We start from the raw sequence: 47,087 nt of genomic DNA on the forward strand, positions 1-47,087 counted from the left end.
CTGTTCACCGGCAAGCAATTTAATCCACGCATATTGAATTTTATTGGTATCTTGAAATTCATCCACCAGAATATGCTGAAAACGCTGGCGATAACGCTGCAAAATAACCGGCTTTTTCAGCCACAATTCGTAAGCGCGCAGCAACAGCTCGGAAAAATCCACTAAACCGGCGCGATCACAGGCGTCTTGATAAATGTGATAAATGCGGATCCATTCCCGTTCCTGCGGATCATTGCCGTCATCAATTTGAGCCGGGCGCAATCCTTCTTCTTTTTTATTATTGATATACCAGCACGCCTGTTTGTAAGGGTACATTTTTTCGTCGTAATGATGCAGCTTCATCAAACGCTTCACCAGCCGCAGCTGATCCTCGCTGTCCAGAATCTGAAAATCCTGCGGCAGACCGGCATCGGCATGATGTGCGCGTAATAGACGATGAGCAATACTGTGAAAGGTGCCGACCCACATACCGAATAAACGCTGCGATGAATATTGAACCAACGTGGACTCAATCCGCTGGCGCATTTCCGCCGCCGCTTTATTAGTGAAAGTCACCGCCATAATGCTACCTTCGGCGATATGCTCCACCGCGATAAGCCAAGCAATGCGGTATGTCAGCACACGGGTTTTACCACTGCCCGCCCCCGCCAGCACCAGATAATTGCCTAAGGGCGCAGCAACCGCTTCGCGTTGTTTATCGTTTAATCCGTCAAGTAATTCAGAAATATCCATTACATCACCACTGTTTTTTTATACAGGCTAAATTATATTGAGTTTTTCCGCAAAGAACAATAAAAAGTGCGGTCGGAATTTGAAAGGTTTTAGCGCAGACAATCGCTTCGGTGCGGTGTACCACACCGATGTAGCTTTAGCGAATGAGCTTAATATGCACGGTAATTTCTTCCCGGTCATGATAAAGATGTTTAGCCTGCACGGAAAAACGTAAGTCCCGTTGCTGCAATGCCTGTCGAATGTCATGCAAACAGCGACATACTTCGGCATAACGTTTTTTCATCGGCAGTTTCAGATTGAAAATGGTTTCGTTGCACCAGCCGTTAGTCAGCCATTTGCCGATCAAGGCGGTAATACGACTTGGTTGCTCCACCATATCGCACACCAGCCAATCAATACGGTGATGCTTCGGCGGCTGAAATTTAAAGCCGTCTTCCGCACAATGTTCAATGCGTCCCGTATCATGCAGACTTGCCGCCATTTTGCCATGATCGACGGCATACACAAATAAGCCACGTTTTACCAGCTGATAAGTCCAACCGCCCGGGCAAGCCCCGAGATCCACCGCGTACATATTTTCATTGAAATGGCGACGCTCTTGCTGACGCGGAATAAAGGTCAGAATCGCTTCTTCCAGTTTCAATGTTGAGCGGCTCGGCGCCTGTGGCGGGAATTTCAGCCGCATAATTCCCATAAAATGCGGCGAATGATTATCGTTATAAGAATAGCCGATATAACAACGGTCAGATTGAATGAAAAAAATGTGCAATGTCAGACCGCACTTTTCATTCGCTTTAGCGCACAGCCAACCTTGCTGTTTCAAAGCGTTGCGCATCGGTACGGTAAATTTTCGGCAAAATCCGGAAAGTGCTTTGGCATCGTTGGTATCGGCGGTTTCCACTCGAATCTCATTGCTTTGGTGTAAAGGGACTAACCGTTCAATCCACTGGTACTGCGCGATAATCGGACTAATGCGATCCTGCGGTGGTAAATCCTGCAACAAATCCGACACGACAATCATCTGGCGAGCAAAAATCAACTGATTAAACGGAATTTCACGCGCCAGCCGATCCGCCTCATGCGGCTGGTAACATTCAAAAATCACATAACCACTGTTTTCTATAACGCGGGCAAAACCAAAAATATTCAGCTGCGTCGCTTTATCGCTGATTTCTGCGGCGGTTTCTTTTTCAAATCCGGCACGGCAATATAATGCTAACTTATTCATCGTCGCCACTCTGTTTCATTGCTTTGATGATCCAATCACGAAACGCCGAAATTTGCGTATCATTGGCTTTATCGAGACGATTGACCACATAAAAGGATTTCGGATCTTTCAAATTGGTGGGTAATACGATTTGCAAATTACCGTTGCTGATCTCCTGCTGCGCCAACACGCGGTTTGCCAGCACGATACCTTGCCCGTGCACCGCCGCCTGCAACGCCATAAAAGTGTGGCTAAACAGCGGTCCGTGCTGAATATCCAGGCCGTCCAATTGCAAATAATTCGCCATATTTTGCCAGTTATCGCGGGTATAAATGTGAATTAAGGTATGCTTTTTAAGATCTTCTTGTGAATGGACCGATTGCTGAGCCAGTAATTTCGGCGATGCCAGCAACAATAAATGTTCTTCCGCCAGTTTTTCCACCTGCAAATTATCCCAGTTTCCCCGACCGTAATAAATCGCCACATCCACATCTTTATTTAATAACCCTTCATCCTGATCCACGCCTTTCAGACGCACTTCAATATCCGGATGCAACTGATGAAACTCGCTCAAGCGCGGTACTAGCCATTGAATCCCGAATGTCTGTGGCACGCTGATGGCCAGATGTTTGTCATTTTTCTGCGCCAACAAATTATCTGTCGCTTCCGCCAAACGGTGCAGGACCTTGGTGACGTCGGTAAAATAGGCTTTACCTAATTCGGTTAATTCCAGCGAACGATTTTTGCGTTTAAATAACTCAATGCCTAAAAAATCTTCTAATAGTTTTATCTGATGGCTCACCGCCGCTTGGGTAACAAAGAGTTCATCCGCCGCTTTAGTGAAGCTTAAATGGCGGGCAGAACATTCGAACGCTTTCAGTGAATTCAGGGGAGGCAAACGTTTATACATAAATCTTCCCAATAATAAAAATTTAATTTATAATAAGTTACTGATTTTCGGATTAGTTTTTCTAATATCTCAAATAAAAAAATATCTATTGTCCAACCTGGACGACCTCTCTACAATACGCGCCATACTTAATGATTGGTAATTCCTTACTGGTTAAAGAGTTTCGGACTTAAGTATGATGTTGTGTTTGCATATTGTCCGGGAAGCCGGACAGAGTAACTGATAAAGTTACTCATTTCACTTCCTGTATATTTTTTAAACCCTATTTAGGTTATACACCGCTCTTATGAGCGGTGTTTTTTTATCTGCGCATACTACCACAATCTCACCGACATTTCCCCCGTCAAATTAAATAAATTGATAAAATTCTCCGATTTTAATCCGAAACGGTTTTCAACCCATAAAGAATGGTGTAGATTAAATTTATCGTATTAATGTTTAAAGGAAGCAAAATGAGTAAAAATATCGATTGGCAACATCTAGGTTTCAGTTATATCAAAACTGATTACCGCTATATTGCCTACTGGCAAGACGGAAAATGGTCTAAAGGTGAATTAACACAAGATAATCAACTACATATCAGCGAAGGTTCAACCGCACTACATTATGGTCAGCAATGTTTTGAAGGACTGAAAGCATACCGCTGCAAAGACGGTTCAATCAATCTGTTCAGACCGGATCAAAATGCACTACGTATGCAGGCCAGCGCACGACGCTTACTGATGCCAGAAGTCCCAGTTGATATGTTTATTGACGCTTGCAAACAGGTGGTGAAAGCCAACGAAGAATGGCTTGCGCCTTACGGCAGTGGCGCAACCTTATATTTACGCCCATTCCTGATTGGGGTCGGAGACAATATCGGCGTCAATGCCGCACCGGAATATATTTTCTCAATTTTCTGCTGCCCGGTCGGTGCTTATTTCAAAGGCGGCATGAAACCGACTAATTTTATCGTTTCCGAATACGATCGCGCAGCGCCGCACGGTACCGGTGCCTCCAAAGTCGGCGGCAACTATGCGGCCAGTTTGTATCCGGGTAAAAAAGCCAAAGAACGCCATTTCAGTGATTGTATTTACCTTGATCCGGCCACCCACACCAAAATTGAAGAAGTCGGTTCGGCAAACTTTTTCGGGATTACGAAAGACAATAAATTCGTTACACCGCTATCGCCATCCATTCTACCGAGTATTACCAAATATTCGCTGCTTTATTTGGCCAAAGAACGCTTGGGTATGGAAACCGTTGAAGGCGATGTGTACATCAATCAACTAGATCAATTTAAAGAAGCCGGCGCCTGCGGTACTGCGGCGGTGATCTCGCCGATCGGCGGCATTCAATATGGTGACAATTTCCACGTATTCTATTCTGAAACTGACGTCGGCGATGTTACTAAAAAACTTTATGACGAACTGGTCGGCATTCAGTTCGGAGATATCGACGCACCGGCAGATTGGATTGTTAAAGTAGAATAATTGTCCTGTCATTATTGAAAAAAGATTGGAGCATAATCCAATCTTTTTTCCTCAAAATACCCCTGTCCAAGCCGCATAATATGTTTTAAAATACAGTCGAATTATCGACTACTGACCGAATTTCTATGAAATTGAATTTTCCTACCATTCTGACATTATTCCGGGTCGTACTGATCCCATTTTTTATTATTGCCTTTTACCTCCCTTTCACTTGGGCGCCTCTAGTAACCACCGTTATCTTCTTTGTGGCGTCCATAACCGACTGGTTCGACGGTTATCTGGCGCGTAAATGGAATCAAAGCACGCCGTTCGGCGCATTTTTGGATCCTGTTGCCGACAAAGTCATGGTTGTCGCCGCACTGGCTCTAGTCATGGAATATCAACATTCTTTCTGGGTCACACTTCCTGCCATCATCATGATTTCGCGAGAAATCATTATCTCTGCCTTACGGGAATGGATGGCGGAAATTGGCAGTCGCAGCAAAGTTGCGGTGTCATGGCTGGGGAAAGTCAAAACCGCCTCGCAAATGCTTGCACTGGGCGGCTTGCTATGGCGCTATAACGTACTGATGGAAATCGCTGGCATTATTTTTCTATACATCGCTGCGATCTTGACTGTCTGGTCAATGCTGCAATATTTAAAAGCCGCAAAAGGTAATCTGTTAAACGAACAATAATCCGCATTATCGCAAAAAGTGCGGTCAAAATTAACATAGTTTATGCCATAAACAGAGTATACATCAGGCATGATTTCTTTTTAGACAATCAGATTTAAATGTGCATTTTCTATTTGACTAATGACAAGAAATCCGTAGAATTCACCACGTTATTCGGCAGCAAGATGCAGCCATCAAAATGCGGGAATAGCTCAGTTGGTAGAGCACGACCTTGCCAAGGTCGGGGTCGCGAGTTCGAGCCTCGTTTCCCGCTCCACTCGCCCGAGTGGTGAAATCGGTAGACACAAGGGATTTAAAATCCCTCGCCTTTCGAGGCGTGCCAGTTCAAGTCTGGCTTCGGGCACCATCTAATTCCAAACCAATAATCAGTACCTAGTCCAATACTTAACTTTAATTTTTAATTATCGTTAGGTGAGGAATTATGGACTTCTCTTCTGTTTCTAAAAAACCTTATATTATTACTGTCGCTTGTACTAAAGGCGGTTCTGCAAAAAGTACAAATGCTGCCAATATTGGGGCGTTCTGCGCTGACCACGGTTTAAGAACTCTTCTTATTGATACTGATACTCAACCAACCTTAAGCTCTTATTATGCTTTAACTGAAGAAGCTCCCGGTGGTATTTATGAGTTTTTAACCCGTCGTGATATTGAACCTTCCCATATCATTTCAAAAACATCCATTCCTAATTTGGATTTAATTCAATCAAATGATCCATCAAACAATGTAAGTCAAACTCTACGTAATGCCCCTGATGGTGCAATTCGATTTAGTCACTTAATTAAAAACATTGATAATTATGATGTTATTGTGGTTGATACTCGAGGTACTAGAGACATTACTGTCGATATGTCTGTCTTAGCAGCTGACATCCTATTCTGCCCTATTCTTCCACACATTCTTTCTGCGAAAGAATTTATCCGTGGAACTATCGGAATGTATCAAGATTTAGAAACCTTTGAATCATTTGGCTTCAAATTACCACCTCTCAAAGCTATCGCAAATTGCGTTGATAATACTAATGACGTGAAATTTGTACTCAATCAATTACACGTACTCTTTGAAACCAATTTTGATGAAAGCAAAACCTTCCTTGATTTTTCAATCCCTGCGCATGTGGCATATAGAGAAGCTGCAACTTATTCATTGCCAGTTTATCGCCATAGCCAAGCTGAATATCCTGTTATCAAAGAACTGTGTTGCTTGTTACTCCCTCAATTTAAAACACTTTTTGATAAACCAATGAAAAAGGAAGGCTAATATGACTGATAAACTTATTGCTTCTATTGAAGCGGAAAGTGCGGTCATTGGTGCTCTCATTATTGATAATGACAAATTTGATGAGATCGCAACTTTACTGCGCTCTGATGATTTTTATGTCTCAGCTCATAAAGCATTGTTTGAAGGTGTTAGCCATCTATTAACACAAGGAAAACCCGCTGATATTTTAACTTTGGAGCAGTATTTCAAAGATAAAAAACTGATTGATCAGATAGGGGGATTAGCATACTTAGCTGACATTATTCACAATACCCCTTCTGCATCTAATATCACTGCGTATGCTGAGATTATTTCTCGTTATAGCAAACAACGTCGTTTTTTGACTCTGGGCCAGTTTATTGTAACTGAAATGCAATCTTCAAAAGATGAGATTGAATTAACTTCTTTTGAGGAAAGTGTTGATAAGCAATATACCAATATTGTCATCGAACAAGAGACGGATGGTGTTGCTGATCTTAATGCAAGTTTCGAGCGAATCCTTTCTCGCATGGAAACGTCCTCTATTAATGCCGATCCAGTTAGTGGAACACCAACAGGCATTATTGAATTAGATAGAGCAACAACAGGCGGTCAACCAGGAGAACTTATCATTATTGCAGCTCGTCCAGCAATGGGTAAAACAACCTTTGCACAAACGATTGCCGCAAGTACGTTAGATAAATTTCCTGACAGCCCTATCCAATTTTACAGTCAAGAAATGCCCGCTGATCAACTATTAGAGCGTTTTATGGCAATGCGCTCTCGCGTCAGCTTGCAATCTATCCGTCAAGCGACTGAGCTTGAAGAGGAAGAATGGACTCGTCTTGCTAATGCAATGGGGACAATTAAAAAAGACTGGAAAGGTCGTTTGCTAATTGATGATGAAGCTTCTTTAACACCTCATCGTTTACGCGCCAAAGTACGTAAAAACACTCGTCTATACGGCAAACCTAAAGCGATTTTCATTGATTATATCCAACTAATGAGAACCGGAAATAAAACTGAAAATCGCAATTTAGAACTTGCCGAAATATCCAATGATTTAAAGAAATTAGCCAAAGAAACTGGATGCCCAATTTATGCATTATCTCAACTAAACCGAGGTTTAGAAAATCGAGCTAATAAGCGTCCAATCAATGCCGACTTACGTGACTCCGGCTCTCTTGAACAAGATGCTGATGTCATCATTCATCTTTATAGAGATGAAATCTATAACCCTGACACAGAAGATAAAGGCATTGCGGAAATCATCATTGGTAAACAGCGTAATGGCCCGTTAGCCACAGTAAAAACACTGTTTCAAGGTCAATACAGCATTTTTGAGAATTTAACGACACAGGATAGATATTATGAATAATCCATTTATTGCTAAAAATAAAAAACAACAAAGTCAATTAGACGCGATTGCGAAAGGATTAAATGTTCAACCTATTAATAATCAGTCTGCTGCTTATCAAACAACAACAGCAACACATTATCCTGCGCAATCTAAATACATTACCGTTACGTTAGATAAATTACGCCCTTATGAACACAACCCTCGTAAGACACGTAATCCTAACTTTGAAATGATTAAAGAGTCAATTCGTCGTCGTGGTCTTGATCATAAACCAAATATCACTCAACGACCTGGCGAACCTTTTTATATCATCGCTGACGGTGGGAATACTCGTATTCAAGCGTTAAAAGAACTGTTTACAGAGACTCAAGATCAACGTTTTTGGTCTATTGAATGCTTATACAAACCTTGGAAAGGTGAAAGTGCTGATAGTGTAGAAGCAGAATTAGATTTGCTTATTGGTCATTTAATTGAAAATGATACACGTGCAGATTTAACCTTTATTGAGAAAGCGTTAGGAATTCAGCAAGCGAAAGAATACTACGAGAAAAAGTTAGGGAAATCCCTTTCTGCTCGTGAGCTTTCAAGTGAGTTAGAAAATGATGGATACATAATTTCAAAAACATTGGTTCATAAAATGGAACAATGTATAACATTCTTATATCCATACATTCCTGATGTGTTATTTAATGGTCTAGGTCATGCGCCAATTGATAAATTGCTTGCGATTCGTAATAACGCCTTAGCCATTTGGCAAAATTATCAATTTGAATTAGATGTGACCTTTGATGAAATTTGGGGACACAGCCTAGCTCGTTGTAATGATGACCAACCGTTTCATATCAAAGTCTTCCAAGACAATCTCATTGATGAAATGTCATCCATGTTAGGTGATCGTGTAAGTTATGAAGTCCTTTACCTTGAAATTGATCTCGATGAGCAAAAATTCAAGAAAATGGCGCAAAAACAACACGAAATACAGCAAAGCGTACAAGAAAGCATCCAAGATGTTCAAGCGTTTAATACACCACAGCCACAAGAAACCGTATTAGATACATTATCTCAACCTAGTGTAGTCACTACTCCAAAAATGACTACTACTGAAAAAAAATCAATACCTGCGCCAGTATTAAAGCAAGCAAGTGTTGAAATTTCTCCTTCATTTGAGGATGAAGCAGATAATAAAACAGAGGATGAAGAGTTTGATGAAGCTAATGCTAATTCAGAAGGGCTTTCTTTTGATTTTGCTAAAAATTTAACTCAACAATTTGGTATTACTCCAGGCATGAGCATTCAGGAGCAACGCCAACAACGTGCAGAAGAAAATGGATTAGGCTTTGCTTGCGTAGGCCGTCAACCAGTTGATGATATTTGGAAAATTTATCCTGGTCGTCAGCATAAAGTAGAAGCTTATTCACTAGCACTCGACATTGCGGAAAGTGTTGGATTAACTGACTACATTGAACATGTAGTAAAAGAGCCTGTTGATTACACTTACCGCGTAAAACCATTAGATAAAGATGTGAGCGGTGTAGCACAGATGTGTTATGACTTCTTAAATTTATTACAAACAGATGTGCACCCACAGACATCTTTCACCTTATTACCGGAATATTTACTCAATACTCAAGAAATTGATGATACCACGCTAGTTAAATTATTCCGTTTAATTCGCCTCGTTCGCTATATTCGTTCAGAAGGAGATGCATAATGAGCATGTTCAGCAATTTAAACCAAGTGGTATTGAATGAGATTTTGGTTAATTTACAAGAAGGCAATATCAATGTTTGCCGGAACTATGGTTTCTCAAAACAAGAATTGCAAGAAATTGAAAAACTCAGCACAGAGGAAGTTTATGAACTGGCTAACACCAAAGCTCCCTTTGCCAAAGTTGAAATTAATCACGATGCATTTTGGCGATTAGTGGCTCGAGTACGCATGTCGTCACAAGAACGTCGCCTTATTGATCGCGCATTAATGTTAGGTGCATCCATCCAAATGCTCAATTCCTACTTCGGCTTAACCACTTCAAAAGTATCTGCTCGTCGTAGCCTACTTGGAAAACAAGAACCAATGGGACGTAAGCCAGCTGCAACCGAAGAGGAAGAAAAATTAATTTGGGACTTATGGCAAGAGCATAAAGGTGATGTTCAAACAATTGAATCAACAGAAGGACTAGAGCTGTTAATTTTAATTGCGGAAGAAACCGGTATTAATTTAACTGAAATTTGGAAACTTGTTAGCCGCTGGAATGCAGCTTAAAAAACATAACGCCCAACCTAGTGCGTTACGTTAAGTTGGGCGTTATTCATATCGTTAGTAAGGAACTTGGGAAAGTTCATTGGCTATTGTAAAGATGTTTAAGCACATTGCAACAATAAAAATGAAATATTCTCAGAGAGAATTAAATTATGGAAACAAAATTACAAGAGCATGGGTTGCTCTTTTTTGGCAACCAGCATGAAACAGTTCCAACCCGTTTGCTATTTGATCCTTATTTAACATCAAGAGCAAAATTGGCATGGCAACTTATAAAATACAAAGCAAGAGAATTTCAATCAGGCATGTTCCCATCATACGAAGTGCTTGCAAAATTACTTTCAGATAAACCTTATGATGAAGCAGAACTCTCGCGTAAGCTAGTTAGCCAAACGTTGTTATTACTTAGATTAACTCGTTGGCTAACACTTTGTGAAACTGTACGTAATGAGCAAGGTCAAGTATTGGGTAATTTTTACATCCTTCATGATGAACCTATGCCAATCATTGATACGATTCAATTAAACCATGATTACATCGCACTCCTTGAAAAATCCATTCAGCATCGAGATAACTTTGTGCGAGGTGTAGCAAACCATATTGTAGAAAACCTGCTCTCAGATAATACTCAGTGGCATTATATTTCTCACATTGACTGGATGCGAGCTCGCCTTCAAGACTATCAAAAACGTCCAAAAATGGATATTTCAGAGCAAGAAGAATCAACATTTATTCAAGAAAACTTACTAAGTTCCAATAAGGAACTCAGTGAAAAAACAGGGGAACTCAGTAAAAATCATCTTAGTTCCAAAATGGAACTCAGTAAAATCAAGCAGAGTTCCAAAAGGGAACTCAGTACCCAAAATGATGATAAGTCATTGATTTCAGGCTTAGTTCCAAAAGGGAACTCAGGTTTTTCACAGTACAGTACAGGTACTAGTATTTATATAAATACGTACTGTACTGGTAATGCGGATGAAATTGACTGGCCGACTAATATTCAGTTTTCATCATTGGAAAAAACAGCAATTATGCAAGCAATGCGTGGACTTGATTTAGGAATCTGTAAAGCGATTTTATTTGAGCTAGAACAGCGTGTGGCAAAAGGTGAAGTGAAAAAACCACAAGGCTATGTAGTGACATTAATCCAACGTGCACACCGTGGTGAATTTAAACCATATTTGTATGAACAATTTTTGGCTACACAAGCGCAATCATTATCATCAAAAAATCGGTTATCACAACATGATGAAACTAGCTTAGTTAATAATGTGAAAGCCGATAGCACAATAAAACCAATGCGAGTGCAATCTGAAGAAGAGCGAAAAGCGAGAGCTGATCGCATTCGACAATTTAAGGCTTCAATTTGCAATTGAATAAGCTGTATAAAAAGTGAATAGTGTAGAAGGGTTCTACAAAGTACAAAATTTAACCACTGTAAAGGGACTTTACAAAGTACAAATTTTAACCAGTGTGCAGGGACTGCACAGTGAACAAAAATTAACCACTGTCCAGGGGCTGGACAAAGTACAAATTCTAACCAAATGATAAAAGGTGACATAACATGACAACAACATACAACCAACAGCTTGGGCCGTTACGCAGTGAGATTACATTTACGCTTCATACCCAGTATGCAACTCGTCTTTGGAATGGTCGTGACTTAGTTAAAAATGAAGCAGGTGAAGTCGTTACATCATCAATTCTCAGTATTCCTAATGCTCTATCTCTATTGAGCCAAATTCAGCAAGCTGCTGAACAAGATGATCCTTATGCTGATGATTATCTACTTCGTTTTGAACAAAAAGTCTTAGGATTTCGTAAAGAAATGCAAGATATGACCTGGAGAATGGTTAATCTCTACAGTGAGAAAATCCCTGAAAACTTTCAAATTGAGCGTTGCGCCAATATTGCTCCGATTCAATACCCTATTTTTGTGAATACTCAGCTGGGTTATCAATTATTGTATCTTTTGGCTGATTTTGATTCGTTAGCTCGTACAGTGATGACCGCTTCACATATTGCATTACTTACAAAAGATGATGCATACGATTGGTTAGAGTCCGGAGCTAAATTAATTCGTCGTGCATTTGGTGTGCTTGAGAATTACCGAAATTCCGGTATTACACGCCAAGATGCGCTTGAAAATAACGCTCGCTATCAAGCTGCTGTAAAACGTATGAAATATACCTTAACGCCTGACGTGCTTTCCGGTACAACACGTGCAACATTTGCTCCAACAATTAAAAAATCATCACTTGCTGAATCAGATGATAATGGCTCTGTTGAAGTCCAAATTACAGCAAATAAAACTGAATAATGGAGATTGGGATTATGGATAACGTGCTCATTCCTTCTGATATGTATAAACAATTAGGACGCACAACCCCACTTAATGACTCGCTGAAACAGTTATTCAGTGAGTTAGACTCAGTGCAACAGTATGAATTACTAGCTGAATCCCTTGCTACAGTCCGTGAAGCTTTAATGTTGCAGCAGAATGAAATGTTGCAGAATGTCCGTAAAAGTGAACTTAGTGTATTACCTATTCACATGATCCGAGATAAAGCATCATCATCCGGTGGGACGTTTTTACGCTGGCGCAGTTTTCAAGCTTCTAAGACTGGTGATGCTGTGTTAAATCCGGTATTTAATAATCCTCAGTTATCTTCAGACTTACGACAAAAACTTGTCTCAGCTGAGAAAGAACGCATTTTGATTAATCTGCAGGTCTCCGTACTAAATTTTATGATGAGACAGGTATCAAGTGCGGTAGATAAAATTAAAGAGATAGAAGATCATTTATAACATTCACATTTGTGAACGTTGGATCTTCTAGTTTGTAATCGGCTAATTTATATGGTTTGTGATCGGCTCACTAAAAGGCCTTTTAAAGGTAAGAGGACAAGCCCCTTACCTTAACGAAAAAAAGCCTTTGCCTTTCGTGGTTGTGTTAAAAAATCTCTGTGTTTTTTACTGAATTTATCCTTAAGGATTAGATGTAAAAAATGCACAATCTTGACAGTTAATTTTGTGATTTAGGAGAAATCAATATGGCTGGAATTAATAAAGTAATTATCGTGGGACATTTAGGTAATGATCCTGAAATGCGAAGCATGCCGAATGGTGAAGCAGTTGCAAATATCAGTGTAGCAACTAGCGAAGCTTGGACGGATAAAAACACCGGTGAACGTCGTGAAGTGACTGAATGGCATCGAATCGTTTTTTATCGCAAATTAGCTGAAATTTGCGGCCAATATCTCAAGAAAGGAGCGCAAGTTTATATTGAAGGACGCTTGCGTACTCGTAAATGGCAAGATCAAAACGGGCAAGATCGTTATACCACGGAAATCCAAGGTGATGTAATGCAAATGTTAGGTACTCGCCCTCAAAGTGCAGATGGTGCAAATAATTCTCAGCCAATGCCACAACAAGATGCATCGGCAAATGCTTTTGATGATTCAATACCATTCTGAACTCAATATAATTAAGGTTAATCGTGATGAAAAAAATAATTTTTGTTTTATCTGCCGTCGCTGCTTTAAGTGGTTGTGCTGAATTAAACTCATTGAATGATGCGGTTGGTAATGTTGCAGGTCAGCTCAGCAGTGTTCTTGGCGGGGGGAATAGTTCCTCTAGTTCTTCCGGTGTGGCTTACACTCAAAGTTCTCGTTCTCATCGCTATAACGTAGAGGATTCAATTACATCATCTAAAAATATTGACTCTCTTTACGTAAAAATTAAACGTAATTTAAAATTCAAAACACGGGAGGAAGCATTAAGTGGATTATCCGGGTATGAGCGTCAACGTTACGAATCGCTTTTAGATGAAGAAGGACATGCTCATGAAGCGACTCCTGGGGTCTATTATCACATGGCAAATAGCTATGTTGGCGGTCGAAAAATTGACATAACGCTTGCAAAAGAGGACGGCAAGGTTAGAATTTCCTGGATTGCATCCTCAAATGAATCTGATTTTGCTCAATTTGTTAAATCAGAAGTGATAAAAGCAATTAAATAATACGACAACATAAACATAGTGTAGGTAATCAATACCTCATTCTCCTTTGCCCCAACCTTAGTGGGGCTTTTTTTATTTCAGTTATTTTTAAATTTCGATACCGATAATAATGATTATTTTGTATGATAGATAACGAAACAAATTTGTTTTTTGAGATCCATCCAAACTTTTCCTTTTCCTCATATTGTTTAATATCTCAAACGTTTACCCCTTGGCTACAAGGGGTATTTTTCTCCTGTAATTGCAAAAAATAAATTAAGTGGCTCAAAATGAAGTGAAGATAATGGGCTTGCATACTTTGACAGAATTTTAGCTTTCTCTTTATGGTTTCTAACCAAAATAGGAAACTCCTTTACACCATTTGCAAGCAACCAAAGCGTTCTTGTCATACCATCATTAAGACTACAGCTTATTTCTCCATCTTTAATATGAACATTTACATCTGCAAGTGGAACTGGAGAATCCATACTTTTAGCAAATCCGTTTTCAGCATGATGAAACTTATAATCTTTTCTCCATGTTGACTCATCGCCCGCACATGTATTTTTATCTACCTCATACGGTGATCGCTACCATAAAGAAAGAAACTTTTGAGCATCTACGATGACAATCATGTTCTCTTGATTAGCCATATTTTCAATATGCTGTGGATAACGCATATACACGACTTTCTGCTCTCTCGTTTTCATTCTAAAAATAATATATCTATCTCGACCTGAATATCTAAGCGTATCAACCATCACTCCAATTGATGAAGGGGTCAGTTTTATCATGATTTACTCCTCAATTTAAAAAGAATTCCTAATTGTGGTTTATCTTATTACATCGAAAATATCTCTCAAATATCAATGAGAGAAAACATCATGAAATTATTTTTATGCGAAAAACCATCACAAGGCAATGATATTGCAAAAGTATTAGGTGCGACAAGGCGTGGTGAGGGTTGTTTATCAACACCTGACGGTCAGCTTACCGTTACCTGGGGAATTGGTCATCTAGTAGAGCAATTTAATCCTGAAGAATATGATCCTGCCTTTAAAAAGTGGGCATTTGAGACCTTGCCAATTATCCCGGGTAAATGGGGGCTTTCACCTAAAAAAGAAACAAAAAAACAGTTCAATGTCGTCATGAAACTTATCAAACAAGCTAAACTTGTTGTCATTGCAACCGATATTGATAGAGAGGGCGAAACTATAGCAAGAGAATTGCTGGATTTGGCAGGATTTCGAGGGCAAATAAAACGCCTTTGGTTGTCTGCACTAGATGATACCAGTATTCGCAAAGCCTTGGGCGCACTTAAAAATAATGAGGAGACACTACCTCTTTACTATGCGGGACTTGCACGTAGTCGAGCTGATTGGCTTATTGGTATGAATTTCTCTCGTCTCTATACCTTATTAGCGCAACAACAAGGGTATCAAGGGAAACCTTTAAGTGTTGGTCGGGTACAAACTCCAACATTAAGCCTGGTTGTTAATCGTGACCGTGAGATAAAAAACTTCATTCCTAAGCAACATTTTGCTTTGCAAGTAATGCTTTCTGATGGAAATCAGCATTTTGCTACGCAATACGTTATTCCGGAGCAATATTGCGATCCTGATGGACTTTGTTTGTCTGCCCAAGTTATACAAGCAGCAAATCAGCAAATTCGTCAATTGGGCCAAGCGAAAGTGGAATCGGTTGAAACTAAACGTGAAAGACAAAATGCCCCACTTTGCTTTGCATTAAGTGACTTACAATCAGAAGCTAACCGCCTTTATGGACTGGGTGCGCAAAGAGTATTGGATATAGCTCAATCACTTTATGAGACTCACAAAGCGACAACCTATCCTAGAACAGATTGTGGTTATTTACCGGAGTCTCAGTTTGCAGAAGCGCCTCAAATTATCCAATGTTTGTTGCAATCCGATAATCGATTACAACCCCTTGCTGGTATGTTAAACCTTAATCAAAAATCACGAGTTTGGAATGATAAAAAGATTACTGCTCACCATGGCATTATTCCGACTATGATTAAAGCTGATATTAGCAAAATGTCTGATGAAGAATTAAAGCTCTATGATCTCATACGTCGTCGTTATTTAGCTCAATTCTTACCTGTTTCTGAAACAGATAAGACACAAATTATTTTGAAGTGCGGTCAACATATATTAAGTGCACGTGGGAATGTGCTTATTGCTCCAGGTTGGAAAATTCTATTTGGCAAATCACTTGATGAAGATGATGATGCACCTCAGGCCTTACCAACTTTAAAGCAAGGACAAGTCTGTCAGATTTCTGATTCAGAAATAAAAACCTTACAAACATCACCACCTAATCACTTCACGGAAGGCACATTGCTCACCGCAATGAAAAATGCAGCTCGCTTTGTAACTGATGAGCGTTTAAAACAACGCTTACGAGAAACTGAAGGACTTGGTACAGAAGCCACTCGGGCGGGAACGATTCAAGGTTTGATTGATAAAGGTTTCTTGAAAAAGAAAGGTAAATCACTATTAGCGACAGATGAAGCAATGACGCTAATTGATAATTTACCTCAGATGTTAAAAGATCCGGGTTTAACCGCACTTTGGGAGCAAGCGCTCAATCAAATTGCTGAAAGAACGCTTTCGCTAGACGTGTTTATGCAAAAACAAGAAGTCTTTGTGCGGCATTTGATGGCTGATTGCCTTAAAAAGGGAATGAGTTTGGGGAATATTGAAATTCGTAAATGCCCTAAGTGCGGTGCACCAATGATTAAAAGAAATGGTAAAAATGGGGCTTTTTTTGGGTGTTCTGCTTATCCAAATTGCCAACATATTGAAAATATTGATAGCAAGAAGAATACTAAAAGTACAAAAAATTTAAAGAAAAAGTCGAGTAAAAGTGTGAGTGAGCAAATTTCATCTTTACGAAGCTTATTGAACTAGGATTTAAGCGCCTGTGAATGGCGAGCCCTCAAAAATAGTGCTATACTAAAGCCTTCGTAAGACCGTTCGTGAATTGTCGGTTATCAATTCACACTAGCCAAAAATGATTCCAGCACGCTGAAAGGAATTTCTCACATTGATTAACGCTCCTTGTGAGGTGTGCCACCTAGTTAATCAGAGTAATGATGGAGTAACGCCCCAATTTACTCTCGACTTTTCAAATCGCTGGCCATTGCGGATTTTTAAAGTGTATTGCAAAGTGCATTTTGAAAATTCGCAATGGCTTGCTACTTTCTCCTTACCGGAGCCCACCGGTGAAACAATGGGTGCCCTTTGTGTCAATTTGATGCCACAGATATAACCGATTGATGGCCACAAAGTAATCGGATAAGGCGAGCCGTAAAAATCCGTATATGGTAACGAACGTATCAGTATTTTTATGAATCAAATTAGTTTGGCCTACTTAATTTTTATTTAATCAATCTATAGTCAAAACTATAAGGTCATTCAGGAAACTGGGTGACCTTTTCTTTTGACTAAAATATCTCCAAATAGAATTTTTAATTTTTTATACATTTAAGGTTTGCTTTAGATTTTAATAACAACAGTTTTTAAGGTGCTGTGAAAACAGCCTTTAAGAAGTTGCACGATTCTTGAGAAGCAACGCCTTGCCTTAGTGCAAGTAGAATCATAGCCAAAATTTTTTCCAGCACACTGAAAGGAGAATCTACGAATAATTCGTAGGTGTGCCACCTTAAACTACCCTTAACCTAAAATAAGATTACTTATTCTAGTTTAATCACAATTTAACCCTTGGCGGGAAACATTTTTCCCGTGTTGGGTAAGGATGTTTCTCCGCTTTTTTACTACTTAGGAGAAACATTATGTCTACTCAAAACGCACAACCAAAATATTTCAATCTTCATACTTCTGGCATTGGTTATTTAAGCGATATTCGCGAAATCAAGCCGAAAAAAGGAGATGCATTTTGGGCTTGTCGAATTGCTGCTCTTACAGGCTCTTCCGATTCTCCGGAATATCGTTTTTTTGATATGAACGTATCCGGTGAAGAAACCACTAACTTGATTAAACGCTGTCAAGACGCGGTTGAGGCGAAGAAAAAAGTCTTGGTTTCCTTTGTAATGAGTGATTTGTGGTATGACACATTCACTTATTCAAAAGATAGCGAATATCACAAAAAAGGTGATACTGGCGTGTCGATTAAAGGACGACTCTATCGTATTAACTTTATTAAAGTTGATGGTGAGTTGAAATATCAAGCAAAACGCCAAGATGAGCAAGGGAATGACTAACCTATAAACTGATGAAAGCCAACAACAATATTTGTTGGCTTTTTCTTTACCCTGAAGGGGAAACTCCCCTTATGGGTGGTTTCTCCTTTTTTATTTCTATTTGAGGAGAAACCTATGAATACTTACGCTAAATTTTGCCCTAATGTTTTTGTTGCTAAATGTCCGGATGCTCACCAAAAAGGTGACGTTATCATCTTAACCAGTAAATACGGTAAAGAGACTGAAGTGGAGATTCATAATCTCGTAAAAACCTCTGAGGATGCGTATTTTTATTCCTTCACCCGGTGTGATGGAGTGAATAGTCAAGTTCGTGCAGAACAAAAAGCTGAGCGTTATCAAAACGCAGCTAATAATGCATTAAAACGCAGTGAACAATATTGTGAAGCTGCTAATGAAGGTCGTGAATTTCTTCGTTTGGGGGAACCGATTAAAATCGGTCATCATAGCGAAAAACGTCATAGAGCCTTGATTGAACGTAATGCAAGACGCATGGATAAGTCTATTGAAGAAATGCGTAAAGCAGAAAGTTATGACGGTAAAATCGCTTATTGGGAACAGATGGCAGGGAAAATTGATTTATCTATGCCGGAAAGTCTTGAGTTCTTTAAGTTTGAATTGGAAAAAGCCAAAGAAAAACACCAAGAGCTTAAAGATAAACCTGAATTGCGAACACATGCTTTTTCTCTCACTTATGCTAAAAAAGCAGTCAATGAGCTTGAGAAAAAAGTAAAACTAGCCGAATTACTTTGGGCGTAAATTTAACTTTTGAAAACATAAATTGGAGAAATATATGTTTTACTATGTAAATAGTGGATTAGAGCTAATTACTTTAACAACGCAAGAGTTTATAAGTGAGTTTCTAGGAAAGGCAACTACCCCTAAAGGGATTGAGCCAAATCATTTCTATGATCCTCAAACCAAGCTAGTTTATGCGTGGCACTCTGGCAAATGTGTAGCAACTTCTGAGTACCAATATACACCTCAAGAAGCAGAAGCTTTACTTGTTGAATTGGCATTGGAAAATGCTAGTAATAATGGGGATGGATCAATTATGTTCCAACCTTCGCCAACAAAAGAAGCACTAATTGCTGATATGAGTGATTATTTGGAAAATTGTATAGATGATGAATCTGAACACGATTTAGAACTTGCAGCAAAAATTAAACATATTATCGACAGTTTAAAAACTTCTGATTAATAACATTAACTTTAATGTGCGATAAGCATTCTTTTCGCACCTTACCCATAGGGGATATATCCCTTATGGGCGATATTCCCTATTTTAGAAGGAATATCGAATGTTTAAATTAAACGAGCAACAACAAGCTATTTTAGAACAGGCACAGGTTATTTTAACTAAAGTGATGGAAGAAAAGCCCTTTTACCAAGGTGCACAGGAATTTACTGAGCCATCAATAGCTAAACTCTATTTTCAAACCATTATAGGGAATGAAGAAAGAGAAAATTTCGTGGTACTTTTCTTGGATAGAATGCACAGATTGATTAAATCTGAGGTGATGTTTCAAGGATCTGTTTCAGAAACTTCTGTGTCGATTCGGGAGATTATTCGACAGGCATTAAAGCTAAATGCATCAGCAATTATCATTGGGCACAATCATCCAACTGGAAATGTTGAGCCTAGTGATGCTGATAAATATGTAACCAAGAGATTAAAGGAAGCTTGTGAATTAATGGATATTAAATTACTTGATCACTTTATCGTTTCTGGTTCTGCGTCTTTTTGCTTTACTGATAATCATCTTATGTAGCTAACAACCTTTCACCCATTGGGGGATAACACCCTCAATGGCAGTGTTATCCCCTTTACTTTTTACATTTTAAAAATTTAGGAGAAACACTTATGTGTAAGGAAAATCGTATTTTAGAACTTGGAAAAATCTTCGTCTCTCGTCGTATCTTAGCGGAATTAACTACCGAAAAGATCAATGAGGTCATCTCGTGGCATCAAAATGGCTGCATTATCATGCTGGGGAATAAAGATTGGATTGAAAAACCGCCACATCCGCTTGCAGAAATTGTCATGAATTTCTATCAAGCAGATAATGGTAAAGACACCATTCAACTCTCTACTTCAGTAGATGATGACGGGAATCGAACAACTAAGATTTCTTTTTCTGATGAAAATGAAGATGAGCAAAGAGGACACTTTGATTGGGATATATATCAATCAAAAAGAACACCACTTAAGTTAGGGGATGTTTCGTGTACTATCTGCGCTAAACAGTTATTGGGAATGCCAACCATTCATCGCTTAATTGAAAAACAATTAAGTTATGATTGGGGTGCTACCAGCGTTGAAGATTGGATTGAAAACGATCATGCCGTAGAGAAGGATAAACGCATTGTAAGCCAGCATTTTGTTGATGGAGAAAGTGTTTTTATCATCACTGAAGCAGATCGTAGTTCTACAACGATTATGCTCGGATATGAATATTAATCTATTTACCTTGAAAGCCTATCTACTTTATGTAGATAGGCTTTTCCTTTTTAGGATATGATAAATAAAACTCTTTTTAATAGTATAACGATGCCTTATTTAACCTCTTCTCAAACTGAATGTCTAAAATGGTTAGCTCTTATCACGATGATTATCGATCATATTGGTGTGGCTTTTTCAAATGCTTACCCTGCTCTATCCTGGTGCCGGGTGATTGGTCGATTTTCCTACGTGGCGTTTGGATTTATCATCGCGCTTAATTTATCTCGAGATAACGTGAACTTTAAAAGTTATTTCACTTGGATGATAGCAACCGCATTTTTATCTGAAATCAGTTTTACGCTTTTCGAGCCTAATTATGACCGTTTAAATGTCCTATTTCAGTTTTTGTCTGTAATCGGGGTAATATGGGTATATAAAAACCGTCAAGACTTAAATAGCTGGGTCATGTTTTTTGGATTAGGCTTTTTTATTATTCTTTCCGCACTCTCTGATTATGGTTTACCTGGGCTTTCATATTGCATTGGTTGTTACCTATTTTTGCAAACAAAAGATACTCAATTTCGTCTTATTACGATGCTAACCTGTGTATTGCTCGCACTTTTCGTCAATCACAGTTTTATTGATAATTTCGGGGAAACTATTGTTGAAACAATCAGTGTTGTAACTGTTGTGGTCGGTACAATGATATTTATTCTTCACCCTAAAGGCCTTCGCCAATGTAATATCTCAATCTCTCGAATGCCTAAGCTTTTCTTTTATCTTTTTTACCCGGTGCACTTAACAATTATTGTTGGCGTTAAATATATTTTTCTCAGCTAATTTTTCTATCTTTACTTCAAGAAGAATAAATTATTCAAATTCAGGTGAGAGTTATCCATATTAAGGCATTATTTAAATACCTTAATTGGAGCCTCATCATGAAAAAAATTCTATTAACCACTTTTGCATTGGTTGTGCTTTCAGGTTGTGCACATAAACAACAAACAGCCGATGAGCAACAAGCACTAGAAAATCCAAATATTCAACAAGGTCAGCATCAAGTTTTACAACCGGAAGATCGAATTGTTCGTCCGGATATTTACACAGACTATCAGCCTGAGCGTACAGAAGTGTTACGTGAAGGTCGATACACTTTAATTAATTTCTCTCCGGAAGAAGGTCAAAAATACCTTCTTGACCAAAGTGTCACTGTCAACATGTTAGGTAAAAAGAAACGAGCCTTAACGGCAACCGTTGAGCAGGGATTACGCACGACGTTAAAAGATACAGGCCTTTCACTTTGTCATGGCTTTGGTCAGAATGAACCAACACTTTCTACGCTTTATTCCCGTCCATTACCAAAAGTACATTATCAATTTGGCCCGATGGCTTTACGTGATGCCCTTCAAATGTTAGCAGGGCCGGCTTATGAAATTACTATCAATGACGTTTCTCGTACCGTTTGTTTTAAATTACGCCCAGCTGTACCGGAACGTGCTACAGGGGAAAAGCCGAAAGTAGAAACCACAACAACGACAACAACCACAACAGAAATCATCGAGGAATAAGCAATGAATCATGTCAAAAAAATATCCTATGTGGCGATAATATTAGGGATGTTTTCTACTGCTGTATTTGCTGAAGTCACTGCGGCTAATACACTTGCTACTCAATCCCTCAATCAACAAAACTTGGTGACAAATAAATTAAATCAACAAGAGTTATTAGCTAAGTCTCAAGAGTGGGGTTTAACTGAGCAAGAATGGCAACGCTACCAAGAGCTTAATCAAGGTGCTCGTGGTATATGGTCGCCAGGTCTTGACCCTTTAACCTCGCTTGGTGTGGAGTCTCGAAATGAGCAGGAAAGAGAGCGTTATGCTCGACTACTGGCAAAAAAAATGCACGACCGCATGGAGCGAGAGCTGCAGTTCCAACGCACTTATGATCGCGTATTTGCTGAAATGTATCCAAATGAGCAACCATTTAAGGTTGAACCTCATATTTCAGAGCGGTTTGGACGGGTGATTTATTTTACTCGCCTAGAAAATTGTGACAAATGTGAAGCGAATGCTGATCGTGTACTGCAATATGTGAATGATAAAACGCCTATAGATATTTATTTTGTTGGCGTGAAGAATAATGAGCAAATCTATAATTGGGCAAAAAAACATAACATCGACCCAAATAAAGTGAATAGAAAATTAATTACCCTTAATCATGATAATGGAGCCTGGTTACAGTATGCAGATGGCAAAATGCCTGCTGCATTCCAAATTCAACAGGATGGGCAATGGCAACAAATCGTCTATTAAAAATCGTATTTAGCTTAATCGGTCTTGGAGTTGCGACTCACTCCGTTGCATTTAATGGATTTGGAACTGATATTGATGGCTATATTAAAGATGCATCTAATCGCTACCAGGTCGATGAAGCGATGCTACGTGGGTTAGTAAAAATTGAAGATGGGTGGTATGGAAATGTTTCCCCAACCGGGGCAACCGGTGTGGGGCAATTTACCCGGGGCACCTGGAATTGGCTTGCAACAACTGATGAGGGGCGAGCCTTAGGTATGACTCAAATCACTCGTTACAATCGTGATACACCTTTCGACCCTAGAAAAAACAATCAACTTAACACTCTAGCAACCGCACTTTTAGCTAGATGGCATATTAATCAGTTTTTTGAGCGAGGCATAAAACCATCCCATGAAAATTTATATCTTGCTCATAATATCGGTATAGATGGGTTACATCGAGCGCTACAAGGTAGAGCAACACGTGAAGATATTCTAAATATGAAACGTAACGGGATGAAAAAAGGAATGTCGGTACAAGGCTTTCTTGTTTATCAAAGTGAGCGTTTTAATGTCAGTAAACAAATAGCTAACTTCCAGCGCCCTTCAGTATCACCACGTTATCAAATTGAGAATAAACCATTACCAGCCAATTTACATTGGGTTTCTCCAACAGAAACCGCTATGCGTTGGGTTGAGCCAGCGTCAAATCAAACAAATCAACAAGCTATTCGTTGGCAAAATCCAACCAATTAATACGAGAACAGAATTATGCAGTATAAATCCTTTTTCCTCTCTTTGGTCTGCTTAGGAGCAGTAGTTCAGGCGCAAGCTGAATTAAAAGTTATTGGTGATTTTGGCGGAGAAAGTGCAGTCCGTTTTTATGAAGCATTACAACCAGATGAATCAATGGTTCAAGCCTACCCTAATAGCGTTCCTTCAACATTGACCGAAGCGGATATTTTACCTGTTATCTCACATAGAATGACACCGGGGCAAATACAACCAGTCAGAATGAATCTTCCTGGAATGTTGCCTATTTTTCTTATTGGAACAGATAACTTATCTAAAAATTGGCTACACGCTAATTATAATTACCTTAAAAAAATTGGTGCAATGGGACTTGTAGTAAGCGTTAAAACAACAAACGAATTAAGCGAGTTACGCCAATTAGCACCGGATTTAACCTTAATGCCAACGCCAGGGGATGACTTAGCTTCAAGATTGAATCTTGCTCACTACCCTGCTTTATTGACTTCAGAAGGATTGTCGCAATGAGTCAAAAACATGTATTAGAAGGTTTACTTAGACCGCCTGTTGAATTTTTTCCAGCTGCCGTCCATGGTACTTGTGCTTTGGTTTGTTGCGGTGCGCCTTGGTCGCTCGCATTAAATCCTCTTATTGGATATGGATTAGGGGCTGCTTTCGCAGGTATGGGGGTTATGCGTTTTCGTCAAGGCATGGAAATTGTACGCTATCACCGAAATTTACGCAGACTCCCTCACTATGCTTTGACCAGTCGTCAAATTCCAGTAAGTAAAAAAGCCTTGTTCTTAGGACGAGGCTTTGAATGGGAGCCAAAGCATACGCAACGTCTTTATGACTGTTTCTCTGCAAATGGGCAAATTTATTGGAAAAATGGGAAGTGGTTTAAAGCCGCTCGTGATTATGAAAAAGTGCATGATAATTGGTTATCTAGACTCACTTCAATGGACTCTCCATTAAATCCAGTCAGACCGCTACCGCCAGTTGGCGGCATTCCGGTGATGCATGGTGTGGAGCCGAATGAACGCGATATTATGCTTCCGTTAGGCGACCGTGGCGGTCATACCTTAGTATTTGGTACAACTGGCGTAGGGAAAACGCGTTTTGCTGAAGTGCTTGTTACACAAGATATACATCGAGGTAAAACACCTGAAGAGCGTGAAGTGGTTGTCTTTTTTGATCCGAAAGGCGACCCGGATATGTTAAAACGAATGTATGCAGAAGCAAAACGTGCGGGGCGTGAAAATGAATTTTATGTATTCCATTTAGGGCATCCGGAAATTTCTGCTCGATATAACCCAGTTGGTCGCTTCGGTCGAATTTCTGAAGTGGCAGGACGTATTTCTGGGCAATTAAGTGGAGCTGGAAATAGTGCAGCATTTAAAGAGTTTGCGTGGCGTTTTGTGAATATTGTCTCCCGTGCATTGGTTGAAATGGGAAAACGCCCGGACTATGTGCAAATCTCGCGTTTTGTGCAAAATATTGATGCACTTTTCTTAGATTACGCCAAACTTCATTTTGATGCCGTAGATAAGAAAATATGGCCAACGTTGGCTTCGGTTGCGGCTAACTTAGATGTAAAAAATTTACCGTTCTCGATGAAAGATAGACCGCTGATTGCTGTTATTAACCAATATATTTTAGAGAATAAGATTTTTGACCCGGTACTTGAAGGGTTATCAAGTGCGGTACGTTACGATAAAACCTATTTTGATAAAATTGTGGCATCGCTTTTACCGTTACTTGAAAAACTCACTACAGGTAAAACTGCAGAGCTTCTCTCGCCTGATTACACTGATATTCATGATGAGCGCCCTATCTTTGATTGGGAATCTATTATTCGTAAAAGAGGGATTGTTTACGTTGGTTTAGACGCGCTATCTGATGCGACTGTAGCTGCAGCTGTGGGTAATAGTATGTTTGCTGATTTGGTATCAATGGCTGGTCATATTTATAAATTTGGCGTAGATGAGGGGTTGCCGGATGCATTTAAAACTAAAAGCAAACCGCCTAAAATCAACCTTCATTGCGATGAGTTCAATGAATTGATGGGTGATGAATTTATCCCGTTAATCAATAAAGGTCGTGGTGCAGGAATGCAGGTAACAGCCTATACTCAAACACTTTCAGATATTGAAGCTCGTATTGGAAGTAAAGCGAAAACGGGACAAACAACAGGTAACTTCAATACACTTTTAATGTTCCGGGTAAAAGAGCCGGCCACTGCAGAGTTTTTAACGCGTCAGCTCAACGATGTCACAATTTATCAAAGCATGGTGACATCAAGTACGACAGATAACAGCAATCCGGATGATGGCAAGGCGTTTACTTCTAATACTGGTGAACGTATTTCTGAAAAAATGGTGCCAATGTTATCGCCAGCACATATTACAAATCTACCAAAAGGTCAGGCATTTGCCCTTCTTGAGGGAAGTACGCTTTATAAATTAAGAATGCCTTTACCTGCGGTTGATAAAGATGATGTGATGCCGGAGTCGCTTCAAGAATTGACGGCTTATATGCGCAAAAACTACCATATTTCTCCAAATTGGTGGCAATCTGCATTTTCTGATTATGCGCCAAGTCAAGATATAGCAACCGCTTTTCAGTCAATGTCATTAAATCGAGCACCTTCACACGCAGGAGAAGAAATGCTTTTCGGGGATGTTGAAGCTCCAGTTGCTGAAGATATGGAAGATGAAGATATTGATCAGAATGATGATACAGATGAGGATGATTTTGATGACACAGATAATTAATCAGCCGGATATGAACTTGCTTGATATTCCGGATATGAGCGTAGATTTCAATTCAGTCACTAGCTGTTCTTGTGGGCTGGAAAACGCTGATGAATTACTTAATTACTTTTTACCTTATTTGGAAGATTGGAATAATCAGCGTTATACCACACATGAATTTGCGAAAAAGTATGCAAATAAAGGCATCTCACTTTGGACGGCTAATGATGTAAAAAAATCTGAAAATGGCATCCAGGCAATTCAAATTTTTTTAGACGGTGAAGTAAAAGGTTATCTTTTCTTTCACTGTAAATTATCTCCAGCGGGAACATTACAGTAATGGCAGAACAACAAGTCAAAAAAAAGAAAAAGGGTCTTTTTTACTACATTAATGCGGTATTAGCCGCCTTATTGGGTTCCCTGATTTTGAGCATTATTCTTGAATGGTTAGGTATTGCATTTTTATGGCCTGAAGAAGGTCATTTACACAGTCAAAAAATGATGCTAACTGAGCTTGGATGGCTTTCTGATAGTCTAACGAGAGGTCTTTTCTATCATTCTCCAAAAGAGCTGGCTGAAGGTCTTATTTTGTCATTACATGAATGGCTTTTTGTGAAAACAGGTGTAAAAGATTGGTTAGCCAACCCTCGTGAGCATAGTGGCGTAGGTTTGTGGGTGTATCATTATGGGCGAGCTTATATTGAGTCAGTGATTTATGTTTTTATCACCTTTGTTATTCGACTTGTAGTGATTGTTTTTACTTCCCCACTCTTTTTGTTAGCCGCATTTGCGGGCTTTACTGAAGGGTTAATGATGCGTGACCGTCGTAAATTTGGTGCGGGCAGAGAGTCTAGTTTTCTTTATCATCATGCACGTCGATTAATTGGCCCGATTATGTTGTCGGCATGGGTATTGTATCTTTCTATCCCAATTTCTATTTACCCGAATATAATTTTGGTGCCAGCTGCATTTCTATTTGGACTATCCATCTGTGTAACGGCAGCGAGCTTTAAAAAATACCTTTAATATTCCTCTATGTTGTCATTATGGGTGCTTATTTTTCCAAGAATAAGCGCCCTTTTTTATCACTAAAAACTGTTTTGAATTTAAAAAGAGTTTCTCATTAAATTTCCCTCTCTTCTTTGGCACTCTTTGCTTGGAATCTGTTTCAAGTAAGGAGTTCTCCGTGACTAAAAATATTTTCAGTTTATCTCTAGCAATAGGGTTATTGTTTGGCGCTATAAGTGCTCAAGCAACAGAGCAAGAGCATTTAGCTCAAGCAATTAAACAGTTGGATGCAGCAAAACTCTCATTACAGCGAGCAGCTGCAAGTGCAAAGGTTTCTGCGAAAAGCCGTGAATATTTTGATTACGCTTCAGCACATCAGGATATTGCTACGGTACAGGCAGGGATTAAGCAATATATTAACCCTTCCCGGGCAATCCCTAGAAATCCTAAAGCTATTCGTAACTTAAAAGAAGATTATCTCAATCTTCGGAGTCAATAGCAGATGAGTAACGCTAATTTCCCTTCTGTTTCACCATTAGACAGTTTTTATACTGTAAGTGGTTTAGACCCGCTAAAACTGAAAATCATGCTGGCCATTATTTTGGTTGTCGTATTATTGCTTGCGTATATGTGGGCAACTAATCATGGCTACAAAGGCATGGTGAACGACGGTGACATTTGGTCATTCTTTAAACTGATTCTATGGGGCGCAGCATTAATTATATGTGTTGTCAGCTTTTTTATTTAACAAACCATAAGGACATCTCATGAAGTTGATTAAATCCTTCTTTCAGAATGTTTCAAGTCGTTTTCTTGCGGTAGTAACTTTACTTTGGTTATCCGTTGAAAATGCGTTTGCTACAGGCGGTGGTAATGGTATCAATGCCTCTAAAATCCCTGATTTTAAAATCCCAGGCGTAGATAGCAATACCAAAGACCCGATGGAAATCATCTATCTTGTTGCTAAATCATTGGCAACCTTGTGTGCAATTTTATTTGCAGCATGGTCAATCATGACAGTGGTTAAGGCATTAATTAAAACCTATAACGCAGCGACTGACGAAAATGACAAAAAAGGATGGGGCCCATTTATTATCGCTCTTATTCTTGGTTTCATTTTAATTTTCTTCAGCCTCTGGTTGGTGAAATTGGCTATCGGTCTGTTTTAATTATCTCTGTGAGGTCAAGATGTCAAGTGATAAAGAGCAAACGATCCCCTTTCTTCCTACTCGATTAAATCGTGAATCGAGTGTGTATGGCGGGTTATCTGTAAGTGAATTTATGTTGGCTGCAGCAATGGGATTTATCTTAGGTGCAGTGCTTGGCCTCCTTTGTTGTTTTGCCTTAGGCTTTGATTTTTGGTTGTTAATTCCGTCTCTCGCCATGTTGTTTTGCATTCTTTCTGTGGTGATTGGCAAAGTGATTATTGCGCGCCTTAAACGAGGTAAGCCGGAAGCCTACTTGAATCGAATGATTGAGGTTAAATTAGATGGAATATTAGGGGGGAATCGCTTTATCTCCCGTCAAGGCACTTGGTCTATTCGCCGAGTTAAAAGATAAGAGAGTTTATTATGAGTAACTTAAAAGGGATTGTTCATCAAAAAAATCGCGAAATCATGACCGGGCGAATTGCTATCGGTGCATTGCTTGTGATTTGTTTGGTGCTATGTGCCATTATTTTTACCGCACCAAGTCGATTAATGATTTATAACCCACCGGATTTACGTGCGGGAAGTCAACGCCCTTGGTGGGAAGTGCCAAAATCAACCGTTTATGCCTTTGCTTATCAAACCTTCCAGCAGTTAAACCGCTGGATGGAGAATGGCGAGGAAGAATACAAATTAAATATTGAAAGAAATAAAGCCTTTATTACGCCAAGTTGCCAAGAATTTTTGAAGAAAGACTACTATGACCGTTTATCTAACGGTGAATTACGTGAACGTGCACGTGGTGTTTATGAAATTGTGGGACGTGGATTTAAAGATAATAGTGTGATTGTTCATAGCCCCGATAGCTGGACGGTTAATCTTGATTTAAGTGTAGATGAGTATTTCAAAGATGAACCAGTAAAACGTGTTTTAACCCGCTTCCCGGTCAATATCGTGCGCATGGAAACAGATTTACAGAACAATCCTTGGGGATTGGGATTTAACTGCTACAGCTCAATTCCATTACGTTTAGAAGCAAAAGAATTTAGAGAAGGGGATAACCAATAATGAAAAAACTCACTTTGTTACTGAGCGCGGCTTTTATCTTTTCACCAATGACGGCATCTGCCGATGTGTTAATGAAATGGGCGCGCAAACCGTTACCTATTGACTTACAAATCGAAAAAGAACGTATTCTATTCGTAGATAAAAATGTAAAAGTAGGTTATCCACCTGAATTAGATAGCAAGCTTCGCATTCAATCAACTGGCGGTGCGGTTTATTTAAAAGCAACTGCAGATTTCCCAAAAACACGCTTACAGCTTATGGATGTTGCAACCGGAGAAATAATCTTACTTGATGTGCAAGCGAAGCATTCTGTTGCCAATGCAAGTGAGCCAATTCGTTTTGTTTATGAAAATAAAGTTGAAAAACAAGCAACTGCTTATGGCCAAGATGCAAATGCATATAACGAACCAATGCCAAATGCGCGTCCGGCACTCCCCGCTCCAGCTGCATTAACACGTTATGCCGCACAAATGTTTTATGCGCCTTTACGTTCAGTTGAGCCTTTGGAAGGTGTGCGCCAAGTTTCACATCGCCTTCCTACACCGCTTAAAACGCTCTTACCTGCATTGCCTGTGCGAGCTACTCCATTACTCAGCTGGCAACTTGATGGGTATGTTGTCACTGCGGTTCGCTTGCAAAACCAGGGGCAATCTCGCATTGATTTAGATCCTCGAGAGCTTCAAGGTCGATTCTATGCAGCAACATTTCAGCATAATTGGCTTGGGGGGCATGGTACACCTGAAGATACCACAACGTTATATCTTGTGACAGAAGGTTCACCTAATCATTCTGTTATCCCTCAGTCAAATTCATATAAACCGAAAAAATTGAAAAAAGTCACCACAACAGTGACAACTCAAACGAAATAAGGAGAGAACAATGCAAATGAAAGCAAATAAAGCGTTCTATGTTATTGGTGGGATTACCGCGCTTGTCGTGACGCTGATGGCTGGATTTCTTTTCTCCGGTAGTAGCTCAACAACTACAGCAGAAACCAAAAAAGAAGATGCTTTAGATCTCTCTCTCAAAGATTTATCACCGGAAGAGCTACGCTCAATGGGGCTTGAGGGTGATACATCTAAAGATACGGTGAGAACACTTATTGGTAAAGTGAAGGAAAATAACAAACGCTTTGATGAAGTAATTTTACAAAATGACCGCTTGGTAAAAGAGAATGAGCAGTTAAAAAATCAAGCAAATAATACGGATTATCAAATTCAACAGGCGGTACAAGCAGAAACAGGGGCGTTAATTAATGAGATTAATGCGTTAAAAGATCAGGTTGTACAAGCTGGTAATCAAGTTGTAGGGAATGGAAATGCCCAGGCAAATCCCAATGCTCCTCTACCAATAAACGGAGCAACAACTGGCCCTCAGGTTGAAACTCGAGGGGGAATTAATTGGGTGAACCCTAGTGATATGCCAACTACAGACAGCCAAGGGAATGCTCTACAAGGTATTGGTGTAAATGGTGCAGGAATCGGTTTTCCCAAAACCTTCGATAACAATGTGAATGACATCCGAAAATCGAATGATGGATTGCAATCTAGTACAGGTAATAATGCAATATTTAATACCGCTACACCATTTTTCACAATTGCAGCTAACTCTACTTTAACTAATTCTGTTGCTATGACTGCGCTTGTTGGGCGTGTGCCGATTGATAATAATGTGACCGAGCCTTATCCGTTTAAATTGCTTATTGGTCGAGATAACTTAATTGCAAATGGTATTGAACTGCCGGATATTGAAGGCGCAATTGTCTCTGGAACAGCAAGCGGTGACTGGACGCTATCTTGTGTTCGTGGTGATGTGAAAAGCTTAACTTTTGTGTTTAGCGATGGGCGCATTGTTTCAACGGATGATTCTAACAATAAAATTGGCTGGTTATCTGATCCACATGGTGTGCCTTGCATTCCTGGAGAACGCAGAACGAATGCTCCGGAATATCTAACGACCAACTTCTTCTTAACGGGGGCTTCAGCAGCTGCACAAGGCTTATCATCTTCTCAATCAACAACAGTGGTTGATGGCGGTGCAGTAATTGGTGCGGTAACGGGTAATAACGGTAAGTATATTCTTGGTCAAGCGTTAGGTGGCGGTTTGAGAGAAACCGCAGACTGGTTCCGTCAGCGTTATGGCCAAATGTTTGATGCGGTATATGTTCCACCGGGTAAAGAAGTGGCTGTACACATCGAAAAACAAATTGATATTGATTATGACCGCATGTCTCGAAAAGTGAAATACGGACAAGCCTCAAGACAACCTAACTTGGATTAAGGAGCAATAATGAAAGTTTTAATGATGATGGGCGTGATTTTAGCCGCAAGCAGTGCTTTGACTGGCTGCTCAACTTCTCAAGGTGATTTATTGCCAACTGGTGATGCAACAATGAAAGATATTTGGAATAAAGGTGGTAATGATAGCAATATTACATCTTATCGGACACCGAATGGCCGTCTTATTGATGCACCAAATTACGTTTCATCTCGTGAACAACAAACTTATACCCGTACAGCAGAAAACGAGGTGAAAAACCTTTTCCCTCGTTTACCAAACCCTGATTTAGTGATGTATGTTTATCCGCACTTAACTGATTCCTCAGAGCAAATGCCTGTACCAGGTTATTCTTCAGTAATTCCATTTTATGGACGTGTGCAATATGCCCAACCGGGTGAGCGTACAAGAATGTACTAGATGAGGTAAGAAACGATGGCATTATTCCAAGACGTGTTAGAGGCTTTCTTCCCTGCTAAAAAGGGTGATAAGCCTCAACCTAAAAAGGAACCTATCCTAACATCCATTGCACCGGAAGAAGCACAGCAGGATGATACCAATAACGTAGAAGAGACGATTGAAATCACTCCTGTTATGCGTAATAGAAAAATGACCAGAGAGCAACATGTTAAAATGCTTTATGGGCGAGATCCCTCTTTTATCTCCAATCTTCCTTATGCGGAATATTTGGAAGAAGAAGGCGTAATGCTTTTTGATGATGCTAAAAGTGCAGGTGCGGTATTTGATATTAAGCCTATAGGAACTGAGGGAAGAAGCAGCGACTATCTTAATCGCGTTCGCACATTGGTTAAAGATGCCTTACAGGATAGTTTCGATGAACTTGATACCAACCCTTACGTTGTACAATTCTATTGCCAGGATGACAAGGATTTAAGCGGTTATGTTGAGAATCTGAGACAGTACATTAAAACCACTTCACCTGAAGCGAGCGGTAGTGAGTTTACAGAACAGTGGCTTGGTGAAATGGAGCGTCACTTAAAAGCAGTAGGTAAACCAGGTGGGCTTTTTGTTGATGACCGGGTAACAAATACGGCATGGGCTGGAAAAGTGCGTAAAACACGCATGGTTATTTATCGTTATGCTGGAAATAATGAGACAGATACAATCGAGAAATTAAATACAGCTTGTGATCGTGTTCAAAGTGCTTTTATCACAGCTGGATTAACCATGGAACGCCAAAATGAAACACAAATTCATCGTTGGTTATTAGAATGGTTTAATCCAAATCCATCACGCTATTTTAACGGACTCGATGATAAAGCTTGCTATGATCTTTTATCACTCTCTAAGGATGAGCCTGCTCTACCATTACAAGACCAAGATTTTAGTGAAAATCTCTTTTTTACGCCACCGGAAAGTAAAAATGGCTATTGGTATTTTAATGAGCAACCTCACGAAGTCATTGTAGTTGATAATATTCGTAAGCAGCCGGATGTTGGCCACATGACAGGCGAAGTCACTCGAGGTCGTAATATTAATGCACTATTTGATTTATTGCCGGAATCAACCATTATGGCTATCACTGTAGTCATTCATCCTCAAGATAAATTACAGGCGCATTTAGACAAATTAAGTAGTCGAGCTGTCGGTAATAACTATGACTCTATCTATTTAAAACAAGATGCCCTCACAGTAACGGAATATTTAAAAGACGGACACAAGCTTTATCAAGCTGGCATGGTTTTCTATGTAAGAGGGAAAGACGATCAAGAGCTACGCATTCGCTCAAGAGAATTAAGAACGGTTTTACTCAGTAATAATTTAGTGCCGGTAAAAGAAGGCAACGAAGTTGCGCCTCTTAATAGCTATTTACGCTGGCTACCGATGAATTTTAATCCTCAATTAGATGCAAAATCTCGTTTTTATACCAAATATTATTGGGTGCAACACATTGCGAATATGTTACCTGTATTTGGCCGTGAGACAGGAACGGGACACCCAGGAATCACCTATTTTAACCGCGGTGGAAGCCCATTAGATTTTGACCCACTAAACCCTAAAGACCGGACTAAAAATGCGCATAAGCTCATTTTAGGCCCTACAGGTTCAGGTAAATCGGCAACATTAACCGCACAAATGGCGCAACTGATGGCTGTGCACCGTCCTCGCTTGTTTATTGTAGAAGCGGGTAACTCTTTTGGATTGTTTTCAGATTATGCGGAGCGTTACGGTTTAACGGTTAACCGGGTATCTCTTGAGCCAAGTAGTAACATCGCTTTACCGCTCTTCTCTGAAGCGCATCGTTTATTGGAAATGGATATCGATCTTGAAGTTCAAGATGATGACGATAATGAAGATGAAGGCGAGGAACAACGAGACTTACTTGCGGAAATGGAATTAACCGCTCGCTTAATGATCACCGGGGGAGAAGCGAAGGAAGATGAGAAAATGAGCCGTGCTGACCGCTCGGCTATTCGCCAGGCTATTTTATTAGCTGCAGAGAAAACTTCACAAGAGACCCCACCTCGTCAAGTTTTAACCGGGGATGTAAAAGCCGCACTTGAGGAGTTAAGTCGTCGCCAAGATATTCGCCCGGAACGTGCATCTCGTCTTGCAGATATGGCCGAAGCAATGGGTATTTTCTGCACTGGGGTAAATGGTCGATTCTTTAACCGTGAAGGGGAAATTTGGCCTGAAGCTGATATTACACTTGTCGATTTGGCGATGTTTGCACGTGATGGCTATGAAGCTGAATTAGCGATTTCGTATATTTCCCTAATTAACCATATCAACTCATTAGGTGAAAAATATCAACACAGTTTCCGCCCTATCGTGAACATTACGGATGAGTCGCATATCATTACCGTAAATCCACTTCTAGCGAAGTTCCTGGTTAAAGGTTCTAAAATGTGGCGTAAATTGGGTATTTGGTTATGGTTGGCCACACAGAATATGGCTGACTTCCCTGATGAATCTGATAAATTACTCAGCATGGTTGAATGGTGGGAATTACTTAACCTTTCTAATGATGAAGTCGAACAGGTAAACCGTTTCCGTCGTTTATCCGAAGCTCAGAAAATGATGTTGTTATCTGCGAAAAAAGCAGATAAGAAATATACTGAAGGTGTGGTGCTTGCAACCAATATGGAAGCCTTATTCCGTGTTGTTCCACCTAGTCTTTACTTAGCACTAGGGATGACCGAAAAACACGAGAAAGCACAACGTAAACAATTAATGATGGAACATAACTGTACTGAGTTAGATGCGGCATTGATGGTTGCTAAAGACTTAGACAAAAAACGGGGGATTGCAGTCAATGACGAACTTAACTCAATCGCAGCCTAATCCTAATATGACTTTTCATCGTATTTTTGACATTGGGCCTCGCATCCAATCACTTGCTTTTACCTCTGATGAGGTAAAAGCCTACGTGCTGCATTTCATTGCTAAAATTAAGACAAAAATTGGTTCAAACTGCCAATTAAGCGCATTTCCTCAGCGTGTATTTACTCAATCAAGTTGGAAAGTACACGCTAAAGGAGATAAAGGTGAAGTGCATTTATTATTTAATATCTCCGGGCGTTTCCAATTACCTGTGTTTTCTTCCGAAAACTGGCCAGCTAGACTTAATGTGGAATTAACCGATCACGTTGATGCATATTGGTTAATTCAATATTTGCTTTGGAAATTAGCTGCAATTTGGGAATCCCCTGCTGACTTATCCCCAGTTTTTGGGGATAAGACTGTGGGTACTGAATAAGGAGTCCTGATGTCTCAAGGTGAAAAGCCACAATCAAGAGGATGGCTTAAAAATGTACTCCGTTTTATTGCTATCCTTTTATTTTTATTTTTAGCCCTTACTGCAATTGGCATCTTTGCAACTCAATATCTTCAGAATGTTGATATTCGTGCTTGGTTTATTAAAACGCAGTGGATATGGTTTGCAGTACGATTATTACTATATGGTGCGATTATGTTGATGGTCTATTCCATTTCTCGTCGCCAACCATCTTCTATGCCGGCAAAAGCAAAATGGTTAATTGCGATGATTTTAATTTTTGCTGAAGCGATTACACAGATTACTTTAGCTTAGGGGGAAATATGACATTCTCAGTTGACAGTTATCTTGAATATTTCCTGACTCTACTTGGTTGGTTGCTTAATAACGGAGTTTTTGCGTTATTTGTTGGAACAGGGTTATGGCTTCTTCCGCTTATCGGAATGATCTTTAAAATTTGGCGTGACGTAGCTAAACAAGGGGATGATGAAGGTGAGAAAGGGGATTTATTAATCCGCTGGCTCACAATCGAACTCCTTCCAGCAATGCTTATCGTTGTTTTGACATTAGCCCCTCTTATCCCGGTATCATTGAATAACCTTGAATACAATGAACGTTCATCTATTCAATGTGGCTATAAAGTTCCTGCTTCCCCGGATAAATCAGGCTATGCGCCATTTACGACAACATTTGGAGACAGACAAGCCCGAATTCCTATTTGGTGGATGTTGATGCACAAAGTGGATAAAGGTCTAACTTATGGTATGACTGCAGTATTGCCTTGCCAGCGTGATTTACGTCAAGTTAGATTTGAAGTGCAACATCAAAAAATCACTAACCCAGCATTATTAACTGAAGTACAGCAATTTGTGCAACAATGCTATATCCCGGCTCGTCAAAAATTACAAACAAGCCAAATTGCCTTGAGTCCGGCACAAATCCGCGAAACATCCTGGTTAGGTGGTAAATTGCTTATTAATAACAGCGAGCTCTACCCTCGTTTTAGGGCTCAGCAACCTATTAGCACGTTCCCTTATGATGCAAATCGAGATGCGGCATTACCTAATTCGGGAAAAGGTGGTTTCCCAAGCTGTGATCAATGGTGGGATGAAAGTGGAGCTGGATTAAAATCTCGCTTACTTACAGATATGCGTCAAAACTTATCTGCCCAGGTGAGTGATTTCTTTAATTCTATCGACAACCAAGATGAAGCTTTATTGAGAACACTTTTACGTTCTGAAAACATAGATGTTTCAAAAGGAAAAATGTATCAAGGTTACGGTGGTAGTGTTGAATTTGGATTTTGGAATGCCATCACTCGACTCACCTCAACTGTAGGAACTGCAGTAGGAAGTTTAGCGATATTTCCTGGTCTCGATGCAATGCGACAAGCCTTACCAATGGTTCAATCCTTTATGATTATGGCTCTGATAGTTTTAATTCCAGTCATTACGATTTTAAGTGGTTTTTCAATTAAAGCTGTAGTGACACTAAGCTTTGTATATTTTGCACTTATTACAACCACATTTTGGTGGGAATTGGCACGATGGTTAGACTCATATATGATTGAGATTATGTACAGCTCACCGTCTCATAACTCATTTAATATTAATTTTTTAGAGAATGCGCAAGACGATATTATCTCTAATTTTGTGATGGGAAGTATGTTTATATTCTTACCAACATTATGGTTTGGCGCTATGTCTTGGGCTGGTATTAATATGGGCGGGGCGATGTCTCAAGCGTTAAAACAAGGTTCAAATCATGCTAGTTCAGCAGGGGGAAAAGGCGGAGAGTTAATTCAAAGCAAGTTAAAATAATAAAAGGGGAATTTATATTCCCCTTTTATTTTATCTCATAAAACTCATTCATGTGTTCAAATGTATCTACGTCATCCTCAACATCAATTCTTGTTCCAAAAGAATAAAAACCAACCCCCTCAGGGCCATCTCGATAGCCATCCTCATGTTCTTCAAATTCTAACAGCGTATTCATTATGGATTTATTCTCAGCACCACTGCCATAATCAGTCTCTTTAAAGGATTTAGCTTTAGAAATTATAACTCCGGCCAAAATTGGACTCGCAGCAAGAGCCGCAGCTGTCACAACAGCTTTACGAGGCTTTCCTGGGAGAAATGATAAAGTGCGGTCAATTTTCTTAAAAAATTGTCCGACAGAATGGCCAAATTTTTGAGCATCCATATTCTCTCTCCTATCAAAAATACTCTGACTTACTCTCATTGTACTCTTATTATTCTTTTATTAAAACCTCGTTTTAAGCAGGAAAAATGTGATTTTTGCGATCCACGTCGCAAATTTTACTCATTTTACTGATTTATCTATCCCCTCAATGTACCTTAACACTGCAATATAAAAATAAACCGTACCAGGAGGAGATATGAAAGCTCGTTTTAAAGAATGGCTTATTAGTTTAAATGAAATAGCAATGAATGAATTAGGAATTGATGAAATGCTTACTCATCTTGATGATGAACTGAACATCATTAACGGAAATGAATGTGAACAGGAGATTTTAAATAATTTAATACAAATCTTTAAAAATAGTGAATACCACTAAAAAAATAAGCGGGAAAATCCCGCTTATTTTATCTCTATTTACGCTTATGAAGCTTTCATACTGCGACGTTCAAAGTTTTGAGTTGCACTACCCGCTTTACAGCTCACCGTATCCATTTTACTGCCATTGGTGATATAAAGCATTGGCTCTTCAATACTGTTACTATTGTGTGGTTGCACAAATTGAATCGTGTAACTTGTGCCATTATTTCTCATTTCTAATGAGCTAGTAATAAATCCTGAACCAGTAGCTACATAAGAATCCTGATTAGCAAAAACTTGTTTTACCGGATTTTTAAAAGAAACCTGGCCATAAGTGAATTCATAATCTGAACCATTTTTTGTTACAGACACCGGGCTTCCGTTCTCTGCTGTACAAGAAAAAATATTATTAGCTGCAAAAGCTGGCGTTGCAAACATAGCTACCGCTCCAATAGTGAGTAATTTTTTCATAAAAATATCCTTTATTTATTTTCCTAAAATGTAATCTGCTTCTTGGTTACGACGTTTAGCATTTACACCATTATTATTGTTTTGACGATTTCTTACTGCATTTGCTAGTGCGTTCATATCGCCTGATTGCGCAGATGCCTGGGCTGCAGCAATCACATCTTTTGTTAATGAGCCATAGTTATAGGCATAAGATGTTAATGCGGCTTGGGCATTTGGCGGTAACTTATCCCATGTTGAAGATGATACGTTATTTCTCGCTCTATTTGCAAATTCTTGTGTTCGACGTGCTAAATCACGCTCTGCGTCAGCGCGACTAACTACAGTATCTTTCGTTACTTTGACAATTGTACCATCCGCTTTTGTGATAGTATCTGAACCATATCCAGTGCGATAAGCATTGACATCCCAATATGCTTTATCACTAAACCCTTCAAATTTTTTCAACAACCCTGTAGCTTGATCAAGTGCAGTCCCTTTAATTGCTGGAACTGATGAATAAGAAGTGTTACCTCTACTATTTCCGGATGTACCGCCAGTCCCGGTGTAAGACAGGGAGTTTGACATCTGAGGCACTTCTAAAGTGACATTGTTACGAGGAATATTGATATTGTCAGCATCTGCCAATTCAGCAGCATTGCTATTCGTACCATTAGCTAAATCGCTAATCCGTTTATCTACACTGTCACGTGTAACATTTCCGGTTCCAGTGTTATATTCACGTAGCTCTTTATTTTGTAGGATTGCAACTGCGGAATTCCCGGTAAGTGATTTTTGTAGATCAATCTCCATTCTAATTTGACCTATTTCTCGGTCAATTAAAGTGAGGATCTTTTCTAACTCTTCTTGAGCATCTTTATTGTTGGCCACATTTGGCTCACGCATACCCGTTAAAACAGCTCGACGTGCAAGAAGCATTTTCTCCATTGTTTTAGCTACAGCAATTTCACTGGCTAAACGCTGCCCTAATACTTGAGCATCGGGATCTTCTCGTAAAGACTCAATTAAGCCACGAGTTACAGGAACTGTTGTAGAACTTAATTCTGCAAGTACTTCAACGGAAGGCGTGCTCATGTTAAGCGCTTTTTGTAATTGAGTTACCGTCTTAATATTTTCTTTTTCAATTTCAGGTGTTAAACCAACACCAGCTCGAGAGCTACTAGCAGTACCACAATCTGTTTTACAAGTAGTTAATTGCTTCTCACCGATCACATTCGTTAACCAATCTGTCATATCTTTAGGATTATCCCAAGTTTGACAAAGTAATCCGCTACAACTACTACCGGAGATTCGACCTGATTCTAATACATTACGCTTGTTTTGCATGTTGTAGCCAGCTTTTGCAACATCCTCAACAATTTTGATTGGTTCTTGTCCTTGGCCACCGCGTTTTTTACCCCCGACCCACTCTTTACCTTCCTTACCTTGAGATTCCTCAAGTCTCTTTTTAGCTCGAGTAGCATCTGGTTCAGTTGAAGTAATGTCTTTAAAGGATTCCATATCCGAACTTTGAGACCAACGACCATTTAAAGTTGCGTCTGCAAGCTTCTTAGACATTTCTTCACAGCTGGTTTTTAAGCTATTAAAATCAATTTTACCTTGATATAAACCATTCGTAAGAATATCGTATAACTGAGGATTTGCTCGTTGAATAACCATTGCAGGTAAACTCGCCACAGCTCCTGTGGCTGATTCGATAACGTTACTATAAAGATCTTTAAATCCTTCAGTTAAACCATTTAACTGATTTTTAATACTCGTCTTAATGTCAAAATTACCGCACATCAAGTTAGCTTTCCAACCAATCCCAAATTCAGCTGCAGGAATCGTACCTCGACTCGGGGGAGCCATATAACCTACACCGCCCCCAATTTGATAAAACACCATATCAGACAAAATAGAATCGGCTTTATTAAATCCAAACGGATTACTATTAGAAGCTGATACTGGCATGGTTGAGGATAAGATTGCGCACGATATAGCAATATAAGATGCTTTCAGTGCATGATTTAATTTCATACTCAATTCCTTTATTAATTAGACCAATCAATACTATACAAAAATGTTTGTCCGCGTTTTTTACAGCACTTGTAAGGGCGCCATAATGCCCAGGCATAACTACCATTTTCAGATAGCATACTTGGCGGGTTATCAGGGAAAATAGCACAAGACTGTGAAGTAACCGGGTGAAGCTGTTGCCATTTATGTGTCTTTTCATCCCCTTCTTTCACTGGAGGGGGAAACCACTCACCATTCGATTGATTATCTTTTTTCGCAATCGGTATATATACATGTGGTTGGAAAGTATTTGTCACAACATCTGCTACTCGATGCGCTGTTACAGCTGAAGCTTTATAGTCATGAACTTGTGTTACTGTACCCGCTCGTGGATAAATATTTCCCCAAGTGTCTCCATTTGCTCTAATTTCTCTCATACCTGGAATAAGCGCTTCAGGATAAACCATTTCCGGAACACCAAATCGCCACGCTAAAAAGTCCAAACCACTCAAGTAATAAGGCACAAAAGGCGTTGTCTGACTTTTGCAGTAATACCCTGTACTATTAAGCATTTGACTAATCGCTCCCTGCGGATGACCGATTACATCAACATTTTTAAATGTTGCTTGCGTATAGTCTTTGTGTGGTGATTGATAATCTCCACCTTTTACCCCATTGCTAAGGAAATTCATTTCCACCCAAGGATTTTGAGCCTGATGGTTATAACTTGAAACCACTACCTCGGGAATATAGTGTTTTATTTTCGTAGATGTCCGGATTTTACAGCCGAATTTTGTACAAAATAGCCAAAAACAAGTACCAACGACCTTATAATCTAAACAACTTGTCGAAGCGCTTGATGCCATAATCGATGCAGTGTTTAAAGAAGATTGACCGGACTCCGAAGCTTGTCCTGAAATACTGGTCAACGCAATTGCAATACAAAGCCCGGATAATGTCATTTTTTTCAATTTCATCTTGTCCCCTCTTTTGTAATCTCTCGTTGCCATAAACTTAATGCCTGAGCAATATTGGTTTCACCATATATGACACTATCCTCTTTTCCCGGATATTGAAATAAAACTGCAGGCACCTTCTTGATTCCATTTTGCCAACCACTTATAAGGCCCTGATAAGAACGCTTTAATTGCTCTTCAGACTGTTTCCATTCAGCAGACTGAAAAATCTGAGATGCTTGCTGAGCTGCTACACTAGGATTCGCACTCAATCGCTGACTAATCAAATTTTCCCATTGCTCAACTTGATCAAGTAAATACACCTGGCTTGCAAGCTCTGCGTGAAGAATTGGATAATCTTGTGTTGAATAAACAGTAATTATGGGATTAGGCCCCTGGGCGAACACTGATAGTGGTAACAAACCGAAAAGAAACAGTGATTTTTTTATAGACATAACCATCCCTTACGATGAAATTGGATAGTTGAAACATTAACGAAATGACAGGGGGGAATATATAAAAAATTCTTTTTGATTTTGAGATAAATTCTCCATTTCCAAAAAACAATTTTTAATAGAGATTCGACAGCCTTATTAAGTATGATTGGACTTGATAAGTCGCTGTGCAAACAGCTCTTATAAGTTGCACGATTCTTGAGAAGCAACGCCTTGCCTTAGTGCAAGTAGAATCATAGCCAAAATGTTATCCAGCATTCTGAAAGGATACTCTACGCAATCGTAGGAATGCCACCTTAAAGACCTTCCGAGGGAAAATGATTCCCTTCGGGCATGTCATTTTTCCAAGGAATTTTTTATTTCACATTAGGAGAATGACTATGTCCTCATCCACTCAATTGGAACACTATGATGTTCCATCAAGTAACCCTCTTGAAACTCCAACATTTTCATTTCGTGTGGGAAAACACTTGGGCCGTTTTTTCGTTGCAGCTAAAAACAAAGCAACCGATAAATACAAACAAGTGACATCTGGTATCAATCAAAGCATTGAAGACGAAGAAGCTCGTCGGCTTTGCGAATTACAAATGATGCTAGATAGCCAAGCGGAAGAATATGAGGCAATTATTGATGATGTGCAAAGAACGTGGTTAAAACGAACAACGTTATTTAGCATTTTATTTTTGATTGTCGGTATTGTTGGTACAGTGGGTACTCTTTACTACCTTATGCATTAACATTGCATAAGCTATTCATTTTCAACCCTAAGGGGAATTTTTACCCTTAGAGGTAAAGGTTTCCCTTGCTGTAGGAGAAAACTTATGAAAGTGACATTACATAACAGTTGTTTAGCTTATCTAGCCAAACATAATGACTCAGAATCTCTAATAGAGGAAGTTCGCACTCAAGCATTAAATGCCTGGGAAAATCGAGGAAAAGATGTATCTTCTACTCGTATTATGGTGAATATCCCTAGTCAATACGGACAGAAATATCACTTCTTTACAGTTTCGCCATACGCAAACCGTAAAGATTTGTTAAGTGTAAGGGGGTAAACATGATTAAGCGTTTACTCAAGCTTGTTAGTTCCAATTGGGACAAAAAAACAATGCTGCTGGTTTCTGAAGATTTTCGTAAAATCGGCACTTACATCTTAGGTATTGCGTTTGTCGCAATGTTTGTTCAGAATGACAATATTCCGCTACTTCTTGCCATTATCATTATGATATTTGGCGGAATAGCTTGGTTCTGTGGTGTGTTGTTAGCTAAATATTGCAACAACTTAATGGAGACAGACGGAGCGTAACGTATGAATATTACGTTAAACTGGAATGGGTTCCTCTTTGCAATTGTCTTTGTACTGTTTTTTATGGGAACAGTTGCTTTTATTGGCGTGCGATCATTAAAACGTCAACAAGAGCAAAAAACACAAAGCAAAAAAACACATTCCATTGGTGTTAATTCATAACTGAATTAATACCTGCAACCTTTACAACAAACCTTGATCATGCCATTGGCGTGTTCAAGGTTTTCTTTTACCCGACTGGGAGCAATTTCCCATTCGGGGGGTTGTTCCCTTTTTTTATTGGAGAACAACCATGAAAAAAAGAACTCAACCTGCCAAAGATTTATATCAACAAATTACAGACCAAATCCTCGAAGCATTAGAGCAAGGTGTGATGCCATGGCAGAGACCTTGGGATAGTGGATGGCCACAAATGGCTATTCCATGCAACGGTGAAAGTGGTCGTCAATACTCCGGGATCAACGTACTTCTGCTTTGGATGAGCGCCATTAGAAAAAACTTTACTCAACGCAAGTGGGTAACTTTTCAAGGAGCAAATCATCTAGGTGGCCAAGTCCGAACAGGTGAGAAAAGTACAGTTATTATTTTCTATAAACAAAATATGTTTGAAGAAAAAGACGATAGCGGAAACATTGTACTTGATGAAAACGGTGATCCGAAAATGAAGTCATCTGTATTTATTCGTGGTCATCACGTGTTTAATATTGAACAGTGTGAAGGCTTAGAAAAATACTATGAAGAATATCCTGAACCAGAAAAATCTTCTGAAATGCAAGCTCGTCCGGATTTAGATGTATTACCCAATAAAATGGGTATGCAGCTGTATAACAAAGCACAAGATCGTGCTTGTTATATGCCGAGAAAAGATTGCATTGTGATGCCGGATTTCAAAAAATTCAATACAGCTGACGACTACTATGCAACTCTACTGCATGAATGCGGTCATGCCACCGGGCATAAAGACCGATTAAATCGTGACGGTGTAGCTAAATTTGATAAATTTGGTTCTGAACAATATGCATTTGAAGAATTAATAGCTGAACTCACAAGCGCCTTTACCTGTGCGCACGTGAATGTTTGCAATAATATTTCACAAAATGCAGCGTATATTGAACATTGGATTAACGCATTAAAAGCCGATAAAAAAGCTATTTTCCGAGCATCTTCTCAAGCACGTGAAGCAACACAATTCTTGTTAAATGCTCTCGAATTAACATCGAATGAAGAAGCAAAATTAGCGGCTTAGCCTCTATTAAACCATTCTAACGTTTTTTGTTAGAGCTCTCATAAACCACCCTTTGGGGAGTAATCCTCAAAGGGGATTACTCCCGTTATTTTAGGAGTAATCTATGGATTTCGAGAAAAAATTTACCGCACTTTTTAAATCGATAGCACCACAATATCGACGCTCAGAAGTGTTTTACGACTTTATTACAATCTTTGCCCTGGAATTCTATCTCATTATATATGGTGCACAAGCAGATGAATCGTTGAGACAACGTTATCAGACAGCTGGCGAGCATTATAATGAAGATGAAAAACAAGCTCTCAGTCGCCTTTTCAACATTATTGTTGAGGCTTTGGAGCATAAAACCTATGATTTCCTAGGATCAGTGTTCATGTCGTTGGATTTAGGTGATCAATATAAAGCTCAATATTTCACGCCTGGTCACATTGCCCACTTTATGGCAGCCGTAACTCTATCAGATTGTCATAGTTTAATTAAAAAACGTGGTTTTTTGACATTGCAAGAGCCAACTTGTGGCTCCGGCGTAATGATTATTGAGGCTTATAATTATTTGCGCGAAGAGGACTTCAACCCTCAGCAACAAATGTGGGCTCAAGCAAGAGATTTGGATTTTACTGCAGCATTAATGTGTTATATACAAATGACACTCTTACACATACCGGGAGAAGTCATTATTGGTAACACCCTTAAAGATGAGGTGAATTACCATTTATACACACCAGCTCACATATTGGGGAATTGGAACAAAAAATTGGAGAGTGCAGATTCCTATACTGAAGCAGAATATCAAGTTATTGAACCTGAACCAGTAGAAGAACCCCCGCTTGACATTGATTGGGAAAATGAACCTATGTTTTATTAGAAAAAATGCACTTACTTTAAAAGTAAGTGCATTTTTTTATTTATACAGATTTAAGCTCTACTTTGCTTTGCTCTACTTTGGGACCAATATCCTAAGCTCTTCTAAACCACAACATGAAATAACAGGCTCTTTATCAGAACTATCTAATGGATGAACCCCCGCTTTAAAGTAAACCTCAATAGCCTCAGAAAACATAATATCCCCAGCAAAAATAGCACTAACATCAGCCCTTCCATACTTTTGAATAAAGTCACTAAATTCATCTTTTAGAAATGCATCTTGTGTCTTTGATTTTAATAGATACTTTTCTAACCGACTATAATAAGTAGAATCTTTATATTTCGGACTCGCGAAACGTATTTCTTTTACATTATTATTTGGGCATAACGTATTTTCGACCTTTTTGAAATGGGATATATTATCTGCATTGACATAAACCTCTTCCCACTTAAGGCCCTGATGAATCCCCTAATGATTTTTATCAAAATCATTAAGTTAAGGTAGATACACATCTTGTCATATGATCAAATGGTTTCGCCAAAAATCAATAATCAGACAACAAAATGTGCGAACTCGATATTTTACACGACTCTCTTTACCAATTCTGCCCCGAATTACACTTAAAACGACTCAACAGCTTAACGTTGGCTTGCCACGCCTTACTTGACTGTAAAACTCTCACTCTTACCGAACTTGGCCGTAACCTGCCAACCAAAGCGAGAACAAAACATAACATCAAACGAATCGACCGATTGTTAGGTAATCGTCACCTCCACAAAGAGCGACTCGCTGTATACCGTTGGCATGCTAGCTTTATCTGTTCGGGCAATACGATGCCCATTGTACTTGTTGACTGGTCTGATATCCGTGAGCAAAAACGGCTTATGGTATTGCGAGCTTCAGTCGCACTACACGGTCGTTCTGTTACTCTTTATGAGAAAGCGTTCCCGCTTTCAGAGCAATGTTCAAAGAAAGCTCATGACCAATTTCTAGCCGACCTTGCGAGCATTCTACCGAGTAACACCACACCGCTCATTGTCAGTGATGCTGGCTTTAAAGTGCCATGGTATAAATCCGTTGAGAAGCTGGGTTGGTACTGGTTAAGTCGAGTAAGAGGAAAAGTACAATATGCAGACCTAGGAGCGGAAAACTGGAAACCTATCAGCAACTTACATGATATGTCATCTAGTCACTCAAAGACTTTAGGCTATAAGAGGCTGACTAAAAGCAATCCAATCTCATGCCAAATTCTATTGTATAAATCTCGCTCTAAAGGCCGAAAAAATCAGCGCTCGACACGGACTCATTGTCACCACCCGTCACCTAAAATCTACTCAGCGTCGGCAAAGGAGCCATGGATTCTAGCAACTAACTTACCTGTTGAAATTCGAACACCCAAACAACTTGTTAATATCTATTCGAAGCGAATGCAGATTGAAGAAACCTTCCGAGACTTGAAAAGTCCTGCCTACGGACTAGGCCTACGCCATAGCCGAACGAGCAGCTCAGAGCGTTTTGATATCATGCTGCTAATCGCCCTGATGCTTCAACTAACATGTTGGCTTGCGGGCGTTCATGCTCAGAAACAAGGTTGGGACAAGCACTTCCAGGCTAACACAGTCAGAAATCGAAACGTACTCTCAACAGTTCGCTTAGGCATG

The 47,087-nt window shown here is 39.5% G+C and carries 54 protein-coding genes, 2 tRNA genes and 1 pseudogene (1 of these 57 only partly in view); 47 read left to right on the forward strand and 10 right to left on the reverse strand.

The genetic code is table 11. From position 1 onward, the window contains the following. The 3 genes from uvrD to BN3349_RS02345 form a co-directional block, all read right to left on the reverse strand. Positions 1 to 732, reverse strand: the 5' end (the start) of a protein-coding gene (uvrD, locus tag BN3349_RS02335; protein ID WP_040975686.1) for a DNA helicase II. The gene continues 1,452 nt to the left of window position 1, outside the view; only the first 732 of its 2,184 coding nucleotides appear in the window; the start codon lies at positions 730 to 732; its stop codon lies beyond the left edge, outside the window. Positions 733 to 868: 136 nt separating this feature from the next. Then, positions 869 to 1,960, reverse strand: coding sequence for a 23S rRNA (cytidine(2498)-2'-O)-methyltransferase RlmM (gene rlmM, locus BN3349_RS02340; protein ID WP_040975687.1), 1,092 nt, complete (start codon positions 1,958 to 1,960; stop codon positions 869 to 871). Continuing rightward, complete coding sequence (locus BN3349_RS02345; RefSeq protein ID WP_040975688.1) at positions 1,953 to 2,849, reverse strand: transcriptional regulator GcvA; 897 nt, start codon at positions 2,847 to 2,849, stop codon at positions 1,953 to 1,955. Before BN3349_RS02345 ends, rlmM begins: the two co-directional genes overlap by 8 nt. Positions 2,850 to 3,301: 452 nt before the next feature. On the opposite strand from BN3349_RS02345, the gene BN3349_RS02350 reads away from it, so the two are divergent. The 13 genes from BN3349_RS02350 to BN3349_RS02410 all read left to right on the forward strand — a co-directional run bounded on the left by BN3349_RS02350 (position 3,302) and on the right by BN3349_RS02410 (position 13,875). After that, positions 3,302 to 4,321: a branched-chain amino acid aminotransferase gene (locus tag BN3349_RS02350; protein WP_040975689.1), complete on the forward strand. Its 1,020-nt coding sequence runs from the start codon at positions 3,302 to 3,304 to the stop codon at positions 4,319 to 4,321. 125 nt (positions 4,322 to 4,446) lie between these two features. Beyond that, positions 4,447 to 4,998, forward strand: a complete 552-nt coding sequence (pgsA, locus tag BN3349_RS02355) for a CDP-diacylglycerol--glycerol-3-phosphate 3-phosphatidyltransferase (protein WP_040975690.1) — start codon at positions 4,447 to 4,449, stop codon at positions 4,996 to 4,998. A 180-nt stretch (positions 4,999 to 5,178) separates the two neighbouring features. Continuing rightward, a tRNA-Gly gene (locus tag BN3349_RS02360) sits at positions 5,179 to 5,254 on the forward strand. 3 nt (positions 5,255 to 5,257) lie between these two features. Further along, a tRNA-Leu gene (locus BN3349_RS02365) sits at positions 5,258 to 5,344 on the forward strand. A gap of 75 nt (positions 5,345 to 5,419) precedes the next feature. Beyond that, positions 5,420 to 6,256: a ParA family protein gene (locus tag BN3349_RS02370; RefSeq protein ID WP_011271825.1), complete on the forward strand. Its 837-nt coding sequence runs from the start codon at positions 5,420 to 5,422 to the stop codon at positions 6,254 to 6,256. 1 nt (position 6,257) lies between these two features. Further along, positions 6,258 to 7,613 (forward strand): replicative DNA helicase, encoded by a 1,356-nt coding sequence (dnaB, locus tag BN3349_RS02375; protein ID WP_040975691.1) that lies wholly within the window; start codon positions 6,258 to 6,260, stop codon positions 7,611 to 7,613. Beyond that, positions 7,606 to 9,306 carry a ParB family protein gene (locus BN3349_RS02380; RefSeq protein ID WP_040975692.1) on the forward strand — a complete coding sequence of 567 codons (1,701 nt, stop codon included), beginning with the start codon at positions 7,606 to 7,608 and terminating at the stop codon, positions 9,304 to 9,306. The genes dnaB and BN3349_RS02380 overlap by 8 nt, the downstream gene beginning before the upstream one ends. Continuing rightward, complete coding sequence (locus BN3349_RS02385) at positions 9,306 to 9,857, forward strand: DUF2857 domain-containing protein (protein WP_005653590.1); 552 nt, start codon at positions 9,306 to 9,308, stop codon at positions 9,855 to 9,857. The genes BN3349_RS02380 and BN3349_RS02385 overlap by 1 nt, the downstream gene beginning before the upstream one ends. A 149-nt stretch (positions 9,858 to 10,006) precedes the next feature. Then, complete coding sequence (locus BN3349_RS02390; protein ID WP_005687549.1) at positions 10,007 to 11,230, forward strand: STY4528 family pathogenicity island replication protein; 1,224 nt, start codon at positions 10,007 to 10,009, stop codon at positions 11,228 to 11,230. 188 nt (positions 11,231 to 11,418) lie between these two features. Beyond that, complete coding sequence (locus tag BN3349_RS02395; protein WP_005667775.1) at positions 11,419 to 12,174, forward strand: PFL_4669 family integrating conjugative element protein; 756 nt, start codon at positions 11,419 to 11,421, stop codon at positions 12,172 to 12,174. Positions 12,175 to 12,188: 14 nt separating this feature from the next. Continuing rightward, on the forward strand, positions 12,189 to 12,662 hold the full coding sequence (locus BN3349_RS02400; RefSeq protein ID WP_005653583.1) for a DUF3158 family protein: 474 nt from the start codon (positions 12,189 to 12,191) through the stop codon (positions 12,660 to 12,662). 245 nt (positions 12,663 to 12,907) lie between these two features. Then, a complete protein-coding gene (locus BN3349_RS02405; protein WP_005687556.1) occupies positions 12,908 to 13,330 on the forward strand; it encodes a single-stranded DNA-binding protein in 423 nt (140 codons plus the stop codon). Between the two features lie 26 nt (positions 13,331 to 13,356). After that, positions 13,357 to 13,875: a membrane lipoprotein lipid attachment site-containing protein gene (locus BN3349_RS02410; protein ID WP_005687559.1), complete on the forward strand. Its 519-nt coding sequence runs from the start codon at positions 13,357 to 13,359 to the stop codon at positions 13,873 to 13,875. Between the two features lie 215 nt (positions 13,876 to 14,090). Here BN3349_RS02410 and BN3349_RS12200 read toward each other — a convergent pair. Continuing rightward, positions 14,091 to 14,429 (reverse strand): annotated as a pseudogene (locus BN3349_RS12200) (plasmid fertility inhibition factor family protein); the annotation flags it as partial. A gap of 15 nt (positions 14,430 to 14,444) precedes the next feature. Next, positions 14,445 to 14,648: a hypothetical protein gene (locus tag BN3349_RS12205; RefSeq protein WP_245853721.1), complete on the reverse strand. Its 204-nt coding sequence runs from the start codon at positions 14,646 to 14,648 to the stop codon at positions 14,445 to 14,447. A gap of 90 nt (positions 14,649 to 14,738) precedes the next feature. On the opposite strand from BN3349_RS12205, the gene BN3349_RS02420 reads away from it, so the two are divergent. The 26 genes from BN3349_RS02420 to BN3349_RS02545 all read left to right on the forward strand — a co-directional run bounded on the left by BN3349_RS02420 (position 14,739) and on the right by BN3349_RS02545 (position 37,393). Further along, positions 14,739 to 16,784: a DNA topoisomerase III gene (locus tag BN3349_RS02420; RefSeq protein WP_040975693.1), complete on the forward strand. Its 2,046-nt coding sequence runs from the start codon at positions 14,739 to 14,741 to the stop codon at positions 16,782 to 16,784. Positions 16,785 to 17,668: 884 nt separating this feature from the next. Beyond that, positions 17,669 to 18,097 carry an STY4534 family ICE replication protein gene (locus BN3349_RS02425; protein ID WP_014326562.1) on the forward strand — a complete coding sequence of 143 codons (429 nt, stop codon included), beginning with the start codon at positions 17,669 to 17,671 and terminating at the stop codon, positions 18,095 to 18,097. A gap of 114 nt (positions 18,098 to 18,211) precedes the next feature. Further along, complete coding sequence (locus tag BN3349_RS02430; RefSeq protein WP_040975694.1) at positions 18,212 to 18,853, forward strand: DUF3560 domain-containing protein; 642 nt, start codon at positions 18,212 to 18,214, stop codon at positions 18,851 to 18,853. Positions 18,854 to 18,887: 34 nt separating this feature from the next. Beyond that, positions 18,888 to 19,295 (forward strand): hypothetical protein, encoded by a 408-nt coding sequence (locus tag BN3349_RS02435; RefSeq protein ID WP_040975695.1) that lies wholly within the window; start codon positions 18,888 to 18,890, stop codon positions 19,293 to 19,295. A gap of 100 nt (positions 19,296 to 19,395) precedes the next feature. Further along, positions 19,396 to 19,866: a RadC family protein gene (radC, locus tag BN3349_RS02440; protein WP_040975696.1), complete on the forward strand. Its 471-nt coding sequence runs from the start codon at positions 19,396 to 19,398 to the stop codon at positions 19,864 to 19,866. A gap of 92 nt (positions 19,867 to 19,958) precedes the next feature. Then, on the forward strand, positions 19,959 to 20,555 hold the full coding sequence (locus BN3349_RS02445) for a hypothetical protein (RefSeq protein ID WP_040975697.1): 597 nt from the start codon (positions 19,959 to 19,961) through the stop codon (positions 20,553 to 20,555). A 57-nt stretch (positions 20,556 to 20,612) separates the two neighbouring features. Beyond that, positions 20,613 to 21,377, forward strand: a complete 765-nt coding sequence (locus BN3349_RS02450; protein WP_245853723.1) for a TraX family protein — start codon at positions 20,613 to 20,615, stop codon at positions 21,375 to 21,377. Positions 21,378 to 21,475: 98 nt separating this feature from the next. After that, positions 21,476 to 22,105, forward strand: a complete 630-nt coding sequence (gene pilL2 / locus BN3349_RS02455; RefSeq protein ID WP_012564935.1) for a PFGI-1 class ICE element type IV pilus protein PilL2 — start codon at positions 21,476 to 21,478, stop codon at positions 22,103 to 22,105. Between the two features lie 3 nt (positions 22,106 to 22,108). Beyond that, positions 22,109 to 22,849, forward strand: a complete 741-nt coding sequence (locus tag BN3349_RS02460; protein WP_040975698.1) for a TIGR03759 family integrating conjugative element protein — start codon at positions 22,109 to 22,111, stop codon at positions 22,847 to 22,849. After that, positions 22,828 to 23,586, forward strand: a complete 759-nt coding sequence (locus BN3349_RS02465; RefSeq protein WP_011271840.1) for a transglycosylase SLT domain-containing protein — start codon at positions 22,828 to 22,830, stop codon at positions 23,584 to 23,586. Before BN3349_RS02460 ends, BN3349_RS02465 begins: the two co-directional genes overlap by 22 nt. A gap of 15 nt (positions 23,587 to 23,601) precedes the next feature. After that, positions 23,602 to 24,108, forward strand: coding sequence for an integrating conjugative element protein (locus BN3349_RS02470; protein WP_011271841.1), 507 nt, complete (start codon positions 23,602 to 23,604; stop codon positions 24,106 to 24,108). After that, positions 24,105 to 26,354 carry a type IV conjugative transfer system coupling protein TraD gene (traD, locus tag BN3349_RS02475; protein ID WP_011271842.1) on the forward strand — a complete coding sequence of 750 codons (2,250 nt, stop codon included), beginning with the start codon at positions 24,105 to 24,107 and terminating at the stop codon, positions 26,352 to 26,354. The genes BN3349_RS02470 and traD overlap by 4 nt, the downstream gene beginning before the upstream one ends. Next, complete coding sequence (locus BN3349_RS02480) at positions 26,338 to 26,673, forward strand: hypothetical protein (RefSeq protein WP_005687581.1); 336 nt, start codon at positions 26,338 to 26,340, stop codon at positions 26,671 to 26,673. Before traD ends, BN3349_RS02480 begins: the two co-directional genes overlap by 17 nt. Continuing rightward, positions 26,673 to 27,359 carry a TIGR03747 family integrating conjugative element membrane protein gene (locus BN3349_RS02485; protein ID WP_005687582.1) on the forward strand — a complete coding sequence of 229 codons (687 nt, stop codon included), beginning with the start codon at positions 26,673 to 26,675 and terminating at the stop codon, positions 27,357 to 27,359. The genes BN3349_RS02480 and BN3349_RS02485 overlap by 1 nt, the downstream gene beginning before the upstream one ends. 160 nt (positions 27,360 to 27,519) lie before the next feature. Next, on the forward strand, positions 27,520 to 27,840 hold the full coding sequence (locus tag BN3349_RS02490) for an integrative conjugative element protein, RAQPRD family (protein WP_005687583.1): 321 nt from the start codon (positions 27,520 to 27,522) through the stop codon (positions 27,838 to 27,840). Positions 27,841 to 27,843: 3 nt separating this feature from the next. Then, positions 27,844 to 28,089, forward strand: coding sequence for a DUF3262 family protein (locus tag BN3349_RS02495; RefSeq protein WP_005687584.1), 246 nt, complete (start codon positions 27,844 to 27,846; stop codon positions 28,087 to 28,089). 19 nt (positions 28,090 to 28,108) lie between these two features. Continuing rightward, the gene (locus BN3349_RS02500) at positions 28,109 to 28,510 is read left to right on the forward strand and encodes a DUF2976 domain-containing protein (RefSeq protein WP_005687585.1); all 402 of its coding nucleotides are present in this window, start codon (positions 28,109 to 28,111) and stop codon (positions 28,508 to 28,510) included. A gap of 19 nt (positions 28,511 to 28,529) precedes the next feature. Beyond that, positions 28,530 to 28,901, forward strand: a complete 372-nt coding sequence (locus BN3349_RS02505) for a TIGR03750 family conjugal transfer protein (protein WP_014064980.1) — start codon at positions 28,530 to 28,532, stop codon at positions 28,899 to 28,901. A gap of 11 nt (positions 28,902 to 28,912) precedes the next feature. Beyond that, entirely contained in the window at positions 28,913 to 29,557 is a 645-nt protein-coding gene (locus BN3349_RS02510) for a PFL_4703 family integrating conjugative element protein (protein WP_005687587.1), read from the forward strand. Further along, a complete protein-coding gene (locus BN3349_RS02515; RefSeq protein ID WP_040975699.1) occupies positions 29,557 to 30,426 on the forward strand; it encodes a TIGR03749 family integrating conjugative element protein in 870 nt (289 codons plus the stop codon). Before BN3349_RS02510 ends, BN3349_RS02515 begins: the two co-directional genes overlap by 1 nt. A gap of 10 nt (positions 30,427 to 30,436) precedes the next feature. Beyond that, positions 30,437 to 31,837, forward strand: a complete 1,401-nt coding sequence (locus BN3349_RS02520) for a TIGR03752 family integrating conjugative element protein (protein WP_005687589.1) — start codon at positions 30,437 to 30,439, stop codon at positions 31,835 to 31,837. A gap of 9 nt (positions 31,838 to 31,846) precedes the next feature. Next, positions 31,847 to 32,254 (forward strand): TIGR03751 family conjugal transfer lipoprotein, encoded by a 408-nt coding sequence (locus tag BN3349_RS02525; RefSeq protein WP_040975700.1) that lies wholly within the window; start codon positions 31,847 to 31,849, stop codon positions 32,252 to 32,254. A 15-nt stretch (positions 32,255 to 32,269) separates the two neighbouring features. Then, positions 32,270 to 35,140 (forward strand): conjugative transfer ATPase, encoded by a 2,871-nt coding sequence (locus BN3349_RS02530; RefSeq protein WP_040975701.1) that lies wholly within the window; start codon positions 32,270 to 32,272, stop codon positions 35,138 to 35,140. Further along, positions 35,112 to 35,555 (forward strand): hypothetical protein, encoded by a 444-nt coding sequence (locus BN3349_RS02535; RefSeq protein WP_048736538.1) that lies wholly within the window; start codon positions 35,112 to 35,114, stop codon positions 35,553 to 35,555. The genes BN3349_RS02530 and BN3349_RS02535 overlap by 29 nt, the downstream gene beginning before the upstream one ends. 9 nt (positions 35,556 to 35,564) lie before the next feature. After that, a complete protein-coding gene (locus tag BN3349_RS02540) occupies positions 35,565 to 35,888 on the forward strand; it encodes a hypothetical protein (RefSeq protein WP_005667837.1) in 324 nt (107 codons plus the stop codon). 8 nt (positions 35,889 to 35,896) lie between these two features. Continuing rightward, positions 35,897 to 37,393, forward strand: a complete 1,497-nt coding sequence (locus tag BN3349_RS02545) for a conjugal transfer protein TraG N-terminal domain-containing protein (RefSeq protein ID WP_040975703.1) — start codon at positions 35,897 to 35,899, stop codon at positions 37,391 to 37,393. A gap of 25 nt (positions 37,394 to 37,418) precedes the next feature. Here BN3349_RS02545 and BN3349_RS02550 read toward each other — a convergent pair whose 3' ends face one another. Next, on the reverse strand, positions 37,419 to 37,775 hold the full coding sequence (locus BN3349_RS02550; RefSeq protein ID WP_014064974.1) for a hypothetical protein: 357 nt from the start codon (positions 37,773 to 37,775) through the stop codon (positions 37,419 to 37,421). Positions 37,776 to 37,971: 196 nt separating this feature from the next. On the opposite strand from BN3349_RS02550, the gene BN3349_RS02555 reads away from it, so the two are divergent. Beyond that, complete coding sequence (locus BN3349_RS02555; protein WP_005667851.1) at positions 37,972 to 38,151, forward strand: hypothetical protein; 180 nt, start codon at positions 37,972 to 37,974, stop codon at positions 38,149 to 38,151. 44 nt (positions 38,152 to 38,195) lie between these two features. On the opposite strand, the gene BN3349_RS02560 is transcribed toward BN3349_RS02555, so the two are convergent. Genes BN3349_RS02560 through BN3349_RS02575 form a run of 4 tightly spaced genes read right to left on the reverse strand, consistent with a single transcriptional unit; the run spans position 38,196 to position 42,009 of the window. Beyond that, positions 38,196 to 38,603 carry a hypothetical protein gene (locus BN3349_RS02560; RefSeq protein WP_005667853.1) on the reverse strand — a complete coding sequence of 136 codons (408 nt, stop codon included), beginning with the start codon at positions 38,601 to 38,603 and terminating at the stop codon, positions 38,196 to 38,198. Between the two features lie 15 nt (positions 38,604 to 38,618). After that, positions 38,619 to 40,619: an integrating conjugative element protein gene (locus tag BN3349_RS02565; RefSeq protein WP_005687597.1), complete on the reverse strand. Its 2,001-nt coding sequence runs from the start codon at positions 40,617 to 40,619 to the stop codon at positions 38,619 to 38,621. Positions 40,620 to 40,633: 14 nt separating this feature from the next. Further along, a complete protein-coding gene (locus BN3349_RS02570; protein WP_011271853.1) occupies positions 40,634 to 41,575 on the reverse strand; it encodes a TIGR03756 family integrating conjugative element protein in 942 nt (313 codons plus the stop codon). Then, entirely contained in the window at positions 41,572 to 42,009 is a 438-nt protein-coding gene (locus tag BN3349_RS02575) for a TIGR03757 family integrating conjugative element protein (protein ID WP_005687600.1), read from the reverse strand. Before BN3349_RS02575 ends, BN3349_RS02570 begins: the two co-directional genes overlap by 4 nt. 380 nt (positions 42,010 to 42,389) lie before the next feature. On the opposite strand from BN3349_RS02575, the gene BN3349_RS02580 reads away from it, so the two are divergent. The 7 genes from BN3349_RS02580 to BN3349_RS02605 all read left to right on the forward strand — a co-directional run. Beyond that, positions 42,390 to 42,746, forward strand: coding sequence for a hypothetical protein (locus BN3349_RS02580; protein WP_005653504.1), 357 nt, complete (start codon positions 42,390 to 42,392; stop codon positions 42,744 to 42,746). Between the two features lie 84 nt (positions 42,747 to 42,830). Beyond that, on the forward strand, positions 42,831 to 43,064 hold the full coding sequence (locus BN3349_RS02585) for a hypothetical protein (protein WP_005653503.1): 234 nt from the start codon (positions 42,831 to 42,833) through the stop codon (positions 43,062 to 43,064). A gap of 2 nt (positions 43,065 to 43,066) precedes the next feature. After that, positions 43,067 to 43,315: a hypothetical protein gene (locus BN3349_RS02590; protein ID WP_005687602.1), complete on the forward strand. Its 249-nt coding sequence runs from the start codon at positions 43,067 to 43,069 to the stop codon at positions 43,313 to 43,315. A gap of 3 nt (positions 43,316 to 43,318) precedes the next feature. Further along, complete coding sequence (locus tag BN3349_RS12010) at positions 43,319 to 43,477, forward strand: hypothetical protein (RefSeq protein WP_014064971.1); 159 nt, start codon at positions 43,319 to 43,321, stop codon at positions 43,475 to 43,477. A 130-nt stretch (positions 43,478 to 43,607) separates the two neighbouring features. Continuing rightward, positions 43,608 to 44,561 (forward strand): ArdC family protein, encoded by a 954-nt coding sequence (locus tag BN3349_RS02595; protein WP_014064970.1) that lies wholly within the window; start codon positions 43,608 to 43,610, stop codon positions 44,559 to 44,561. A gap of 103 nt (positions 44,562 to 44,664) precedes the next feature. Beyond that, complete coding sequence (locus BN3349_RS02600) at positions 44,665 to 45,426, forward strand: N-6 DNA methylase (protein ID WP_014064969.1); 762 nt, start codon at positions 44,665 to 44,667, stop codon at positions 45,424 to 45,426. Between the two features lie 563 nt (positions 45,427 to 45,989). Next, the coding region (locus BN3349_RS02605; RefSeq protein ID WP_040975713.1) for an IS4-like element ISVsa5 family transposase at positions 45,990 to 47,087 on the forward strand (1,098 nt) is incomplete at its 3' end.

This window comes from Necropsobacter massiliensis (genome assembly GCF_000827595.2).
GTDB classification, from domain to species: Bacteria; Pseudomonadota; Gammaproteobacteria; order Enterobacterales; family Pasteurellaceae; genus Necropsobacter; species Necropsobacter massiliensis.

Bases quoted from the DNA above. Each gene is read 5' to 3' on its own strand.
- rlmM (WP_040975687.1), bottom strand. From the start codon at position 1,960: ATGAATAAGTTAGCATTATATTGCCGTGCCGGATTTGAAAAAGAAACC.
- BN3349_RS02345 (WP_040975688.1), bottom strand. From the start codon at position 2,849: ATGTATAAACGTTTGCCTCCCCTGAATTCACTGAAAGCGTTCGAATGT.
- BN3349_RS02350 (WP_040975689.1), top strand. From the start codon at position 3,302: ATGAGTAAAAATATCGATTGGCAACATCTAGGTTTCAGTTATATCAAA.
- pgsA (WP_040975690.1), top strand. From the start codon at position 4,447: ATGAAATTGAATTTTCCTACCATTCTGACATTATTCCGGGTCGTACTG.
- BN3349_RS02370 (WP_011271825.1), top strand. From the start codon at position 5,420: ATGGACTTCTCTTCTGTTTCTAAAAAACCTTATATTATTACTGTCGCT.
- dnaB (WP_040975691.1), top strand. From the start codon at position 6,258: ATGACTGATAAACTTATTGCTTCTATTGAAGCGGAAAGTGCGGTCATT.
- BN3349_RS02380 (WP_040975692.1), top strand. From the start codon at position 7,606: ATGAATAATCCATTTATTGCTAAAAATAAAAAACAACAAAGTCAATTA.
- BN3349_RS02385 (WP_005653590.1), top strand. From the start codon at position 9,306: ATGAGCATGTTCAGCAATTTAAACCAAGTGGTATTGAATGAGATTTTG.
- BN3349_RS02390 (WP_005687549.1), top strand. From the start codon at position 10,007: ATGGAAACAAAATTACAAGAGCATGGGTTGCTCTTTTTTGGCAACCAG.
- BN3349_RS02395 (WP_005667775.1), top strand. From the start codon at position 11,419: ATGACAACAACATACAACCAACAGCTTGGGCCGTTACGCAGTGAGATT.
- BN3349_RS02400 (WP_005653583.1), top strand. From the start codon at position 12,189: ATGGATAACGTGCTCATTCCTTCTGATATGTATAAACAATTAGGACGC.
- BN3349_RS02405 (WP_005687556.1), top strand. From the start codon at position 12,908: ATGGCTGGAATTAATAAAGTAATTATCGTGGGACATTTAGGTAATGAT.
- BN3349_RS02410 (WP_005687559.1), top strand. From the start codon at position 13,357: ATGAAAAAAATAATTTTTGTTTTATCTGCCGTCGCTGCTTTAAGTGGT.
- BN3349_RS12205 (WP_245853721.1), bottom strand. From the start codon at position 14,648: ATGATAAAACTGACCCCTTCATCAATTGGAGTGATGGTTGATACGCTT.
- BN3349_RS02420 (WP_040975693.1), top strand. From the start codon at position 14,739: ATGAAATTATTTTTATGCGAAAAACCATCACAAGGCAATGATATTGCA.
- BN3349_RS02425 (WP_014326562.1), top strand. From the start codon at position 17,669: ATGTCTACTCAAAACGCACAACCAAAATATTTCAATCTTCATACTTCT.
- BN3349_RS02430 (WP_040975694.1), top strand. From the start codon at position 18,212: ATGAATACTTACGCTAAATTTTGCCCTAATGTTTTTGTTGCTAAATGT.
- BN3349_RS02435 (WP_040975695.1), top strand. From the start codon at position 18,888: ATGTTTTACTATGTAAATAGTGGATTAGAGCTAATTACTTTAACAACG.
- radC (WP_040975696.1), top strand. From the start codon at position 19,396: ATGTTTAAATTAAACGAGCAACAACAAGCTATTTTAGAACAGGCACAG.
- BN3349_RS02445 (WP_040975697.1), top strand. From the start codon at position 19,959: ATGTGTAAGGAAAATCGTATTTTAGAACTTGGAAAAATCTTCGTCTCT.
- BN3349_RS02450 (WP_245853723.1), top strand. From the start codon at position 20,613: ATGATAAATAAAACTCTTTTTAATAGTATAACGATGCCTTATTTAACC.
- pilL2 (WP_012564935.1), top strand. From the start codon at position 21,476: ATGAAAAAAATTCTATTAACCACTTTTGCATTGGTTGTGCTTTCAGGT.
- BN3349_RS02460 (WP_040975698.1), top strand. From the start codon at position 22,109: ATGAATCATGTCAAAAAAATATCCTATGTGGCGATAATATTAGGGATG.
- BN3349_RS02465 (WP_011271840.1), top strand. From the start codon at position 22,828: ATGGCAACAAATCGTCTATTAAAAATCGTATTTAGCTTAATCGGTCTT.
- BN3349_RS02470 (WP_011271841.1), top strand. From the start codon at position 23,602: ATGCAGTATAAATCCTTTTTCCTCTCTTTGGTCTGCTTAGGAGCAGTA.
- traD (WP_011271842.1), top strand. From the start codon at position 24,105: ATGAGTCAAAAACATGTATTAGAAGGTTTACTTAGACCGCCTGTTGAA.
- BN3349_RS02480 (WP_005687581.1), top strand. From the start codon at position 26,338: ATGACACAGATAATTAATCAGCCGGATATGAACTTGCTTGATATTCCG.
- BN3349_RS02485 (WP_005687582.1), top strand. From the start codon at position 26,673: ATGGCAGAACAACAAGTCAAAAAAAAGAAAAAGGGTCTTTTTTACTAC.
- BN3349_RS02495 (WP_005687584.1), top strand. From the start codon at position 27,844: ATGAGTAACGCTAATTTCCCTTCTGTTTCACCATTAGACAGTTTTTAT.
- BN3349_RS02500 (WP_005687585.1), top strand. From the start codon at position 28,109: ATGAAGTTGATTAAATCCTTCTTTCAGAATGTTTCAAGTCGTTTTCTT.
- BN3349_RS02505 (WP_014064980.1), top strand. From the start codon at position 28,530: ATGTCAAGTGATAAAGAGCAAACGATCCCCTTTCTTCCTACTCGATTA.
- BN3349_RS02510 (WP_005687587.1), top strand. From the start codon at position 28,913: ATGAGTAACTTAAAAGGGATTGTTCATCAAAAAAATCGCGAAATCATG.
- BN3349_RS02515 (WP_040975699.1), top strand. From the start codon at position 29,557: ATGAAAAAACTCACTTTGTTACTGAGCGCGGCTTTTATCTTTTCACCA.
- BN3349_RS02520 (WP_005687589.1), top strand. From the start codon at position 30,437: ATGCAAATGAAAGCAAATAAAGCGTTCTATGTTATTGGTGGGATTACC.
- BN3349_RS02525 (WP_040975700.1), top strand. From the start codon at position 31,847: ATGAAAGTTTTAATGATGATGGGCGTGATTTTAGCCGCAAGCAGTGCT.
- BN3349_RS02530 (WP_040975701.1), top strand. From the start codon at position 32,270: ATGGCATTATTCCAAGACGTGTTAGAGGCTTTCTTCCCTGCTAAAAAG.
- BN3349_RS02535 (WP_048736538.1), top strand. From the start codon at position 35,112: ATGACGAACTTAACTCAATCGCAGCCTAATCCTAATATGACTTTTCAT.
- BN3349_RS02540 (WP_005667837.1), top strand. From the start codon at position 35,565: ATGTCTCAAGGTGAAAAGCCACAATCAAGAGGATGGCTTAAAAATGTA.
- BN3349_RS02545 (WP_040975703.1), top strand. From the start codon at position 35,897: ATGACATTCTCAGTTGACAGTTATCTTGAATATTTCCTGACTCTACTT.
- BN3349_RS02550 (WP_014064974.1), bottom strand. From the start codon at position 37,775: ATGGATGCTCAAAAATTTGGCCATTCTGTCGGACAATTTTTTAAGAAA.
- BN3349_RS02555 (WP_005667851.1), top strand. From the start codon at position 37,972: ATGAAAGCTCGTTTTAAAGAATGGCTTATTAGTTTAAATGAAATAGCA.
- BN3349_RS02560 (WP_005667853.1), bottom strand. From the start codon at position 38,603: ATGAAAAAATTACTCACTATTGGAGCGGTAGCTATGTTTGCAACGCCA.
- BN3349_RS02565 (WP_005687597.1), bottom strand. From the start codon at position 40,619: ATGAAATTAAATCATGCACTGAAAGCATCTTATATTGCTATATCGTGC.
- BN3349_RS02570 (WP_011271853.1), bottom strand. From the start codon at position 41,575: ATGAAATTGAAAAAAATGACATTATCCGGGCTTTGTATTGCAATTGCG.
- BN3349_RS02575 (WP_005687600.1), bottom strand. From the start codon at position 42,009: ATGTCTATAAAAAAATCACTGTTTCTTTTCGGTTTGTTACCACTATCA.
- BN3349_RS02580 (WP_005653504.1), top strand. From the start codon at position 42,390: ATGTCCTCATCCACTCAATTGGAACACTATGATGTTCCATCAAGTAAC.
- BN3349_RS02585 (WP_005653503.1), top strand. From the start codon at position 42,831: ATGAAAGTGACATTACATAACAGTTGTTTAGCTTATCTAGCCAAACAT.
- BN3349_RS02590 (WP_005687602.1), top strand. From the start codon at position 43,067: ATGATTAAGCGTTTACTCAAGCTTGTTAGTTCCAATTGGGACAAAAAA.
- BN3349_RS12010 (WP_014064971.1), top strand. From the start codon at position 43,319: ATGAATATTACGTTAAACTGGAATGGGTTCCTCTTTGCAATTGTCTTT.
- BN3349_RS02595 (WP_014064970.1), top strand. From the start codon at position 43,608: ATGAAAAAAAGAACTCAACCTGCCAAAGATTTATATCAACAAATTACA.
- BN3349_RS02600 (WP_014064969.1), top strand. From the start codon at position 44,665: ATGGATTTCGAGAAAAAATTTACCGCACTTTTTAAATCGATAGCACCA.